The organism is Micromonospora sp. NPDC023869 (assembly GCF_055559695.1).
In genome coordinates, this window is the sequence record NZ_JBVHKD010000009.1 from 1 (window position 1) to 57,079 (window position 57,079).

54 protein-coding genes (1 of these 54 cut by a window edge) are annotated in these 57,079 nt (G+C 72.1%); 38 read left to right on the top strand and 16 right to left on the bottom strand.

The genetic code is table 11. The features are described from left to right. Positions 1-102: acyl-CoA dehydrogenase family protein (locus ACZ31C_RS22990; RefSeq protein WP_350700720.1), on the top strand; the 102-nt coding region annotated here is incomplete at its 5' end. Positions 103-161: 59 nt separating this feature from the next. Here ACZ31C_RS22990 and ACZ31C_RS22995 read toward each other — a convergent pair. Continuing rightward, positions 162-812, bottom strand: coding sequence for a hypothetical protein (locus ACZ31C_RS22995; protein ID WP_465797023.1), 651 nt, complete (start codon positions 810-812; stop codon positions 162-164). Between the two features lie 23 nt (positions 813-835). Between ACZ31C_RS22995 and ACZ31C_RS23000 the strand changes: the two genes are divergently transcribed. Together ACZ31C_RS23000 and ACZ31C_RS23005 are read left to right on the top strand one after the other, a co-directional pair. Continuing rightward, positions 836-1,360, top strand: coding sequence for an acyl-CoA thioesterase (locus tag ACZ31C_RS23000; RefSeq protein WP_449956786.1), 525 nt, complete (start codon positions 836-838; stop codon positions 1,358-1,360). A gap of 119 nt (positions 1,361-1,479) precedes the next feature. Next, positions 1,480-3,450 (top strand): acetoacetate--CoA ligase, encoded by a 1,971-nt coding sequence (locus ACZ31C_RS23005; RefSeq protein WP_465797024.1) that lies wholly within the window; start codon positions 1,480-1,482, stop codon positions 3,448-3,450. Between the two features lie 641 nt (positions 3,451-4,091). Here the strand turns inward: ACZ31C_RS23005 and ACZ31C_RS23010 are convergent. Beyond that, positions 4,092-4,781: a TIGR03089 family protein gene (locus ACZ31C_RS23010; protein WP_465797025.1), complete on the bottom strand. Its 690-nt coding sequence runs from the start codon at positions 4,779-4,781 to the stop codon at positions 4,092-4,094. A 151-nt stretch (positions 4,782-4,932) separates the two neighbouring features. On the opposite strand from ACZ31C_RS23010, the gene ACZ31C_RS23015 reads away from it, so the two are divergent. Beyond that, positions 4,933-6,078 (top strand): glycosyltransferase family 4 protein, encoded by a 1,146-nt coding sequence (locus ACZ31C_RS23015; RefSeq protein WP_350700632.1) that lies wholly within the window; start codon positions 4,933-4,935, stop codon positions 6,076-6,078. Positions 6,079-6,126: 48 nt separating this feature from the next. Then, positions 6,127-7,218 carry a mannose-1-phosphate guanylyltransferase gene (locus ACZ31C_RS23020; RefSeq protein WP_396740533.1) on the top strand — a complete coding sequence of 364 codons (1,092 nt, stop codon included), beginning with the start codon at positions 6,127-6,129 and terminating at the stop codon, positions 7,216-7,218. Here the strand turns inward: ACZ31C_RS23020 and ACZ31C_RS23025 are convergent. Then, complete coding sequence (locus tag ACZ31C_RS23025) at positions 7,187-7,801, bottom strand: NUDIX hydrolase (protein ID WP_465797026.1); 615 nt, start codon at positions 7,799-7,801, stop codon at positions 7,187-7,189. The genes ACZ31C_RS23020 and ACZ31C_RS23025 overlap by 32 nt on opposite strands. Positions 7,802-8,127: 326 nt before the next feature. Between ACZ31C_RS23025 and ACZ31C_RS23030 the strand changes: the two genes are divergently transcribed. Continuing rightward, positions 8,128-9,117 carry an ArsR/SmtB family transcription factor gene (locus ACZ31C_RS23030; RefSeq protein ID WP_465797027.1) on the top strand — a complete coding sequence of 330 codons (990 nt, stop codon included), beginning with the start codon at positions 8,128-8,130 and terminating at the stop codon, positions 9,115-9,117. Positions 9,118-9,162: 45 nt separating this feature from the next. On the opposite strand, the gene ACZ31C_RS23035 is transcribed toward ACZ31C_RS23030, so the two are convergent. Together ACZ31C_RS23035 and cofD are read right to left on the bottom strand one after the other, a co-directional pair. Further along, the gene (locus ACZ31C_RS23035) at positions 9,163-10,251 is read right to left on the bottom strand and encodes a coenzyme F420-0:L-glutamate ligase (RefSeq protein WP_465797028.1); all 1,089 of its coding nucleotides are present in this window, start codon (positions 10,249-10,251) and stop codon (positions 9,163-9,165) included. Then, on the bottom strand, positions 10,248-11,216 hold the full coding sequence (cofD, locus tag ACZ31C_RS23040) for a 2-phospho-L-lactate transferase (RefSeq protein WP_465797029.1): 969 nt from the start codon (positions 11,214-11,216) through the stop codon (positions 10,248-10,250). The genes ACZ31C_RS23035 and cofD overlap by 4 nt, the downstream gene beginning before the upstream one ends. Positions 11,217-11,314: 98 nt before the next feature. On the opposite strand from cofD, the gene ACZ31C_RS23045 reads away from it, so the two are divergent. From ACZ31C_RS23045 to ACZ31C_RS23070, 6 genes are all read left to right on the top strand, one after another. After that, complete coding sequence (locus ACZ31C_RS23045) at positions 11,315-12,328, top strand: hypothetical protein (protein WP_465797030.1); 1,014 nt, start codon at positions 11,315-11,317, stop codon at positions 12,326-12,328. An 82-nt stretch (positions 12,329-12,410) separates the two neighbouring features. Beyond that, entirely contained in the window at positions 12,411-14,951 is a 2,541-nt protein-coding gene (locus ACZ31C_RS23050; RefSeq protein ID WP_465797031.1) for a bifunctional FO biosynthesis protein CofGH, read from the top strand. Between the two features lie 157 nt (positions 14,952-15,108). Beyond that, on the top strand, positions 15,109-15,396 hold the full coding sequence (locus ACZ31C_RS23055; protein WP_350700618.1) for a hypothetical protein: 288 nt from the start codon (positions 15,109-15,111) through the stop codon (positions 15,394-15,396). A gap of 179 nt (positions 15,397-15,575) precedes the next feature. Continuing rightward, positions 15,576-16,970, top strand: a complete 1,395-nt coding sequence (locus ACZ31C_RS23060) for a DUF4331 domain-containing protein (RefSeq protein WP_465797032.1) — start codon at positions 15,576-15,578, stop codon at positions 16,968-16,970. Between the two features lie 186 nt (positions 16,971-17,156). After that, a complete protein-coding gene (locus ACZ31C_RS23065; protein WP_396740521.1) occupies positions 17,157-17,453 on the top strand; it encodes a phospholipase in 297 nt (98 codons plus the stop codon). A gap of 447 nt (positions 17,454-17,900) precedes the next feature. Beyond that, on the top strand, positions 17,901-18,158 hold the full coding sequence (locus tag ACZ31C_RS23070) for a WhiB family transcriptional regulator (protein ID WP_013731688.1): 258 nt from the start codon (positions 17,901-17,903) through the stop codon (positions 18,156-18,158). A gap of 76 nt (positions 18,159-18,234) precedes the next feature. Here the strand turns inward: ACZ31C_RS23070 and ACZ31C_RS23075 are convergent, their stop codons facing one another. Continuing rightward, positions 18,235-18,684 (bottom strand): metallopeptidase family protein, encoded by a 450-nt coding sequence (locus ACZ31C_RS23075; protein ID WP_117229420.1) that lies wholly within the window; start codon positions 18,682-18,684, stop codon positions 18,235-18,237. Positions 18,685-18,833: 149 nt separating this feature from the next. Between ACZ31C_RS23075 and ACZ31C_RS23080 the strand changes: the two genes are divergently transcribed. Beyond that, the gene (locus tag ACZ31C_RS23080) at positions 18,834-19,205 is read left to right on the top strand and encodes a DUF3499 domain-containing protein (RefSeq protein ID WP_396740519.1); all 372 of its coding nucleotides are present in this window, start codon (positions 18,834-18,836) and stop codon (positions 19,203-19,205) included. 148 nt (positions 19,206-19,353) lie between these two features. On the opposite strand, the gene ACZ31C_RS23085 is transcribed toward ACZ31C_RS23080, so the two are convergent. Both ACZ31C_RS23085 and ACZ31C_RS23090 read right to left on the bottom strand, forming a co-directional pair. Further along, the gene (locus tag ACZ31C_RS23085) at positions 19,354-20,730 is read right to left on the bottom strand and encodes an NAD(P)/FAD-dependent oxidoreductase (RefSeq protein ID WP_465797033.1); all 1,377 of its coding nucleotides are present in this window, start codon (positions 20,728-20,730) and stop codon (positions 19,354-19,356) included. Between the two features lie 9 nt (positions 20,731-20,739). Next, a complete protein-coding gene (locus tag ACZ31C_RS23090) occupies positions 20,740-22,086 on the bottom strand; it encodes an aspartate aminotransferase family protein (RefSeq protein ID WP_465797034.1) in 1,347 nt (448 codons plus the stop codon). 726 nt (positions 22,087-22,812) lie between these two features. Between ACZ31C_RS23090 and ACZ31C_RS23095 the strand changes: the two genes are divergently transcribed. Both ACZ31C_RS23095 and ACZ31C_RS23100 read left to right on the top strand, forming a co-directional pair. Continuing rightward, positions 22,813-23,583: a DUF5753 domain-containing protein gene (locus tag ACZ31C_RS23095; protein WP_465797035.1), complete on the top strand. Its 771-nt coding sequence runs from the start codon at positions 22,813-22,815 to the stop codon at positions 23,581-23,583. Continuing rightward, on the top strand, positions 23,574-23,759 hold the full coding sequence (locus ACZ31C_RS23100) for a DUF397 domain-containing protein (RefSeq protein ID WP_465797036.1): 186 nt from the start codon (positions 23,574-23,576) through the stop codon (positions 23,757-23,759). Before ACZ31C_RS23095 ends, ACZ31C_RS23100 begins: the two co-directional genes overlap by 10 nt. A gap of 352 nt (positions 23,760-24,111) precedes the next feature. Here the strand turns inward: ACZ31C_RS23100 and ACZ31C_RS23105 are convergent, their stop codons facing one another. After that, positions 24,112-24,624: an Lrp/AsnC family transcriptional regulator gene (locus ACZ31C_RS23105; protein WP_396740513.1), complete on the bottom strand. Its 513-nt coding sequence runs from the start codon at positions 24,622-24,624 to the stop codon at positions 24,112-24,114. 205 nt (positions 24,625-24,829) lie between these two features. Between ACZ31C_RS23105 and ACZ31C_RS23110 the strand changes: the two genes are divergently transcribed. From ACZ31C_RS23110 to speB, 7 genes are read left to right on the top strand one after another with little or no spacing between them, the layout of a single operon-like run. Continuing rightward, on the top strand, positions 24,830-26,014 hold the full coding sequence (locus ACZ31C_RS23110) for a polyamine ABC transporter substrate-binding protein (protein ID WP_465797037.1): 1,185 nt from the start codon (positions 24,830-24,832) through the stop codon (positions 26,012-26,014). A gap of 2 nt (positions 26,015-26,016) precedes the next feature. Continuing rightward, positions 26,017-27,168: an ABC transporter ATP-binding protein gene (locus tag ACZ31C_RS23115; protein WP_465797209.1), complete on the top strand. Its 1,152-nt coding sequence runs from the start codon at positions 26,017-26,019 to the stop codon at positions 27,166-27,168. A 22-nt stretch (positions 27,169-27,190) separates the two neighbouring features. Then, on the top strand, positions 27,191-28,105 hold the full coding sequence (locus ACZ31C_RS23120) for an ABC transporter permease (RefSeq protein ID WP_465797038.1): 915 nt from the start codon (positions 27,191-27,193) through the stop codon (positions 28,103-28,105). Between the two features lie 55 nt (positions 28,106-28,160). After that, complete coding sequence (locus ACZ31C_RS23125; protein ID WP_465797039.1) at positions 28,161-28,997, top strand: ABC transporter permease; 837 nt, start codon at positions 28,161-28,163, stop codon at positions 28,995-28,997. After that, on the top strand, positions 28,994-30,412 hold the full coding sequence (locus ACZ31C_RS23130) for an NAD(P)/FAD-dependent oxidoreductase (RefSeq protein ID WP_465797040.1): 1,419 nt from the start codon (positions 28,994-28,996) through the stop codon (positions 30,410-30,412). Before ACZ31C_RS23125 ends, ACZ31C_RS23130 begins: the two co-directional genes overlap by 4 nt. Beyond that, a complete protein-coding gene (locus ACZ31C_RS23135) occupies positions 30,412-31,614 on the top strand; it encodes a saccharopine dehydrogenase family protein (protein ID WP_465797210.1) in 1,203 nt (400 codons plus the stop codon). Before ACZ31C_RS23130 ends, ACZ31C_RS23135 begins: the two co-directional genes overlap by 1 nt. Further along, the gene (speB, locus tag ACZ31C_RS23140; RefSeq protein ID WP_465797041.1) at positions 31,611-32,624 is read left to right on the top strand and encodes an agmatinase; all 1,014 of its coding nucleotides are present in this window, start codon (positions 31,611-31,613) and stop codon (positions 32,622-32,624) included. The genes ACZ31C_RS23135 and speB overlap by 4 nt, the downstream gene beginning before the upstream one ends. Positions 32,625-32,862: 238 nt before the next feature. Here the strand turns inward: speB and ACZ31C_RS23145 are convergent, their stop codons facing one another. Next, the gene (locus ACZ31C_RS23145; protein WP_465797042.1) at positions 32,863-33,153 is read right to left on the bottom strand and encodes an endonuclease domain-containing protein; all 291 of its coding nucleotides are present in this window, start codon (positions 33,151-33,153) and stop codon (positions 32,863-32,865) included. 1,021 nt (positions 33,154-34,174) lie between these two features. On the opposite strand from ACZ31C_RS23145, the gene ACZ31C_RS23150 reads away from it, so the two are divergent. The 7 genes from ACZ31C_RS23150 (at position 34,175) to ACZ31C_RS23180 (ending at position 40,858) form a co-directional block, all read left to right on the top strand. Then, on the top strand, positions 34,175-34,840 hold the full coding sequence (locus tag ACZ31C_RS23150; RefSeq protein ID WP_465797043.1) for a response regulator transcription factor: 666 nt from the start codon (positions 34,175-34,177) through the stop codon (positions 34,838-34,840). After that, complete coding sequence (locus ACZ31C_RS23155; RefSeq protein WP_465797044.1) at positions 34,837-35,895, top strand: sensor histidine kinase; 1,059 nt, start codon at positions 34,837-34,839, stop codon at positions 35,893-35,895. Before ACZ31C_RS23150 ends, ACZ31C_RS23155 begins: the two co-directional genes overlap by 4 nt. Before the next feature lie 166 nt (positions 35,896-36,061). Further along, positions 36,062-37,201 carry an acyltransferase family protein gene (locus ACZ31C_RS23160; RefSeq protein ID WP_465797045.1) on the top strand — a complete coding sequence of 380 codons (1,140 nt, stop codon included), beginning with the start codon at positions 36,062-36,064 and terminating at the stop codon, positions 37,199-37,201. Continuing rightward, positions 37,153-38,220, top strand: a complete 1,068-nt coding sequence (locus tag ACZ31C_RS23165; protein WP_465797046.1) for a threonine ammonia-lyase — start codon at positions 37,153-37,155, stop codon at positions 38,218-38,220. The genes ACZ31C_RS23160 and ACZ31C_RS23165 overlap by 49 nt, the downstream gene beginning before the upstream one ends. 76 nt (positions 38,221-38,296) lie before the next feature. Further along, positions 38,297-39,424, top strand: coding sequence for a D-alanine--D-alanine ligase family protein (locus tag ACZ31C_RS23170; RefSeq protein ID WP_465797047.1), 1,128 nt, complete (start codon positions 38,297-38,299; stop codon positions 39,422-39,424). Continuing rightward, positions 39,421-40,056: a M15 family metallopeptidase gene (locus ACZ31C_RS23175; protein ID WP_465797048.1), complete on the top strand. Its 636-nt coding sequence runs from the start codon at positions 39,421-39,423 to the stop codon at positions 40,054-40,056. The genes ACZ31C_RS23170 and ACZ31C_RS23175 overlap by 4 nt, the downstream gene beginning before the upstream one ends. A gap of 121 nt (positions 40,057-40,177) precedes the next feature. Beyond that, positions 40,178-40,858 carry a hypothetical protein gene (locus ACZ31C_RS23180; protein WP_396740493.1) on the top strand — a complete coding sequence of 227 codons (681 nt, stop codon included), beginning with the start codon at positions 40,178-40,180 and terminating at the stop codon, positions 40,856-40,858. A gap of 58 nt (positions 40,859-40,916) precedes the next feature. Here the strand turns inward: ACZ31C_RS23180 and gabT are convergent, their stop codons facing one another. After that, the gene (gene gabT, locus ACZ31C_RS23185; protein ID WP_465797211.1) at positions 40,917-42,185 is read right to left on the bottom strand and encodes a 4-aminobutyrate--2-oxoglutarate transaminase; all 1,269 of its coding nucleotides are present in this window, start codon (positions 42,183-42,185) and stop codon (positions 40,917-40,919) included. Positions 42,186-42,219: 34 nt separating this feature from the next. Beyond that, the gene (locus tag ACZ31C_RS23190) at positions 42,220-43,656 is read right to left on the bottom strand and encodes a gamma-aminobutyraldehyde dehydrogenase (protein ID WP_350698821.1); all 1,437 of its coding nucleotides are present in this window, start codon (positions 43,654-43,656) and stop codon (positions 42,220-42,222) included. Positions 43,657-43,797: 141 nt separating this feature from the next. On the opposite strand from ACZ31C_RS23190, the gene ACZ31C_RS23195 reads away from it, so the two are divergent. Next, positions 43,798-45,237, top strand: coding sequence for an aldehyde dehydrogenase family protein (locus ACZ31C_RS23195; RefSeq protein ID WP_465797049.1), 1,440 nt, complete (start codon positions 43,798-43,800; stop codon positions 45,235-45,237). 7 nt (positions 45,238-45,244) lie between these two features. Here ACZ31C_RS23195 and ACZ31C_RS23200 read toward each other — a convergent pair whose 3' ends face one another. After that, on the bottom strand, positions 45,245-46,477 hold the full coding sequence (locus ACZ31C_RS23200; protein ID WP_465797050.1) for an SUKH-3 domain-containing protein: 1,233 nt from the start codon (positions 46,475-46,477) through the stop codon (positions 45,245-45,247). Positions 46,478-46,699: 222 nt separating this feature from the next. On the opposite strand from ACZ31C_RS23200, the gene ACZ31C_RS23205 reads away from it, so the two are divergent. From ACZ31C_RS23205 to ahcY, 7 genes are all read left to right on the top strand, one after another. After that, positions 46,700-47,530 carry a hypothetical protein gene (locus tag ACZ31C_RS23205; protein WP_465797051.1) on the top strand — a complete coding sequence of 277 codons (831 nt, stop codon included), beginning with the start codon at positions 46,700-46,702 and terminating at the stop codon, positions 47,528-47,530. A 70-nt stretch (positions 47,531-47,600) separates the two neighbouring features. Next, on the top strand, positions 47,601-48,980 hold the full coding sequence (locus tag ACZ31C_RS23210) for a phosphomannomutase/phosphoglucomutase (protein WP_465797052.1): 1,380 nt from the start codon (positions 47,601-47,603) through the stop codon (positions 48,978-48,980). A 62-nt stretch (positions 48,981-49,042) separates the two neighbouring features. Then, a complete protein-coding gene (locus ACZ31C_RS23215) occupies positions 49,043-49,225 on the top strand; it encodes a Trm112 family protein (protein WP_396740481.1) in 183 nt (60 codons plus the stop codon). Continuing rightward, positions 49,222-50,418, top strand: coding sequence for an SIS domain-containing protein (locus tag ACZ31C_RS23220; RefSeq protein WP_396740480.1), 1,197 nt, complete (start codon positions 49,222-49,224; stop codon positions 50,416-50,418). Before ACZ31C_RS23215 ends, ACZ31C_RS23220 begins: the two co-directional genes overlap by 4 nt. 79 nt (positions 50,419-50,497) lie before the next feature. After that, positions 50,498-51,451: a cation diffusion facilitator family transporter gene (locus tag ACZ31C_RS23225; protein ID WP_465797053.1), complete on the top strand. Its 954-nt coding sequence runs from the start codon at positions 50,498-50,500 to the stop codon at positions 51,449-51,451. 3 nt (positions 51,452-51,454) lie between these two features. After that, positions 51,455-52,618: a mannose-6-phosphate isomerase, class I gene (gene manA / locus ACZ31C_RS23230; protein WP_465797054.1), complete on the top strand. Its 1,164-nt coding sequence runs from the start codon at positions 51,455-51,457 to the stop codon at positions 52,616-52,618. Between the two features lie 292 nt (positions 52,619-52,910). Next, a complete protein-coding gene (ahcY, locus tag ACZ31C_RS23235; RefSeq protein WP_465797055.1) occupies positions 52,911-54,437 on the top strand; it encodes an adenosylhomocysteinase in 1,527 nt (508 codons plus the stop codon). A 102-nt stretch (positions 54,438-54,539) separates the two neighbouring features. Here the strand turns inward: ahcY and ACZ31C_RS23240 are convergent, their stop codons facing one another. After that, the gene (locus ACZ31C_RS23240) at positions 54,540-54,698 is read right to left on the bottom strand and encodes a hypothetical protein (RefSeq protein WP_465797056.1); all 159 of its coding nucleotides are present in this window, start codon (positions 54,696-54,698) and stop codon (positions 54,540-54,542) included. Beyond that, on the bottom strand, positions 54,698-55,774 hold the full coding sequence (locus tag ACZ31C_RS23245) for an RDD family protein (RefSeq protein WP_465797057.1): 1,077 nt from the start codon (positions 55,772-55,774) through the stop codon (positions 54,698-54,700). Before ACZ31C_RS23245 ends, ACZ31C_RS23240 begins: the two co-directional genes overlap by 1 nt. 16 nt (positions 55,775-55,790) lie before the next feature. Between ACZ31C_RS23245 and ACZ31C_RS23250 the strand changes: the two genes are divergently transcribed. Further along, positions 55,791-56,804 (top strand): stage II sporulation protein M, encoded by a 1,014-nt coding sequence (locus ACZ31C_RS23250; RefSeq protein WP_465797058.1) that lies wholly within the window; start codon positions 55,791-55,793, stop codon positions 56,802-56,804. On the opposite strand, the gene ACZ31C_RS23255 is transcribed toward ACZ31C_RS23250, so the two are convergent. Then, positions 56,771-57,079, bottom strand: the final stretch of a protein-coding gene (locus ACZ31C_RS23255) for a DUF58 domain-containing protein (protein ID WP_465797059.1). Its footprint extends 1,002 nt past the window's final position; 309 of the gene's 1,311 nt are visible here — the last part of the coding sequence; its start codon lies off the right edge, out of view; the stop codon is at positions 56,771-56,773. The two genes, ACZ31C_RS23250 and ACZ31C_RS23255, sit on opposite strands and share 34 nt — an antisense overlap.

Consider the following 57,079-nt stretch of genomic DNA (forward strand, 5'->3'; position numbering starts at 1 on the left):
CCGGTCGAGCGGATGATGCGCGACGCCAAGATCACCCAGATCTACGAGGGCACCAACCAGGTCCAGCGCATCGTGATGGCCCGCCAACTGCTCAAGGACTGACGACGGAGGGCTCCGCCCGGCGGCAACGGCCACCGGGCGGAGCCCTTCTCTCCGTTCGATCAGTTGGTCGCGTCGTCGCGTCGCGGCAGGCTGCCAGGCGGTGCCGACCAGGGCGACGTCCCACTGGTACGCCGGGGCAGCGGCTCGGTCGGCGTGTCGTCCGGGTCCGGGTAGCCGAGGCTCAGCGGCTCGGTGTCCCGTTCCGCCGCCTGCGGGGGCGGCCACTCGGTCACCGGCAGGTCCTGGGTCGTCGCCTCGGTCTGCGGCGGCACCACCGGTGCGGGCGTCGGCCAGCGCCGCCACCGCTGCCCGCTGAACGTCGCCATCAGCAGCAACAGGCCGATCAGGAACAGGGTGCCGTTCTGCACCGGCAACCGCAGCGGCAGCGGGTCGCCGAGGAACTCCCAGTCGGCCGGGATGCGCTCGCGTACCCGGAAGGGCGCGACGAACAGCCCGATGTACGGGGTGATCAGCAGCAGCCCGGCCACCAGCGGGCCGAGCGGTGAGATGCGCAGTGTGCCGAGCAGGCCCAACACGATTCCGCCGACGGCGAGATAAACGGCCGGTTCGATCAGGTTTGCCGTGTTCGAGGTGCCGATCTCCACCCACCGGTCGACCGTCCCGGCCGACCCGTCCTGCCCCAGGGTGACCAGCACCCAGGTGACCGGTGCCACCACCAGCCCGGCGAGGAAGCTCCACAGATGTCGCATCCGCGCACCGTACCGTTTCCGCCATGACCGAGCACCTCTCCGCCGCGCCACCAGGCAAGCCGACGTCGTACTCCCGGGTGACCCTCAGCCGGATCATGACGGCGGTCGACGTGAACCTCTACGGCACCGTGCACGGCGGGGTGTTGATGAAGTTCGTGGACGACGTCGCCGGTGCCGCCGCGGCTCGACACAGCGGAGGTACGGCGGTCACCGCCGCGATCGACGAGATCGTCTTCTCCGAGCCGGTCCGGGTCGGCGACCTGATCCACGCGTACGCCCAGATCAACTGGACCGGGTCGACGTCGATGGAGGTCGGCGTACGGGTGATGGCCGAGCGCTGGGACTCGGCCGAGGCGGAGGCGGTGCGGGTGGCCACCGCGTACCTCGTCTTCGTCGGCGTCGAGGTGGGCGGCGCGCCACGGGCGGTGCGACCGGTCCTGCCGGAGACGCCGGAGGACGAACGTCGCTGGCGTGAGGCGGAGATCCGCCGCGCCCACCGGCTGGCCCGCCGCCGCGCCATCCAGGATGCCCGGGGTGAGTCCGGCTGAGCGGTTTGTGTTAGCAGGGGACCCCGGTACTACCGCAGGCGTTAATAAGGTGCCCTTCCTTAAGATGACGCCACGGCCCACGGCACAGCGTCGTGCCGGGCCAGGGGAGGAGTGGACCAGTGACGGACGTGCTGTGGACGCCGCCGGCGGACGTGCTCCAGCGCTCACGCATCGGGACGTACCTGCGGTGGCTGGCCGAGCACCGAGGGCTCGAATTCGCCGACTACGAGGCGCTCTGGCAGTGGTCGGTCACCGACCTGGACGCCTTCTGGCGCTCGATCTGGGACCACTTCGAGGTCGTCGCGCACACCCCGCCGACCGCCACGCTGGCCTCGCGTGACATGCCGGGGGCGCGGTGGTTCCCCGACGCCACGCTCAACTACGCCGAGAACGTGCTGCGGATGCCCGGCCGCGCCGACGACGACCCGGTGGTGATCGCGTACTCGCAGACCCGCGCGCCGGTCACGCTGACCGCCGCCGAGCTGCGCGAGCAGGTCCGCCGGGTGGCCGCCGGGCTGCGCCGGCTCGGCGTGGGCACCGGCGACCGGGTGGCCGCGTACGCGCCGAACATCCCCGAGACGTACGTGCTGCTGCTGGCCACGGCCAGCCTCGGGGCGACCTTCTCCTCGTGCGCGCCGGAGTTCGGCACCCGCAGCGTCACCGACCGCTGGCAGCAGATCGAGCCGACCGTACTGGTCGCGGTGGACGGCTACCGCTACGGCGACAAGCCGGTGGACCGGCGTACCGAGGTGGCCGCGATCCGGGCCGCGCTGCCGTCGCTGCGGCACACGGTGAGCATCGCCTACCTCGACCCGTCGGCCCCGCCTCCGGCGGACGCGCTCTCCTGGGCCGACCTGGCCGCGCCGACCGACGAGCCGGCGGCGTTCACCCCGGTCCCGTTCGACCACCCGCTGTACGTGCTCTACTCCTCGGGCACCACCGGCCTGCCCAAGCCGATCGTGCACGGGCACGGCGGCATCCTGCTGGAGCATCTCAAGATGCTCGCCCTGCACCACGACCTCGGTCCGGCCGACCGATTCTTCTGGTTCACCACCACCGGCTGGATGATGTGGAACTTCCTGGTCTCCGGCCCGGCGGTGGGCGCGACGATCGTGCTGTTCGACGGCAACCCGGGCCACCCGGACCTGGGCGTGCTGTGGCGGTTGGCCGAGGAGACCGGCACCACCTACTTCGGCACCTCGGCGCCGTACCTGCTGGCCTGTCGCAAGGCGGGCCTGGTGCCGCGTGAGATCGCCGACCTGTCCGCGCTGCGCGGGCTGGGATCGACCGGTGCGCCGCTGCCAGCCGAGGGCTTCAGCTGGGTGTACGAGTCGGTCGGCACCGACCTGCAACTCCAGTCCCTGTCCGGCGGCACCGACGTGTGCACCGGTTTCGTCGGCGGGGTGCCGCTGTTACCGGTGCACGCCGGTGAGATCACCTGCCGGGCGCTCGGCGCCAGGGTGGAGGCCCGCTCGGCCGACGGCACCCCGGTCATCGGCGAACTGGGCGAACTGGTCATCACCGCACCGATGCCCAGCATGCCGGTGGGCTTCTGGAACGACCCCGACGGAAGCCGCTACCGGGAGGCGTACTTCGACGTCTATCCCGGAGTCTGGCGACACGGCGACTGGATCACCATCAACGCGCGCGGCGGCTGCGTGATCACCGGTCGCTCCGACGCCACCCTGAACCGGGGCGGCGTCCGTCTGGGCACCGCCGAGTTCTACTCGGTCGTGGAGGGGCTGGACGAGGTCGTCGACTCGGTGGTCGTGCACCTGGAGGACGACGAGGGCGGCGCCGGTGAGCTGCTGCTCTTCGTGGTGCTCGCCGACGGCCTGACCCTCGACGACGCCCTGCGCGCGACGATCTCCCGCGAGCTGCGGACCGCCCTCTCACCCCGGCACGTCCCCGACGAGATCCACCAGGTCCGCGCGGTGCCCCGCACCCTGTCCGCGAAGAAGCTGGAGGTTCCGGTCAAGAGGATCCTCACCGGCACCCCGGTCGACCAGGCCGCCGCCAAGGGCGCCCTGGCCAACCCCGACTCCCTGACCGCCTTCGCCACCCTCGCCCAATCCCGCCCCACCCCCTAACCCGCCCCACCCCGATCCACCCCCACCCCCACCCCCACCCCCACCCTCGCCCCCCACCCTCGCCCCGTTGATCAAGAGGTTTGCGTCGGGCTCGGGCGGGATTTTGACGCAAACCCCTTGATCAACGAGCTTCCGCGTCCGTCGTGTACGGCCTGCCCGTCGATCATGGACTTGGGGTGGGGGCGAAAGGGTTGAATGTGGTCGGAACGCCAGCCGTAACTCCATGATCGACGGAGGTGTGTCCCCGTCCCGCCTGTCCGTTGTCGATGACCGGGGCGGGCTTCCCTGTCCAGTTCGTGATCACGCTCGATCCAGGATCGGGTGGTTTCGCAGTCGCCGGGATACCACTCGATCCTGGATCGAGCGGGCGGTTCGGCGGGGTGGCGCGGCGTGCGGCAAGGCGCGGTGGGGCGGCGCGACGGTGCGGCGTGCTGGACGGTGACGGTGCGGCGGGACGGCGCGGCGTGCGGAATGACGGCGGTGCGGAATGACGGCGGTGCGGCGTGCGGAATGACGGCGGTGCGGAATGACGGCGGCGCGGCGTGCGGAATGACGGCGGTGCGGAATGACGGCGGTGCGGAATGACGGCGGTGCGGCGTGCGGTGCGGCGGCGGGGTGGTGGGGAGCTGGCGGGGAAGGGCTCAGGGAAGGGTTCGGGTGGCCCTCTCGGTGGTGGCTCGGGTGGGTAGGCGGGCGTGGTCGGGGTGGGCGCAGAGGACGGTCGACGCGCGCGCGGTGAGCGGGGCCAGCAGCCAGTCGACCGGGTCGGGCAGGGCGTCCACGTCGATCAGGACCCGCTCGCCCGGCGAGATACCCAGCGCGGTCGCGCGGGCGGTCGCCCGCTCACGCAGCGTGACGTGGTCCGACCCGCCGGGCGGGTACGCGCCGAAGTGGTCGCCGTGTGCGCGGACCTCGGTGACGAAGTCGGCGAAGCCGGACGGCACCTCCCGCAGCGGCAGCGCGAACGGGTGCAGGGCGAGCGCGTACCGGTCGGCGGCCGACCAGGCGTCCGCCTCGGCGGCCCGGTCGGCGGTGGCGAACAGGACGTCCACGGCACCCGGGCGATCCGCCACGGTCAGGCCGGCCGACCAGCAGCCGAGCAGCACGGCGGCGGTCTGCCAGTGTGGTGGTAGCAGCACCGCCGCGGTGTCACCGGGGCCGAGCGACAGTTCGTCGACGAGCAGGTTGGCGGTCTTGGCCACCCAGTTCGTCAGCGTGGCGCCGGAGAGTTCGGTGCGCTCGCCGGTCGCGTCGTCGTACCAGGTGAGCAGCGGGCGGGTCGGGTCGGTCGCGATTGCGTCGGGCAGGACGCGGGCAATGTTGTCGGCCATCGGCGCGAACGATACGCCGCCGCTGCCCGTACTCGATGACAGTCACAAGTCGGCGAACCGTCGGGTCGGAGTCAGCGTCCGTACTCGGCACCGGCGTAGGCTTGCCCGAAGTGTTGTTCCCCACAGTCCCGCCACCACAAGGAGTCGCCCCGTGACCGCCGGTCGCCCGCCCCGCGTGCTCATCGACGCCACGAGTGTCCCCGCCGACCGCGGGGGCGTCGGTAGATACGTCGACGGCCTGCTCGGCGCCCTCGGCAAGGTGTGCGGGTCGGCGGTGGAACTGGTCGTGGTCAGTCTCCGCACCGACCTGGACCGCTATCGCCGGATGCTGCCCGGAGCCGAGATCGTCCCCGCGCCCGCCGCCGTCGCGCACCGTCCCGCCCGGCTCGCCTGGGAGCAGACCGGCCTGCCGCTGCTCGCGCAGCAGGTCGGTGCCGAGGTGCTGCACTCGCCCTTCTACACCTGTCCGTTGCGGGCCGGCTGCCCGGTCACGGTGACCCTGCACGACGCCACCTTCTTCACCGAGCCGGAGCACTACGACAAGTCCCGCCGGACGTTCTTCCGCAGCGCGATCAAGACCTCGCTGCGCCGCGCCAACCGGGTGATCGTGCCGAGCAAGGCCACCCGGGACGAGCTGATCCGGCTGCTGGACGCGGACCCGACCCGGATCGACGTGGCCTACCACGGTGTCGACCACGACGCCTTCCACGCCCCCGGCGACGAGGAGAAGGCCCGGGTGCGCGCCCGGCTGGGCCTGGGCGGCAGCAGCTACGTGGCCTTCCACGGCGCGAAGGAACCGCGCAAGAACGTGCCGAACCTGATCCGTGGTTGGGCACGGGCGGTCGCCGACCGGGAGGACCCGCCCGCGCTGGTGATCGCCGGTGGTCAGGGGCACGACGACGACATCGACCGGGCCGCCACCGAGGTGCCGTCGCACCTGCGGCTGCTGCGCCCCGGTTACCTGCGCTACGCCGACCTGCCCGGCTTCCTCGGTGGTGCCCTGGTGGCCGCCTATCCGTCCTACGGGGAGGGTTTCGGTCTGCCGGTGCTGGAGGCGATGGCGTGCGCCGCGCCGGTGCTCACCACGCCCCGCCTGTCGCTGCCCGAGGTGGGCGGCGACGCGGTGGCGTACACCAGTGAGGACCCGGACCAGATCGCCACCGACCTGGCCGCGTTGCTCGACGACGAGCCGCGCCGGTTGTCGCTGGCCAAGGCCGGTTTCGACCGGGCCAAGGAGTTCACCTGGGAGTCGAGCGCCGAGGTGCACATCGCCGCGTGGTCACGGGTGCGGGCCTGACGGTGGCAACCCGGCACCCGGGGCGGGCGGTTCGGGCATGATGTCCTGGTGATCTATGTCGTCATTCCGGCGGGTGGCAGCGGCACAAGGCTGTGGCCGCTGTCCCGCTCCGGCCACCCCAAGTTCCTCCACCCGTTCACCGGCACCCCGGCCTCGTTGCTCCAGGCGACGGTGGAGCGGGCCGCGCCGCTGACCACTCCGGAGCGGACCATGGTGGTCACCGGGGCCGCGCACGCGGCGGCGGTGGCCCGCCAGTTGACCGGCGTCCCCGAGGAGAACATCCTCATCGAGCCGTCGCCGCGCGACTCCTGCGCGGCCATCGCGCTCGCCGCGGCGGTGATCGCGGTCCGGGACCCGGACGCGGTGATGGGATCGTTCGCGGCGGACCACCTCATCGGTCAGCCGGAACAGTGGGTGGAGACGGTCCGGGCGGCGGTCCGGGGCGCGGACCAGGGTCTGCTGATGACCGTCGGCATCACGCCGACCCGGGCGGAGACCGGCTACGGGTACCTCCAGACCGGTGACCCGGTGGGTGACGGTCCGATGCGTCCGGTCGTCGAGTTCAAGGAGAAGCCGAACGCCGAGGTCGCCGAGGCGTACGTCCGATCCGGCCGGTACCTGTGGAACGCTGGCATGTTCGTCTGGCGGGTGTCGGCGTTCCTCGCCGAACTGGCCCGCCAGCAGCCCGCCCTGCACACCGGGGTGACCGCGATCGCGGCGGTGTGGGGCACGCCCGAGCAGGACGACGTGCTCGGCGCGGTCTGGCCGACGCTGCCGAAGATCTCGGTCGACTACGCGGTGATGGAGGGTGCGGCGAGCGCCGGCCGGGTCGCCACGGTGCCGGGCGACTTCCGCTGGAACGACGTGGGTGACTTCCACACCCTCGGTGAGGTGTTGCCGACCGACGACGACGGCAACGTGGTGCTCGGTGGCGACGTCAAGTCCGAGGTGCTGTTGCGGGACAGCAGCGGCTGTGTGGTGGTGCCGCAGTCCGGGCGCATGGTGGCCGGTGTCGGCGTGCACGACCTGATAGTGGTCGACACGCCGGACGCGCTGCTGGTCTGCCCGCGCGGACGCGCCCAGGACGTCAAGGCGATCGTGGACGAGCTCAAGGCACGAGGTGAGGACAAGCTCGTCTGAACGCGGCCAGCCCGGGCGGGATGAGCCGGGCGGTCCCGCCGGCCAGCGGTTGCGGTAGCTGGTCCGGCGGGAACCAGCCGAGCGCCTCGGACTCCGCGCTGACCGTCTCCACCGCGCCGGGCGGGGCGAAGACGGCGAAGCGTACGTCGTGGTGCAGGGATCCGCCCTGGCAGCCGACCTCGTGCACGTCCACGTCGATCGGCACCGGGTCGACCCTCAGGCCGGTGATGCCGGACTCCTCGGTCGCCTCGCGGAGCGCGGCCCCGGCCAGCGTCCGGTCACCCGACTCGCAGTGCCCGCCGAGTTGCACCCAGCGGTGGAACTTGCGGTGCAGGCAGAGCAGCACCCGGGTGCCGGTCGCGTCGAAGAGCAGGGCGCTGGCGGTGACGTGTCCGGCCCGGTGCTCGCGGCTCATCGCGACCGGTCCGGCGGTCAGCAGGTCGAGGGTGCGGTCCCGGGCGGTCGCGGCGTCCGGGCTGGTCGGCGTCCACCCGGTGAGGACCGCCGACGCGTCGGTGTGCAGTGCGGGCCAGCCGTCCGCCGGGGCCTGCGGGTGCTCGTCGGTTGCATGAGGCGTCGACACGGCCCCTCCTTCCGTCCCGCACAGCGTACGGGCGGTCGGGAGGGGAGTGGCGGGGCGGGACGGCGGACGACCGGGTGGCACCCCTGCGGAAGCGTGAGCCGCAGACCCTCGTATGGTGCCGCCCGGCCGTGCCTTCCCCGGCCCCCGGACTCCGCTGTGGGGCGACACGCGATGCGTGCTGTCCCTGCGGCACGCAGAGCATGGCGGACCCGGGTGCCGGGAGTCGAGGTCTTTTAGCCCACGCTTAACAGACCAAGGCAATGTGTCCCAGGTAAAGTGCCAAGCGTCGCCGGGCGTCCCTCAGTCGGGTGACGGGGAGTCGTTCCATGCTGAAGATCCATTTCTCCGGCGAGGACATCCTCCGGACCAGAGTCGCTCCGGCTGCGGACCCGATCTGGGAAGTGGTGCTGAGCCTGCACCTGCTGCCCGGACGCAGCCGGGACCCACTGCTCGCCGGGTGGCGACGTGAGGTCATGCGCGGCCTACGCCGGCAGGATGACGCCGACGGGCTGCGGTTGCTGCTGGCGTTGAACCCGCCGCGTGGCTACTTCCCGGACTTCCTCACCCCGTACGAGAGTGTCGGCGGGTTCGAGGCCGGGATGGAGGCGCTGCGGCGTACCCCTGCGACGTTGCTGCACCGCGACCTGAGCCGGCTGGCCAGCGGTCGGAGCCTGCCCACCGGGGCCGACGCCCTGGCCCGGGGTGAGCCGCGGGCGTTGGACGACCTGACTGACGCGATGAGCCGGTACCGCGACCTGGCCCTCGGTCCCTACTGGGAGCGGGTGCAGGCGGCGGTGGACGCCGACCGGAGCCGGCGGGCGCGGGCCATGCTCGACGGCGGCATCGAGGGCCTGCTGACCTCTCTGCGGCCGGGTGTGCGCTGGGAGTCCGGTGTGCTGCACATCCCCGACTATCCGAACAGCCGCGAACTGCACCTGCTGGGGCGGGGGCTGCTGCTGGTGCCGTCGTACTTCTGCGCGAAGACACCGGTGGCGCTGGTCGACCCGGAGTTGCCGCCGGTGCTGGTCTATCCGGTGGACCGGCTGGGCGGACTGGTCGCCGACGAGGTCGACGGGACCGGCACCGGCCACAAGGCGTTGGCCGCGCTGCTCGGCCGGACCCGGGCCGCGGTGCTGGCGGCCACCGACGGCGGGTGCAGCACCGGCGAGCTGGCCCGCCGGTTGCGGATCTCGGCGGCGGCGGCCAGCCAGCACACCACCGTGCTGCGCAACGCCGGCCTGCTGGTGAGCCACCGCGACCGCAACACCGTCCTGCACACCCCCACCCCGCTGGGGCGCGCCCTGCTCAACCCCTGACCGACGGGCTCGGCGGCGGGCCCCCGGAGGGGCGGCGGCGGGCCCTCAGAGGGCCAGGGAGGCGGCAGCGGTGGTGGCCGGCGGCGGGGGGAGGAGTTGGGAGGGGACTTGGTGGGCCGCGAGGGCGGTCCGCAGGCGTTGCACATCGGTGCCGAAACGGACCAGTTGGACCGTGCCGACCGGGGTGGGCGGGGAGCACAGCACCAGACCGGTGGCGCGGTCCGGCCAGCCGGGCACGGTGGTGACCAGTCCGGCGCGTACGTCGTCGTCGACGACCTGGGTGAACACCGTGCCGGGCGCCACGACGTCGACGACCGAGGCGATCGCCGCGGCGACCACCGCCGGGTCGGGGCGTACCTCGCCGGGGCGGTCCGGCAGGTGTGCGGCCTCGGTCAGCCCGGCCGCCCGGGCCTCGGCGGTGCCGAGCGAGAACAGGTCCATCGACGCGTCCCGGACCAGGACCCGCGCACCGTCGCCGTCGTCGTCCTGCCCGGCGGTCAGATAGCCCCGGACCACCGCGACCGGCATCTGGTCGCACTTGCCCTTGATCAGTTCGCCCGCGCCGGCCAACTCGTCGACCACGGCCATCTGGGTCAACACCAGCTCGTTGCCGTACGGGTCGACCTCACCCCGGTGGTCCCGGATCGCGTCCATCCCGGCCACGCCGAGGGCCACGTCGGTGAGCCCGTTGCGCCACGGCCGACCCATGGTGTCGCTGATGATCACGGCGACGTTCACGCCGTGACGGGCCCGCAGGCCGGCGCGCAGTGCCCGGGCCGAGGCGTCCGGGTCCTCCGGGAGCAGCACCAGCCGGGTCTTGTCGACGTTCGAGGCGTCGATGCCGGCGGCCGCCATCACGAAGCCGTGCCGGGTCTGCACGATCCGGGTCGGGCCGCGCGACGCCACCACCCGGACCGTCTCCGAGGCCAGCACCTCGTCCCGGGCGGCCTGCCGCTCCGGGCCGTCGGCCGGTACGTCCACCAGCCGCCCCTCCGCCTTCGAGACGATCTTGCTGGTCACCACCAACACGTCGCCGTCGCGCAGCCAGGGTGCCGCGCCGCCGATCAGCGCCGCCAGGTCGTCACCCTCGGTCACGTGGCCGATGCCCGGCACCGGCAGGATCTCCAGTCTCACGTCAACTCCACCGCGGCGCGGACCATCGCCGCCGTCGCCGCCTCGTCGGTCATCCGCAGCGGCACCGCGCGTACGGTCACGTCCGGCACCTGGGTGCCCGCATCCTCCTCGGCGACCAGCCATCCGTCGAGCAGGCCACCGGTGGCCCGGCTGCCGTACAGCCCGCCGACCCCGGCGGCGGTGCACGGCACGCCGACCACGGAGAGGCACCGGTCCGCCATCCCGCGCACCGGCGCGCCACCGATGATCGGCGACACCCCGACCACCGGTGCCGGACCGCTGGTCAGCGCCTCCCGCACGCCCGGCACGGCGAGGATCGGCGCGATGCTGACCACCGGGTTGCTCGGTGCCACCAGCACCACGTCGGCACCGGCGATGGCCTCCGTCACGCCGGGCGCCGGCTTCGCGGTCTCTGCGCCGACGAAGACGAACCGGTGCGTCGGCACCTGGGCGCGGTACCGGATCCACCACTCCTGGAAGTGGATCGCCCGCTGCCCGTCGGCGCCGTCGCCGGCTTCGTCGGGCGGGGTCACCACCACGTGCGTCTCCAAGCGGTCGTCGGTCGCCGGCAGCAGGCGTACGCCGGGCTGCCAGCGGGTCGCCAACGCCTCGGTCACCTGGTGCAGCGGATAACCGGCGTCGAGCATGGTGGTGCGTACCAGATGGGTGGCCAGGTCCTTGTCGCCCAGCCCGAACCAGCTCGGCTCGGCGCCGTACGCGGCCAGCTCGGTCTTGACCGTCCAGCTCTCGCCGGTACGACCCCAGCCGCGCTCGGGGTCGGCCCCGCCGCCGAGGGTGTACATGACGCTGTCCAGGTCCGGGCAGACCCGGAGCCCGTGCAGGCGCAGATCGTCGCCGACGTTGACCACGGCGGTCACCTCGGCACCCACCTCACGGGCGTACGCACGCACCCCGAGCAGGAACCGGGCACCCCCGATTCCGCCGGTCAGAACCACGACACGCATCAGCCCATCCTCGCCTACGTGACGCCTCCGACGGCCAGTCGCCCGGGGAGACTAGGCTCACGTCGGCATCTGTCCGCTTTCGCCCCCAGGGAGAGTTCGTGACCAGCCCCGTGGAGCATCCGCCCACCGACCCGACCCCGGCCCGTCAGGTGACCGGGCCGCTTCGGGAACTCGTCGCCCTCGTGCTCCTGGGGGCTAACGCCGTCTTCCTCTTCGTCGCGCTGATCCGGTTGATCACCCCGCAGGGCCCCTACAGCACGGTGACCGGCCGGGCGGGCAGCGCGTTCTTCGGCTTCGTCGGGCTGGAGGCGATCGTCCTGCCACTGCTGGCGGTGCTGCTCGCCACCCACCTCGCCCCGGTGGTCGGCAAGGCGAAGCTGATCACGCAGGCGGCCCTGATCGAGTACGGGTTCAGCGTCGTGCTCGGCGGCCTGACGCTGTTGATCTGGACGGTCGGTCGGCTGGCCGAGGCGGAGATCTTCGACGCCCTGACCGGCGTCATGGCCCGGGCGGCCTGGGTGGCGTTGTTCGGCGCGGCGGCGTACGTGGTCTGGACCGTCTGGCGGCGGCTCTATCACGTGCCCAAGCCCAAGCAGGAGCCTGGCCTGTACGGCACCCCGCAGCAGGGCTGGGGCCCGCAGGGCAACCCGGGACAGCCCGGCGGCTACCCGGGTGGGTGGCAGCAGCAGCCCGGTCCGGGTGGCGGTTGGGCCGGTGGCGAGCAGCCCGGCGGTTACCCCGGCCAGGCCGGCTACCCGGGCGCGGGTCAGCCCGGCGGTTACCCCGGTCAGCCGAGCGGTTACCCGGGCGAGCAGCCGAGCGGATACCCCGGCGGCCAGCCGGGCGGGGACCAGCCGGGCTGGCCGGTGGCGGGCCAGGCGCCCGGCGGGCCGCCGTCCGCCCCGCACACCTGGCCGCCGCACGCCCAGCCGGTCGTGCCGCCGCAGCCGCCGGCGCCGACCTCTCCGGCGGCGCCGCCGTTCGGGCAGCCCCCGTCGGCCGACCCGACCCAGACCATCCCGCGTCAGGGCACCGAGCCGGGCCAGGCGGTGCCGCCGCCGGGCGAGGGTGACCGCACCCAGCGGATCGATCCGGGCGACAAGCCCGCCTGACCGGCATTTGACCAGCCGGGCGGCCGGGTGCGGTTGCCCACGTGGGGGGTGTGCGGCCGGCGACAGCGCCTAGGCTGGGCGGATGGTTGATCGCAGCGAGCCTGGGCCTGCGGAGGCGGCCGTCCGGCGGGCCCTGCGCCGGGCCGCCGCCGGCCGGGCGCTCGACGTCGACGAGGCGTCCGCACTGCTGAGCGCCCGCGGCACCGCCCTCACCGAGTTGCTCGACGTCGCCGGGGCGATCCGCGACGCCGGCCTGCGTGACGCCGGGCGGCCGGGCGTGGTCACGTACTCGAAGAAGGTCTTCGTGCCGCTGACCCGGCTCTGCCGGGACCGCTGCCACTACTGCACCTTCGCCACGGTGCCGCACCGGCTGCCGGCGGCGTTCCTCGACCGCGACGAGGTGCTCGCCATCGCCCGCGCCGGTGCGGCCCAGGGTTGCAAGGAGGCGCTGTTCACCCTCGGCGACCGGCCGGAGGAGCGCTGGCCGGCGGCCCGGCAGTGGTTGGACGAGCGGGGCTACGAGTCCACCCTGGACTACCTGCGGGCCTGCGCGGTCGCGGTGCTGGAGGAGACCGGCCTGCTGCCGCACCTGAACCCGGGCGTGCTCTCCTGGTCGGAGTTGCAACGGCTCAAGCCGGTCGCGCCCAGCATGGGGATGATGCTGGAGACCACCGCGACGCGGCTCTGGTCGGAGCCGGGCGGTCCGCACTACGGCTCGCCCGACAAGGAACCGGCGGTGCGGTTGCGGGTGCTCGACGACGCCGGCCGGGTCGGCGTCCCGTTCACCACCGGCATCCTGATCGGCATCGGCGAGACGCCCGCCGAACGGGTGGACGCGATCTTCGCCATCCGGCGGGCACACCGGGAGTACGGCCACCTCCAGGAGGTGATCGTGCAGAACTTCCGCGCCAAGCCGGACACCGCGATGCGCGGGATGCCGGACGCGGAACTGCACGACCTGGCGGCCACCGTCGCGGTGGCCCGGCTGCTGCTCGGCCCGAAGGCCCGCATCCAGGCGCCGCCGAACCTCATCGCCGGTGAGTACGACCTGCTGCTGCGGGCCGGAATCGACGACTGGGGCGGTGTCTCCCCGGTGACCCCGGACCACGTCAACCCGGAACGCCCGTGGCCGCAGCTCGACGAGTTGGCAAAACGCACCGCCGCGGCCGGGTTCGCACTACGCGAGCGGCTGACCGTCTACCCGGAGTACGTCCGGGCCGGTGAGCCGTGGCTGGACCCGCGCCTGCTGCCGCACGTCACCGCGTTGGCCGAGCCGTCGACCGGGCTCGCCGTGGAGTCGGCCCGGCCGGTCGGTCGCCTCTGGCAGGAGCCGGACGAGACCTTCGGCGGGCGGACCGACCTGCACGTCGACATCGACCGCACGGGACGGACCGAGGACCGGCGGGGCGACTTCGACCACGTCTACGGGGACTGGTCGGAAGTGGCGGCCAAGGTCGCCGTACCGCCGTCGGACGCCGGCCCGGCCGGTCGGTCGGTCGCCGTCGGCTCCGGCGACGCCGACCTGCGGGCCGGGCTGCGGCTGGCCGCCGAGAACCCGGCGGCGCTGCTCGAACCCCGGCACGCCGACGCCGCGATGGCGCTGTTCGGCGCGGACGGCCCGGCCCTGGACGAACTCTGCCGCCGCGCCGACGACCTGCGCCGGGACGCGGTCGGCGACGACGTCACGTACGTCGTCAACCGCAACATCAACTTCAGCAACGTCTGTTACGTGGGCTGCCGGTTCTGTGCCTTCGCGCAGCGGGAGCGGGACGCCGACGCGTACCGGCTGTCGGTGGAGCAGGTCGCCGACCGGGCGCTCCAAGCGTGGGACGCCGGAGCCGGTGAGGTCTGCATCCAGGGCGGCATCGACCCGAAGCTGCCGGTCACCATCTATGCCGACCTGGTCCGGGCGATCAAGGCGCGGGTGCCCCGGATGCACGTGCACGCCTTCTCCCCGATGGAGATCGTCACCGCCGCCGCGAAGGCCGGGGTGCCGGTGAAGGAGTGGCTGACCGGGCTGCGCGAGGCCGGGCTGGACACCATCCCGGGGACGGCGGCGGAGATCCTCGACGACGAGGTGCGCTGGGTGCTCACCAAGGGCAAACTGCCCACCGCCGCCTGGGTCGAGGTGGTCAGCACCGCCCACGAACTGGGCATCCGGTCCAGCTCCACGATGATGTACGGCCACGTGGACCATCCCGGGCAGTGGTTGGCGCACTTCCGGGTGCTGGCCGGCGTGCAGGACCGCACCGGCGGGTTCACCGAGTTCGTGGCGCTGCCCTTCGTGCACACCAACGCCCCGATCTATCTGGCCGGTATCGCCCGGCCGGGGCCGACCTGGCGGGAGAACCGGGTGGTGCACGCGATGGCCCGGGTGCTGCTGCACGGGCGGATCGACAACATCCAGTGCTCCTGGGTGAAGCTGGGTGACGAGGGCACGGTGGAGATGCTCCGCAGCGGCTGCAACGACCTGGGCGGCACGTTGATGGAGGAGACCATCTCGCGGATGGCCGGCTCGGGCAACGGCTCGGCGCGTACCGAGGAGCAGTTGCGGGCGATCGCGACGGCGGCCGGTCGTCCGGCGCGTAGGCGTACGACTGCGTACGGTCACGTCAGCGCCTAGCGTCGAACCTTCGCGCGTCCCCGGCCGTACCTGTCGATGCCGGCGGCGGGATCGGCGAGGACCGCCGCCGGCACCTGAGATTCGGGGGCCTGCGCGGTCCGTGCGGCGATCCCCGTCCGTCCTTGCGGGCGCGTGCGCGCCGCCGGAAAGGTTGGCCATGATCACTGAGAGAAGGCGGACGCGGCAGTGGCCGCGACTGACCCGCCGGCAGACGTTGACGGCCGCGGCCAGCGCCACGCTCGGCGCGGCAGCCCTCGCGGTGCCGGGGCTCTCGGCCGCCGGAGACGACGACAAGGGGACCGCGGCCGGCGCGGACGAGACGATCGTGGTGCACCTGCGCGACGCCCGCTCCGGCACCATGGACGTCTTCGTCGGCCAGTCCCGCATCGAGGTGCGCGACCGTGGTCTGGCGGACCGGCTGCGCAAGGCCGCCACACGCCGCTGAACGTGTCCACCCGACCTCCGCCCGCCACGCCGGGCGTCCCCGACCGCCGCGCCCGTCACCGGCGCTGAGCGGTCACCCGCCGCCGCCGTACGGGCGGTCGTGTACTCCGGTCCGGCGCGGGCTCTCGGCGCCCGGCCGTCCATCCAATGCACACTTTCGCCCAGTGAGGTGGGTTCGTCATGTCTTCACACCGCGAAGCGCCGGAGATCGCCAAGGATCCGGTCGCCGATTCGTCGGACCTGTACGCCTTCGTCACGCCGGACCGCCCGGACACGGTGACGCTGATCGCCAACTACGTGCCGTTGCAACTGCCCTCCGGGGGGCCGAACTTCTTCGAGTTCGGCGACGACGTGCGCTACGAGATCCACATCGACAACAACGGTGACGGTCAGCCGGACGTCACTTACCGTTTCGAATTCACCACCGAAATCACGAACGCGAACAGTTTTCTCTACAACACCGGGCCGATCGATTCGCTGGACAGCGAGAACTGGAACCGGCGGCAGTTCTACAGCCTGACCCGGATCGCCGGTGGGCGGGAACAGCGGCTGGCGCGCAAGCTGCCCTGCCCGCCGTGCAACGTCGGCCCGCTCTCCACGCCGAAGTACGGCGATCTGGTCCGCCAGGCCACCTTCTCGCTCTCCACCGGGGAGAAGGTCTTCGCCGGACAGCGCGCCGACGGGTTCTTCGTCGACCTCGGGGCGATCTTCGACCTCGGCACGCTGCGCCCGTTCCAGCAGTTGCATGTGGCCGGGAAGAAGATCTTCCAGGAGCCGGGCCAGCCGGTGAACGCCACCGACCGGCTCAACGTGCACAGCCTGGCCATCCAGGTGCCGCTGGACCGGGTGCGCCGCAAGGTGAACCGCTACCACTGGCAGGAGCCCGCCTCGGTGATCGGGGTCTGGACCTCGGCGTCGCGCCGCCAGGTGCGGGTGCTCGGCGACAGGGTGGCGGCGGACACGAGCACCGGGCCGTTCACGCAGGTGTCCAGGTTGGGCAACCCACTGTTCAACGAGGTCATCGTGCCGATGGCGCAGAAGGACCTGTGGAACACCCTGCCGCCGTCGGAGGACAAGCGGTTCGCCCAGTTCGTCGAGCGGCCCGAGTTGGCGGCCCTGCTGCCGGTGCTCTACCCGGACGTCTTCCCGAACCTGGACAAGCTGAACAAGTCCGAGAAGGCGCGGGCGGACCTGGTCGCCATCCTGCTCACCGGTGTCCCGGAGGGGCTGATCGACGGCTTCACCAACGCCACCGGCGAGGTGCAGGCCGACATGCTCCGGCTGAACACCGCGATCCCGCCGGCCCGCCGCCCGAACCGCAACGGCGTACTCGCCGGTGACCTGGCCGGCTTCCCCAACGGCCGGCGGGTCACCGACGACGTGGTGACGATCGCCCTGCGCGCCATCGCGGGCCTGACGGTGCCGCTGGTGGACCGGAAGTTCCAGCCGGACGAGGCGGCCGCCGCGGTGACCCCGGGGCTGAGCGCCGCCGACGTGACCGCGCCCTTCCTGCGCAACTTCCCCTTCCTCGGTACGCCCTACGACGGCTTCAACAACCCGGGAGTGTCGGCATGAGCGAGCGCAGCGAGCGAATCATCGGCGCAGTGGTGTGCCGGCGCGGAGCGAAGCGGAGGACGGCATGAGCGAGCGCAGCGAGCGAATCATCGGTGCCGTCGGTTCTCGTGCCGGCGCGGAGCGAAGCGGAGTGTCGGCATGAGCGAGCATGTGCACACATACGGTCCGACGGGGACCGGTACTGTTGTGCTTGACCTGGGCGGGGACACCGGTGCCCTGATCGTGCACACCGGACGCCACCTGCTCGGCCGGGAGATCGAGGTCAGCCGGCCGGACCACGACGGCGAGCCGCGGACCCACTCCGCCGTACGCGAGCGGCAGGTCCTGGACGGCACCTTCCACAGTGCGGTCTACCCGGACCTACCGGCAGGTACCTATACCGTCTGGTGGGACGACGATACGCCGGCCGGGACGGTTCGGGTGGCCGGTGGAGTGGTCACCGAATTCACCTGGCCCACCAGCCCTTCCGGGGCCTCTGACTGACGGCTCAGGCTTCCGCACGACCGCGCCCCGTCCACGATGTGGACGGGGCGCGGTCGTCGTCTGCCCGGTCGATGGGCGGTCTCGGTCAAGTCGGGCTAACCTTGCGGGTCAAGATCAACCGATCTTGACGGGTGGCCTCCCGAAGGCCGACGCGGGGCGAGATCACCCCTGTCTCGGGTCGCGCGCCACGGGAGAAAACTCGGGCAACTCGCCGGAGAGGGCGTTACTCGGCCGGGGTCTGAATCGATAGGGCAGGGCGAGACCGGGTGCGTGTCGGGAGGGCGACTCCATTATCAAGTTTGGCTTGACGCCGCACGCATTACACGCGTGTAATTTGAATGGGGTTGTTCGCACGAACCGCAGCAAACGGGACCGGACGGACAAGCACGCCTTTCGCGTGGGGGGTTGCAGCGGCGATGGCGCCGGTGCGCGACAAGGAGGCAATTGATGGACGGCCAGCTCGAGGCGGCCGACCTGCTCGGAAACGCGCCGGAGTGGCAGGAGCGAGCGCTCTGCTCGCAGACCGACCCGGAGGCGTTCTTTCCCGAGAAGGGCGGCTCGACCCGCGAAGCGAAGCGCATCTGCTCGCGGTGCGAGGTCAAGACCGAATGCCTCGAATACGCTCTCGGCCACGACGAGCGGTTCGGGATCTGGGGTGGGCTCTCCGAGCGTGAGCGGCGCAAGCTCAAGCGGCGAGCAGCCTGAGTCGTCGGGAAGGGACGGTCGGGGGACGTCCCGCCCCGGGGATGACGACGCGCCGTGGGGGGTCACGGCGATCGGGTCAGGCCAACTCGTCCGGGTCGACGCCGAGCAGGTTCGCCACCTGCTCGATGATCACGTCGTGCACCAGGTCGGCGAGATCCTCGCGGTCCATCGCCCGGAACTCCAGCGGACGCCGGTACAGCACGATCCGGGGTGGCACCTCCTGGCGTCCCGGTCGACCCGGCAGCAGCCGGGCCAACGGCACCTCGCCGTCCTCCAGCACGTCGGTGTCATAGACGTTGAGGTCCGGCGGGACGTCCTCGACAGCGAACTCCACCCCGGCGAGTTCCTTGGCGAAGCGACGCTCCAGCGTCTCGACGGTGTCCAGCACCAGATCGTCGAAGATCTCCGCCTTGGTGCGCGCCAACGGCACGGTGGCCGGCACCAGCCGCCCGCGCAGACCGCGCCCGTGCCGGTCGCGGTGCGCCCGCCGGCCGGGGCCGGGGCGGCGGTTCTCCGGACTCGTCATGAGCCAAAGGGTAGCCGCCATCGCGCCCCTGCCCGCAGCAGCGCCGGTACCTGGCGCGCCGCGTCCCGGGCCGAAATGTGATCACCAAGACGGGCGTGTCGTAACGCGAACCGGTGCGCCGGACCCGGTAATGGGGATACCCTGCGCCCGTGAGGTCACCACGGCGCTGCTCCCGTAACGGCTGCCCCCGGCAAGCGGTCGCCACGCTGACCTATGTCTACAACGAGTCGACGGCCGTGGTGGGCCCGCTCGCCGCCTTCGCCGAACCGCACACGTACGACCTGTGCGAGCCGCACGCCCGGAGCCTGACCGCCCCGCGTGGCTGGGAGGTGGTCCGGCACGAGGGCGAGTTCGAGCCCCCGCCGCCCACCACCGACGACCTGGTCGCACTGGCCGAGGCAGTCCGCGAAGCCGCTCGCCCGGCCCCCCGCCCTCCGCAGGACGACCAGGCCCAGCAGGCCGCACCCCCCACCACCTCGTCCCGCCGAGGTCACCTCCGCGTAATCCCCCCCACCCACTAACCCCCCCCACCCCACGCGCGCTCCGCGCTCCGCGCCCTGCCCTGCGGCGTTGATCAAGAAGTTTGCGTCAATTCCTGGCGGCTGGGCCGACCAAACTTCTTGATCAACGCGTCAAGGCGGGGAAGGCGGGGGAGGGGAGGGGGCTGGGTCAGTGGCCTAGGAGGCGGGAGAAGGTGGCGGCGCGGCGGGATGCCCGGCCGGTACGGGACTCGCGTTCGTCGGCGGAGAGCATCAGACGGAGGCCGGCGTTGACCGCGAGCCAACGCAGGGGCTCCGGCTCCCATCGGGGCGAGCGGTGGTTGACCCAGGGCAGGCGGGTCAGCTCGGTCGGTTCGTTACGGATCAGGTCGGCCAGCGTACGACCGGCCAGGTTGCTGGTGCCCACCCCGTCGCCGACGTACCCGCCGGCCCAGCCCAGCCCGTCGGCACGGTGGTAGCCGACCGAGGCCGACCAGTCCCGGGCCACCCCGAGCGGACCGCCCCAGGTGTGCGTGACCGGCACCTCCGGGCCGAGCGCCGGGAAGAGGTCGCCGAGCGTACGCCGGAGTGCGGCGAAGACCCGTGGCTCCCGGTCGTAGTCGGCGCGGACCCGCGAGCCGAAGTGGTACGGGGCACCCCGCCCGCCGAAGGCGAGCCGGCCGTCGGCGGTGCGTTGGCCGTAGATGATGACGTGCCGGTGGTCGGAGAACGTCTCCCGCTCGGCCAGCCCGATCTCGGCCCAGGTCTCGTCGGGCAGCGGCTCGGTGGCGATCATCAGTGAGTAGACCGGGGCGAGGGCCCGCCGGTGCCCGGTCAGCCCCGGCGTGTAACCCTCGGTCGCCCGGATCACCACCGGGGCGCGTACGGTGCCGGCCGGGGTGACCGCCGCGCGGGGCCGGATCTCGGTGACCGGGGTGCGTTCGTGGATCGTCACGCCCCGGCGTTCCACGGCGCTGGCCAGGCCACGCACCAGTCGCGCCGGGTGCACGGCCGCGCAGTGCGGCGTGTAGGTGGCGGCGCGTACCCCGCTGGCACCGCACCTGCCCACGGCCTCGGCCGGGCCGAGCAGGTCCAGGTCCTCCGGACCGAACCCGAACTCCCGCGCCTCCGCCACCGCCGCCTTGGCCCGCTGCACCTGCGGCGCGCTGCGGGCCAACACCACCGTGCCACCGTACGACCAGTGGCAGTCGATGCCCTCGGTGGCGACCACCCGGCCGACCTCGCGGACCGTGTCGTGCATGGCGTGCTGCATGGCGATCGCGGCGTCCCGGCCGTGCCGCCGGGCCAGCCCGGTCAGCGAGGTGGGCAGCAGCGCGGAACACCAGCCGCCGTTACGCCCGGAGGCGCCGAAGCCGGCCACCTGGCGTTCCAGGACCACGATCCGCAGGGCCGGCTCTGCCTCGGCGAGGTAGTACGCCGTCCACAGCCCGGTGTACCCCGCGCCCACGATGACCACGTCCGCGACGGTGTCACCGGCCAACGGCGGGCGCGGGGTCAACGGCTCGTCCACAGTGGACAGCCAGTACGACAGGTCCTGGTAGGCCACCACCGCCTCCTAGAGTTTGGTCCAGGCCTCGGTGAGTACGCCCCGCAGGATCTGCTCGATCTCGTCGAACTGCTGCTGCCCGGCGATCAGCGGCGGGGCGAGCTGCACCACCGGGTCGCCCCGGTCGTCGGCCCGGCAGTAGAGCCCGGCGGAGAACAACGCGCTGGACAGGAAGCCCCGCAGCAGTCGCTCGGACTCGGCCTCGTCGAAGGTCTCCCGGGTGGTCTTGTCCTTGACCAGCTCGATGCCGTAGAAGTAGCCGTCGCCCCGGACATCGCCGACGATCGGAAGGTCGTGCAGCTTCTCCAGGGTCGACCGGAAGGCCGCCTCGTTGGCGCGTACGTGCCCGACGAGGTCCTCACGGGCGAAGACCTCCAGGTTGGCCAGGGCCACCGCGCAGGAGACCGGGTGCCCGCCGAACGTCACCCCGTGGGCGAACATGCCGGTCTCGGTGAGGAACGGCTCCATCAGGCGGTCGCTGGCGATCATCGCGCCGAGCGGGGCGTACCCCGAGGTGATGCCCTTGGCGGTGGTGATGATGTCCGGCTGGTATCCGTAGCGGGTCGCGCCGAAGTACTCGCCGAGCCGACCCCACGAGCAGATCACCTCGTCGCTGACCAGCAACACGTCGTACGCGTCGCAGATCTCGCGGACCCGCTCGAAGTACCCCGGCGGCGGCGGGAAGCAGCCGCCCGAGTTCTGCACCGGCTCCAGGAAGACCGCCGCGACCGTGTCCGGCCCCTCCCGCTCGATGGCCCGCCCGATCTCCTCGGCGGCCCAGCGACCGAACGCCACCGGGTCGTCGCCGTGCTCCGGAGCCCGGTAGAAGTTGGTGTTCGGCACCTTGATCCCGCCCGGCACCAGCGGCTCGAAGTCCGTCTTGATGCCCGGCAGTCCGGTGATCGACAGGGCGCCCATGGAGGTGCCGTGATAGGCGATGTACCGGCTGACCACCTTGTGCTTGGTGGGCTTGCCGACCCGCTTGAAGTACGCCCGGGCCAGCTTCCAGGCCGCCTCGACCGCCTCCGAGCCGCCGGTGGTGAAGAAGACCCGGTTCAGGTCGCCCGGGGCCAGCTCCGAGATCCGTTCGGCCAGCTCCACGGCGGTCGGGTGGGCGTACGACCAGAGCGGGAAGTACGCCAGCTCCCCGGCCTGCTTGGCGCCGGCCTCGGCCAGCTCGGTGCGACCGTGGCCGGCGTTGACGACGAAGAGCCCGGCGAGGCCGTCCAGGTAGCGGCGACCCTGTGAGTCCCAGACGTACGCGCCCTCGCCGCGCACGATCGTCGGTACCTCGCCTGCGGAGTAGCTCGCCATCCGGGTGAAGTGCATCCAGAGGTGGTCGGTGGCGTTCGCCATGTCAGCCCCATCGGGTCTCGGGCCGGTCAGGGGTTCACCGGCCGCTCTGCTCACGGTTATCCCACAGCCCGCCGCCGCGAGGCAAGTGCAATCGGTTGAACTTGCGCCTCCATGCAACGGATTTAGCGAGCTCATCCGACTTGGCGCAACGGATTCCGCATCGCCACTGCCCTGCGGCGTCCTCCTGCGGGTCCGGCTCGTCAGCTCGTCGGGTCCCACTGATCTTCGCGCGCGCCAGTTCGCGATCAGCGTTGTCCGGCTCGCGGGGTGACCTCTCGGTCGCCTTTGCTCTGCTTCAACCACCGCAACGGTTTTCGTTCGACGGCAGTGCGCTGGTTGAAGCAGAGCAAAGGCGGCTGGTGGGAGGTCAGGTGCCTCGCTGTCGATCAGTCGAGATCTTGGACAGTTTCCGTTATCTACTAACGGAAACTTTCCAAGGTCCATGTTCGCGATGTGATGGCCGAACCGGCGCCGGCCGGCGACCTCCGCGTCGGCGGGCCTGCCCCGCCCGCTCCCGCCACCGGACCCGCCTCGCCCGCAGGTGGGTGGTGGAGGTGAATGGTGGGCGTCGGGTAGTGCGTCCTGTCCAGGGCATTTGAGGGGCATCTCGGTCGCACCTCAGGTGCGCGAAACAGTCCCGCCCGCAACACGCCGGGACCGGGCGGACAGCGCCACTCAGAGTGTCTAGCGTGCGGCGCAACGTGACGCGTGGACGGAGGTCGGCAGATGAACGAGACACTGCGGTTGGCGATGGCGGACAAGGGTGAGACGGCTCAGTCGTTGGCCGGGAAGGTCGGCGTAGACCCGAAGACGGCGGGTCGCTGGGTGGCCGACGGGCGTACCCCGCATCCGGGCACCCGGGCCGCCGTCGCCGCCCTCCTCGGCCGCCAGTCGAAGGAACTCTGGCCGGAGCCGCACCGTCGCCGGGACCTGCCCTGGTTCCAGGAATGGGCCCAACTGGAGCAGGTTGCCAGCTCGCTGCGGTCGTACCAGCCGCTGCTGGTGCCGGGCCTGCTCCAGACCGAGGCGTACGCCCGGGCGGTGCTGGCGACCGGCGGCCTGGTGTCGCCGACGCAGGTGGAGGAGATCGTGTCGGCGCGACTGGCCCGGCAGCGGGTGCTGGAACGCGAGGTGCCGCTGCAACTGGTGGCGGTGGTCGACGAGGTGGTGCTACGTCGGAGGGTGGGTGGCGACCGGGCGGTGATGGCCGGGCAACTGCTCCACCTGGCCGAGTGGGGCGAGCAGGAGCACGTGCAGGTCCGGGTGATCCCGGCGGAGAACCCGTGGCACACCGGCCTGGCCGGGCCGTTCGTGCTGGCCCGGACGCCGGACGGTGGCGAGGCGGCCTATCTGGACAATCAGTTGCGCGGTCAGGTGGTGACCGAGCGTGCCGACCTTGCTAGCCTGGGCGCGAGATGGGAGAGCGTCACCGGTGAGGCGCTGCCCCGCCGCCGGTCCATCGAGCTGATCAGGGAAGTGGCGACGACATGGACATGACCGACGCCCGCTGGCGCACCGCCACCCGCAGCAGCAACAACGGCGGCGATTGTGTCGAGGTGGCCGACAATCTGCCCGGCCGGATCCTGGTACGCGACAGCAAGGATCGAGCCGGCGGCACGCTGACCTTCACTCCCGACGCCTGGCGCGCGTTCCTCACCACACCCCCGCGCTGACCTCCCGCACGGCCTTCCCGCACCGCACCCGCGCCCCCCGTGCAGCCCTCCCCGCGCGGCACCGCGCCTCCCGTGCGGCCCTCCCCGCGCGGCACCGCACCTCGCAGGCGGCCCTCCCCGCGCGGCGATCATGGAGTTGTGGCATCGACAAACCAGGGCGATCGGCGCGTTTCCGCGACCACAACTCCATGATCGACCGCGAGGGCGCGACGCCGCGAGGGCGCGACGGCGCGAGGGGTGAGGGCGAGTGGGTGGGGGCGGGCGGTGGGGCGGGGGCGCGCGGGGCCGGGGCGGGTGGGACGTGGGCGCACGGGGCGGAGGCTCACGGGGCGGAGGCGCGCGCGGCGCATGCTCAGGCGGTGCCCCAGCTGTAGGTCTGCTTGCGGAGTTTGAGGTAGACGAACGCCTCGGTGGAGAGCACTCCGGAGACTGCGCGCAGGCGTTGCAGGATCTCCAGGAGGTGCTCGTCGTTGCGGCAGACCACCTCGGCCAGCAGGTCGAAGGAGCCGGCGGTGATCACCACGTAGTCGACCTCGTCGAGTTCGGCGATCCGGTCCGCGACGCTCTCCAGGTCGCCGTCGGTGCGCAGCCCGATCATGGCCTGACGGGGGAAGCCGAGCTGGAGCGGGTCGGTCACCGCGACGATCTGCATCACCCCGGCGTCGAGCAGCCGTTGTACACGTTGACGTACCGCCGCCTCGGAGAGGCCGACCGCCTTGCCGATGGTGGCGTACGGGCGACGGCCGTCCTGCTGGAGCTGTTCGATGATCTGCTTGGCCACGTCGTCGAGCAGTACGTGGCTGGCGCCCTCCCGCACGCTGACCCGGCGTCCGCCGGTGGCGTTGTCCTGCTGCCGGTTCGTCATCGAGCGCTCCCCATGTCCGTCACGGCGCTGAGCCTAACGCCACCGCGCAGTCTGGCGTAATTCGTCGTCCACGGCTATTGCGGCTACGGAATCCCTTGTGAGCGAGGTTTCCTCATGTCAGGATCAGTCGTCCATCGCCATTGACCCTCCCGTCGGCGCGCCCACCCCCGTCCCGCCGCCGACGATGACCCGTAGGAGTCGTCACATGCGAAACGCTTACCGGCCCCTCACTCGGCGTGGTCTGCTCACCGGCACTCTCGGCTCGGTCGCGCTGCTCGCGGCGGGTGGCACCCTCGCCGGTTGCGGCACCCCCGGCGCGCAGCAGACCGAGGCCGGTTGTGTCAGCGAGGACCTGTCCGGCACGGAGAAGACGCTCGCCTTCTCCAACTGGCCGCAATATATGGACGTCGATGACGACGACGCGTCGAAGCGTCCCAGCCTCGACAGTTTCGTCGGTGACTCCGGCATTCAGGTGACGTACACCGAGGATGTCAACGACAACAACGAGTTCTTCGGCAAGGTGCAGAACCAGCTCGCCGCCTGTCAGGGCACCGGGCGGGACGTCATGGTGCTCACCGACTGGATGGCCGCCCGGATGATCCGGCTCGGCTGGATCCAGCGGCTCGACAAGTCGAATCTGCCCAACGTCGAGGCGAACCTGCTGCCGTCGTTGCGCAACCGCCCCTTCGACGTGGACAACCACCTCGCCGTCCCGTGGCAGTCCGGCCTGGCCGGATTGGCGTACAACGGACGGGTCACCCGGGAGATCCGGACCGTCGACGAGTTGCTCACCCGCGCCGACCTCAAGGGCAAGGTGACCGCGCTGACCGAGATGCGCGACACCATGGGGCTGCTGCTGATGTCGAACGGTCACAACCCGGCCGACTTCACCGCCAACCAGTTCGACGACGCCCTCAACAAGCTCAAGAAGGCGGTCGACTCTGGGCAGATCCGCCGGTTCACCGGCAACGACTACGCCCCCGACCTGGCCAAGGGCGATATCGCGGCGTGCATCGGGTGGTCCGGCGACATCATCCAGCTCGGTTTCGACGACGAGCAGATCAAGTTCGTGGTGCCCGACTCCGGTGTGACGCTCTGGTCGGACAACATGCTCGTGCCGAACAAGGCCACCCACAAGGGCAACGCCGAGGCCCTGATGAACCACTACTACGAACCGGCCATCGCCGCCCAGCTCGCCGCGTACGTCAACTACATCTGTCCGGTGCAGGGCGCGCAGGAGGAGATGGAGAAGATCGACCCGGAGTTGGCCGCCAACCCGCTGATCTTCCCGGACGAGGCGATCCTCTCCAAGGCCCGCGTCTTCATGGCCCTGGACGAGCAGCAGGAACGCGAGTACGAGACCAAGTTCCAGCAGGTTATCGGAGCGTGACGATGGCGCGGGACACTCCGGCCGGTGACCTGAGGCTGGCCGACCTCACCAAGACGTTCGGCCCGTTCACCGCCGTCGACGACCTGAGCCTGACCATTCCGCAGGGCTCGTTCTTCGCCCTGCTCGGCGCGTCCGGCTGCGGCAAGACCACCACGCTGCGGATGATCGCCGGGCTGGAGGAGCCGACCAGCGGGCAGGTGCTGCTCGGCGACCGGGACATCGCCCGGCTGCGCCCGTACAAGCGGCCGGTCAACACCGTGTTCCAGAGCTACGCCCTCTTCCCGCACCTGGACATCTTCGAGAACGTCGCCTTCGGCCTGCGGCGGCGCGGAATCCGCTCGGTCGACGGGCAGGTCCGCGAGATGCTGTCGCTGGTGCAGCTCGACGGGTACGAGCGGCGTCGCCCGGCCCAGCTCTCCGGCGGGCAGCAGCAACGGGTCGCGCTGGCCCGGGCACTGATCAACCACCCGCAGGTGCTGCTACTGGACGAGCCGCTCGGCGCGCTCGACCTCAAGCTGCGTCGGCAGATGCAGATCGAGCTCAAGCGCATCCAGACCGAGGTCGGCATCACCTTCGTGCACGTCACCCACGACCAGGAGGAGGCCATGACGATGGCCGACACGGTCGCGGTGATGAACGCCGGGCGGATCGAGCAGCTTGGCCCACCCGCCGAGATCTACGAGTTCCCGGCGACCGCGTTCGTGGCCAACTTCCTCGGCCAGTCCAACCTGATCGCGGGCGAGGTCTCCGGTGCCGACGGCGACGACCTCCTGGTCACCGCACACGGCGCGCGGTTCTCCGTGCCGTCGGCGCGGGCCCGCACCGACCAGGGTCCGGTCTTCCTGGGCGTACGCCCCGAGAAGCTGCACCTGGTCGGCGCCGCCGTGCAGGTGCCCGCCGGCAACCAGCACCTCGAAGGCACCGTCACCGACGCCTCCTACGTCGGGGTGAGCACGCAATACCTGCTGCGCACCGGCTGGGGCACCGAGCTGAGCGTCTTCGTCGCCAACAGCGGTGCGCAGCAGCGCTTCGCCGTCGGCGAGCGGGCCGTGGCGTACTGGGATCCGCAGCACGCCTTCCTGCTCGGTCGCCGCGCCGACGAGGAGGACCGGACCACTCCGGTCCTGGACGAGCCGGTCGGTGCGTCCTCATGAGCCAGCGAAGCGAGACCACGGCGTGAGCGCGCTGGCTCACGTACCCACCGGCTCCGGGCAGCCGGCGTCGCCGCCGCCGGCTGCCCGACCGGGGCGGTACCGCCTCCTGCCGTACCTGTTGCTGTTGCCGGGTGCGGCCTGGCTGTTCCTCTTCTTCGCCCTGCCGTTGCTGCAACTCGCGGCGGCCAGCCTCTACGACCCGAACGGCACGCTCTCCACCGGGTACGCGATGACCTGGGCGTTCGGGAACTACCCGACGGCGTTGCAGGCGTACTGGCCGCAGTTCAGCCGCTCGTTCCTGTACGCGGGCATCGCCCTGGTGCTGGCGCTGCTGATGGGCTACCCGCTGGCGTACGCGATCGCGCAGAAGGCCGGCCGGTGGAAGAACCTGCTGCTGGTCTGCGTGATCGCCCCGATGTTCACCAGCTTCCTGGTGCGTACGTTGGCCTGGAAGACCATCCTGTCGGACAACGGCTGGTTGGTCGGGCTGCTGCGGGACGTGCACCTGCTCGGTCCGGACGGGCGGCTGCTGGCCACCCCGATCGCGGTGGTGCTCGGCCTGACGTACAACTTCCTGCCGTTCCTGGTGCTGCCGCTGTACGCGAGCCTGGAACGGCTCGACCACCGGCTGCTGGAGGCGTCCAGCGACCTGTACGCCAGCCCGCTGAAGACGTTCCGCCGGGTCACCCTGCCGCTGTCGATGCCGGGCCTGATCGCCGGGACGCTGCTGTTCTTCATCCCGGCCACCGGCGACTACATCAACGCCGAACTGCTCGGCACCCCGAATCAGTACATGATCGGCAACGTCATCGACTCGGCGTTCCTGGTCCGGCTGGACTACCCCCAGGGCGCGGCGCTGTCGTTCCTGCTGATGTCGGCGATCCTCGCGGTGGTCTTCGTCTATCTGCGTCGCGCCGGCACGGAGGAGGTCCTGTGAGCGCGAGGAGTGCAGCGCAGCGGAGCCCCGCAGTCGCGAGCGAAGGGCGGGCACTGTGACCAGGTTCTCCCGGTGGTTGGCGCAGCACTGGGTGATGGGCGTGGCCCTGCTGGTGCTCGGCTACCTGTTCCTGCCGATCGCCGTCGTGGGCGCGTTGTCGTTCAACCGCCCGTCCAACCGGCTCTCCTACGACTTCCACGAGTTCACGCTCGACAACTGGCGCAACCCGTGCGCCACCTCCGACATGTGCGACGCGGTGGTCCGCAGCGTGCAGATCGGCTTCATCGCCACCGTCGCGGCCACCGCGCTCGGCACGTTGATGGCGTTCGCGCTGGTCCGGCACCGGTTCCGGGGACGGTCCGGGCTCAACGTGCTGATCTTCCTGCCGATGGCCACGCCGGAGCTGGTGATGGGCACCTCGCTGCTGGCCCTCTTCGTCGCCGGTGCGGTACCGCTGGGCTTCTGGACCATCGTCATCGCGCACGTGATGTTCTGCCTGTCGTTCGTGGTGGTGACGGTCAAGGCGCGGCTGGCCGGGATGGACCGGCGGCTGGAGGAGGCCGCGATGGACCTCTACGCCAGCGAGTGGCAGACGTTCCGCCGCATCACGCTGCCGTTGGTGCTGCCCGGCATCGTGGCCGCCGCGCTGCTGGCGTTCTCGCTCAGCTTCGACGACTTCATCATCACCAACTTCAACTCGGGCACCACCGTCACGTTCCCGATGTACGTCTGGGGTGCCGCCCAGCGGGGTATCCCGCCGCAGGTCAACGTCATCGGTACCGCCATGTTCGCGATCGCGTTGCTGCTCGTGCTGGCCAGCATGCTGCGGGGCCGACGGGCCCGCCGGGCGGCGATCACGGTGCCGGCTCCCCGGGCGACAAGCCGGTCATGACCGGGCCATCCGCCGGCCGGGCGCTCGCCGACGCGGTCCGCGCACCGTACTGGCTCGACCGGCCGGAACGCCCCGACCCGTTGCCGCCGCTGCCCGGCCCGACCACCGCGGACCTGCTGGTGATCGGGGGCGGCTACAGCGGGTTGTGGGCGGCGCTGCTGGCCAAGCAGGCCGACCCGGCGCGGGACGTGCTGCTGGTGGAGGCGGGCACCTGCGGCTGGGCGGCCTCCGGGCGCAACGGCGGGTTCTGTGCCGCCTCGCTGACGCACGGGCTGGCCAACGGGGTGCAGCGGTTCCCGGACGAGATCGGGACGCTGGAGCGGCTCGGCCGGGAGAACCTGGACGCCATCGCCGCCACCGTGGCGGAGCACCGGATCGACTGCGACTTCGCGCGGACCGGCGAACTGTCGGTGGCGGTCGAGCCGTACCAGCTCGACGGGCTGGCCGCCGACGCCGCGCTGGCCGGGCGGTACGGGCACGCCGTGCGCCTGCTCGACGCCGACGAGGTGCGCGCCGAGGTGAACTCGCCGACGTACCTGGGCGGACTGTGGGACCGTGACCGGGTGGCGATGCTCGACCCGGCGCGGTTGGCCTGGGGACTGCGCCGGGCCTGCGTGGACCTCGGCGTACGGGTGCACGAGCACACCCGCGTCACCGGCCTGCACCGGGACACCAACGCGGTGCTGGCCCGCACCGTCGCCGCCGACGGCAACCCCGGGGCGGTCCGCGCCGCCAGGGTGGTGCTGGCCACCAACGCGTTCCCGCCGCTGCTGCGCCGCCTGCGCACCTGGATCGTGCCGGTGTACGACTACGCGCTGACCACCGAGCCGTTGACGCCCGCGCAACGCGACGCCGTCGGCTGGCGCAACCGGCAGGGGCTGGCCGACACCGGCAACCAGTTCCACTACTACCGGCTCACCGACGACGGGCGGATCCTGTTCGGCGGTTACGACGCGGTCTACCACTACGGCAACCGGATGACGCCGGCACTGGACCAGCGCGACGCCACCTTCACCGCCCTCGCCCGGCACTTCTTCACCACCTTCCCGCAGCTCGCCGACGTCCGGTTCAGCCACCGCTGGGGCGGGGTGATCGACACCAGCACCCGGTTCTGCGCCTTCTTCGGCACGGCGTACTCCGGTCGGCTCGCGTACGCGGCCGGGTACACCGGGCTCGGCGTCGGGGCGACCCGGTTCGGTGCCCGGGTGATGCTCGACCTGCTCGACGGCGTGGACAGCCCGCTGACCCGGCTCGACCTGGTCCGCAGCCGTCCGCTGCCGTTCCCGCCCGAACCGGCCCGCGCGGTCGGCATCGGGCTCACCCGCTGGTCCATGGCCCGGGCCGACGCCGATCAGGGGCGGCGCAACCTGTGGCTCCGTACGCTCGATCGCTTCGGTCTGGGGTTCGACTCGTGATGCGTGTGCTGCTGATCGGGGCCGGAGGCGTCGGTTCCGCCGTCGTCGCCATCGCGGCCCGACGTGCCTTCTTCGACACCATGGTGGTCGCCGACCACGACGAGACCCGCGCGGCGCGGGCCGTCGCCGGACGGGACGACCGCTTCCGCGCCGCCGCGGTCGACGCCGCCTCGGCGGAGGCGGTCGCGGCACTCTGCCGCGAACACCGGATCACTCACGTGCTCAACGCGGTCGACCCACGCTTCGTCATGCCGATCTTCGACGGTGCGTACGCGGCCGGCGCCGACTACCTCGACATGGCGATGTCGCTGTCCCGTCCGCACCCGACCCGGCCCCACCAGGAGACCGGCGTCATGCTCGGCGACGCGCAGTTCGCGGCGGCCGACCAGTGGACGGCGGCCGGGCGGCTGGCGCTGTGCGGCATCGGTGTCGAACCCGGCCTCTCCGACGTCTTCGCCCGCTACGCCGCCGACGAGCTGTTCCGCGAGATCGACGAGATCGGGGTACGCGACGGCGCGAACCTGACCGTCGACGGCTACGACTTCGCCCCGTCGTTCTCCATCTGGACCACCATCGAGGAGTGCTTGAATCCGCCGGTGATCTGGGAGGCCAGCCGGGGCTGGTTCACCACCGAGCCGTTCAGCGAGCCGGAGGTGTTCGACTTCCCCGAGGGGATCGGGCCGGTGGAGTGCGTCAACGTGGAGCACGAGGAGGTGCTGCTGATCCCGCGCTGGGTGCCGGCGAAGCGGGTCACCTTCAAGTACGGCCTCGGCGCGGAGTTCATCGAGGTGCTCAGGACGCTGCACAAGCTCGGTCTCGCCGCGACCGAGCCGGTGCGGGTGGGCCCGGTGTCGGTGTCGCCGCGCGACGTGGTGGCCGCCTGCCTGCCCGACCCGGCCACACTCGGCGACCGGATGCGCGGCAAGACCTGCGCCGGCACGTACGTCACCGGTATCGGCACCGACGGCCAGCCGCGCCGGGTCTACCTTTATCACGTGGTCGACAACGAGTGGTCGATGCGCGAGTACGGCCACCAGGCGGTGGTCTGGCAGACCGCGGTGAACCCGGTCGTCGCCCTGGAGTTGCTGGCCGACGGCGTGTGGTCGGGCAGCGGGGTGCTCGGTCCGGAGGCGTTGCCGCCCGAGCCCTTCCTCGACCTGCTCACCGCGTACGGCTCGCCGTGGGGAATGGCGGAACGATGACCCGGTACGGCCCGATGTACGGCCCCGACGTGACGTTCCTCGGCGTACCGCCCTGCACCATCGAGGAGCCCGTCACGTACGCCGAGGCCGACGTGGTGATCATCGGCGCGCCCTTCGACGGCGGCACCTCGCACCGCCCCGGCACCCGGTTCGGCCCGTCCGCCATCCGGCAGGCGTGCTACCTGCCGCACGACGGCTCCCGCCCCTCCCTGGCGCTGCGCGTCGACGCGCTGCGTGACCTGTGCGTCTACGACGCCGGTGACGTCGAGATGTTCTCCGGCGACATCGAACGTTCGCTGTCCGCGCTGGAAACCGCCGTGTACGCGGTCGCCTCGGCCGGGGCGATCCCGGTGGTCCTCGGCGGCGACCACTCCATCGCCCTGCCCGACGCCACCGGGGTGGCCCGGCACCACGGGCTGGGCCGGGTGTCGCTGGTGCACTTCGACGCGCACGCCGACACCGGCGACATCGAGTTCGGCTCGCTGCACGGCCACGGCCAGCCGATGCGTCGACTGATCGAGTCCGGCGCGGTACGCGGCGACCGGTTCCTCCAGATCGGCCTGCGCGGCTACTGGCCGGGCCCGTCGACGCTGTCCTGGATGGCCGAGCAGCGCATGCGCTCGTACGAGATGACCGAGATCGTGGCCCGTGGCCTGGACGACTGCCTCACCGAGGCGTTCGGCATCGCCACCGACGAGTGCGAGGGCGTCTTCCTCTCCGTCGACGTGGACGTGGTCGACCCGGGCATGGCCCCCGGCACCGGCACTCCCGAACCGGGCGGCTTCACCAGTCGGCAACTGCTCGACGCGGTCCGTCGGGTCTGCTACGAACTCCCCGTGGTCGGGGTGGACGTGGTCGAGGTCGCCCCGCCGTACGACCACGCGGACATCACCGCGTACCTCGGAAACCGGGTCGTGCTGGAGGCGCTGTCGGCCATCGCCCGCCGCCGTCGCGACGCCGCCGGCGGCCCACCCTGGAACCCCACCCGACCCCTCCTCGACAGCCGCTGACCCGCAACGACACCTAGCTGGCCCTCGCCGCGCCCCTGCCCCCGCCCCCTGCCCCCGCCCCCGCCCCCTGCCCCCGCCCCCTGCCCCCGCCCCCGCCCCCCGCCCTCGCCTCCGCCGCGTCGATCATGGAGTTGTGGCTGTGGGTTTGGGGCTATTTGGTCGGCTTTCGTCCTGCCAAAGCTCCATGATCGCGGCTTGCGGGGCGGTTCGAGGGGGTGGTGGGGACGGGTGGGGGCTGTCAGGGGATGAGGAGGGAGTGGATGGTGGTGACGATGTGGGTGGGGCGGCGGTAGAGGTCGTCGGCGGTGAAGTAGCGCATCCGCCAGCCCTGGCCAGCCAGCCAGTTCGACCGGAAACGGTCGTAGTGGAACACATCCGGGTCCAGGTGGGACTGCCCGTCGTACTCGATGCCGATCCGACGCTTCCGATAGGCGAGGTCGATCCGGTACAGCGGTATGCCGCACCGATCGTGCACCCAGAGCTGTGGCTCCGGAGCCGGCAGTCCGGCGTCCACGAGAAGCAGTCTCAACTGACTCTCCTGCCGGCATTCCGATCGGGGATCAGCCAGGTTGATCAGTTCCCGTGCCTGGCGGACGCCGCGCAGGCCCCGATGGTGCCCGAGCTCGTCACGGAGATCGTCGCGGTGGCAGGCGGCCACCCGTAGGCAGAGGTCGAGCACCGGAAGTGCCTCCGTCCGCCGAAGCGCTCTCGCCAGATCGACGGCACATCGGGCGGCCGGGGCGCAGGGCAGTCCGCGAACCAGGACGGGATCGGGTACCGGCACGACGGACTCGTGCGTCACGACTCCACGGATCTGTGGCACGGCTGAGCCCGCCGGCACGATGACATGGCACCTGGTCGAGCGTGCGTCCCCGAAACCGTGCAGCATCGCGCCGGTGTGGAACCCCGCCACCGCGCTGTCGGGCAGGCGTTCGAAGATCGCCGCGAGGCGGTCCTCGGTGTCGGCGGCGCGAGGTCCGTAGACACCTCGGGTCAGTCGAAGCAGCGACCCCTGCGCGACCTGTCCCCGTACCTGCCCCGACTCCACCCCGACGCCAGCAACTCCGAGTAACGGACCAGTCGCTCTGTCATCCTGCCACTGTTCCGGCCCACCCCGACCGCCGTCCGCCCCTGTGGAAGACGGGCTGGGTCGGCTGTGGATAACCCGCCAACCCTCGGCTGCCCGCGCTGGTCGGCGGCTCGTGTGGTGGCCATCGATCATGGAGTCGTGGCGATCACGAAGCAGGCCAAAACCTCCCATATCCATAGCCACAACTCCTTGATCGGCGCGGACAGGGGGTGAGGGCGAGGGCGAGGATGGGGGTGGGGTGGCGGTCGGGTGCGGGGGTGAGGTGGGTCACTCTCTGTCACGTGGTGGGGGTGGGGGTGGGACGTAAGTACTGATCAGGCGCACGGGGGCGGTTGGCGCACGCGGGCATTTGTAGTGACGTCGTCGACGTGGAGTATTGCTGCGGCGGGCACTTACGTAACCCTTATCTTCCGCCTGCGAACGTATGCCCGGCAGACGACGGATCACGGGGGCGAAGAGCGTGCGGGTGTTGGTGGCGGACGACGAGCGGCTGCTGGCGGACATGGTCGCCGAGGGCCTCAGGCGGCTCTCGATGGCGGTGGACGTCTGCTACGACGGTGACGGCGCGTTGGAGCGGATCGGGGTCAACCGCTACGACGTGGCGGTGCTGGACCGGGACATGCCGGGCCACACCGGCGACGAGGTGTGCCGCAGTCTGGCTGGGTCCGGTTCCGGCACCCGGGTGCTGATGCTCACCGCCGCCGCCGGCATCCGGGACCGGGTGGAGGGTCTCGGGCTCGGTGCCGACGACTATCTCACCAAGCCGTTCGCCTTCGCCGAGTTGGTCGCCCGGGTGCAGGCGCTCGGTCGGCGGTCCGCACCGGCGGTGCCGCCGGTGCTGGAACAGTACGGGGTGGCGCTGGACGTGGCGCGGCACTCGGTTACCCGGGACGGCCGGTCGGTCAGCCTGAGCCCGAAGGAGTTCGCCGTGCTGCACGTGCTGATGCGCGCGGACGGACGGGTGGTCAGCTCGGAGGAGCTGCTGGAGCAGGCGTGGGACGAGTTCGCCGACCCGTTCACCAACACCGTCCGGGTCACCGTGATGACGTTGCGGAAGAAGCTCGGTACGCCTCAGGTCATCCACACCGTGCCCCGGGCCGGTTACCGGATCGGCGCCGCGTCGTGACCCCGCGTCGCAGGATCGTGCTGGTCGGCGTGGTCGCCCTGGTCGCCGGGTACGCCCTGCCGGGGCTGACCGTGTCGGTGGTGAGCGAGCTGTGGTGGCGGGTCCGGGGGCTCTGCTCCAGCGGGCTGCCCGGCGGCGGGTTGGTGTGCGAGCCGGCGCAGGGTCTGAGCGGTCTCGCGCTTCCGCTGCTGGCCCTGGGCGTGTTCGTGCTCGCGGTGGCGGCGATCTGGTCCGCCGCGGTCTGGTGCCTGCGTCCGGTCCGGGACCTCGCCGGTCCGATCTCGAACGTCGGGCCACAGAACCTCGGCTACCGGATCCGGATGCGCGGCAACGACGAGGTGGCCCGGCTGGCCCGGTCGCTCGACGAGATGATGGAGCGCATCGCCGCCGGGTACGAGGGGCAGCGGCGGTTCGCCGCGAACGCCTCGCACGAGCTGCGTACGCCGTTGGCCGTGCAGCGCACGCTGATCGAGGTCGGGATGGCCCGCTCCCTCAGCGGCGAGCAGTTGGAGCTGGTGACCGGCCAACTGTTGGAGACCAACGAGCGCAACGAACGGCTGATCGAGGGACTCCTCGCGCTCAGCGAGAGCGACCAGGGGCTGCGGTCCCGCCTGCCGCAGCGCCTCGACGAGGTCGTCAAGGAGGTGCTGGCCGCGTACCAGGACCGGATCACCGAGGCCGAGGTGACCGTCAGCACCCACCTGGAGCCCCGGACCGTGATGGGTGAGCGGGTGCTGCTGGAACGCCTGGTCACCAACCTGATCGAGAACGCGATCAAGTACAACCACCGGGGCGGCGCGATCAGCGTCACGGTCGGCCGCAACCCGGCGCTGACCGTGGTCAACACCGGCCAGGTGGTGCCGGCCGAGGCGGTGTCCGGGCTCTTCGAGCCGTTCCGTCGGCTGGCCCGGGACCGCACCAACCAGAGCGGCGGCGCCGGTCTCGGCCTGGCCATCGCCCGCTCGATCACTCAGGCGCACGACGGGCTGATCGCCGCCCGTCCCGCCGAGTACGGCGGACTGCGGGTCGACGTCCAGCTACCCCACGCGCCCTGAGCCGACGAGACCGTCGCCCCGTCACCTCGGTGGCGAATTCATCGGCATAGGTCACACCAATTCTCGGTCCACAGTGAACGCTTCACCATCGGCAATCGTCGTTTCGTCCGGAGCATCACCTTTCGCCTGCGCGAAATGTCCGTCCTTCGTCGGATGAGGAGACCCTGTGCGCACTCCTGAGCTGGTCGCGCCCACCACCGGCGCCCGCCCGAGCGGCGAGCGGCTGGATTGGGCGGACGTCGCCAAGGGCGGCTGCATCCTGCTGGTCCTCCTCTGGCACGTGATCATGAAGGACTACCTCCAGATCGACTGGCGGCTGGAGGTGCCGGTGGCGGGCGCCTGGGGGACGCTCGGCGAACTGCTGCTGCCGATGCGGATGCCGCTGTTCTTCACCATCTCCGGGATGTTCGCGGCCACCGCCGTGCAACGCCCGTGGCGGGCGGTCGGCCGCCCGCGCATCGCCAGGTTCCTCTACCTGTACGTGATCTGGCTGCTGATCCACACCGCCCTGCTGGCCCTCGCGCCGGGCTTCCCGACCGACCGGGCGACAAACCCGGGGGAGTTGCTGGCACAGCTGACGGTCACCCCGTCCAACCTCTGGTACCTGTACGCGTTGGCGCTCTACTTCGTACTCGCCAAGGCGTTGCGGCGGGTCCACCCGGCGCTGCTGCTGGCCGCGGCGGGTGCGCTCAGCGCGGTCGCCGCGGTGGGGCTGCTCGACACCCCCGGCAACCGCGGCGGGCTCTATCAGAACCTGGTGTTCTTCCTCGCCGGCCTGCACCTGCGCCAGTACGTGCAGCGGTGGTCGGCGGGGGTGACCGGCGGGCGTCTGCTGCTGGCGGTCGGCGGGTACCTCGCCGTGCTGGCCGCCGTGCGGGTGACCGGAGCCGGGCAGGTGCCCGGGGTGACGCCGCTGGTCTCCGTCGTCGCGGTGCTGGTCGGCGTCGCCCTGGCGGTGCAACTGGCGCGGTGGCCGCTGATCCGCGAGCCGCTCGCCGCTCTCGGGCGCCAGACGCTGCCGATCTACGTGATCCACATGCCGGTGCTGGCACTGCTGCACCGACTGATCGCCGAACCCATCGCCGACCTGGGTGACTCCGCCCGGCTCGCGTTGGCCCTCGGCTACCCGTTCTCGCTCACCGTCCTGGTGCTGGCGCTCAGCCTCGGCCTGCACCGGGCGTTGCTGGCGGCGCGCGCGACCTGGCTGTTCGACCTGCCGGCTCGCCGCTCGCCGATCGACTCGACAAGGGAGACGACATGTCCCACACCGATGCCGCCGAACCCGATCGGCCAACGGTCGACGTGACAGCGGCCGCGCGCTGGCTCGACGGCCAGGTGCTGCGTACCCCGCTGCTGCGGTCCGCGGTGATCGACCGGCTGGTCGGCGCGCAGGTGCTGCTCAAGGCGGAGAACCTGCAGACCGGCGGCTCGTACAAGATGCGGGGTGGGCTGTACGCGGTGGGACGCCTCGCCGCCGCCGGTCACGGCGGTGTGGTCGCGCAGAGCACCGGCAACCATGCCGTCGCGGTCGCCCTGGCGGCCCGCCGGCACGAGATGGCCGCCACGGTGGTGCTGCCGGTCGACGCGACGCCGTCGAAGGTGGCACGGGCTCGCGGGGCCGGTGCCCGGGTGGTCCTCGCCGGATCCAGTGTGGAGGAACGGTTGGCGGTGGCGCGCCGGATCAGCGACGAGACCGGTCACCCGATCGTCGACGCGTACGACCACCCGGACGTGATCTCGGGACAGGGCAGCGCCAGCCTCGAACTGATCGAGGACGCCGAGCGGGCGGGCACGCCGCTGGACACGTTGATCCTGCCGGTCGGTGGGGGCGGCGGCGTCGCCGGTGCCTGCCTGGCCGCCTCCGACCGGCCCATCGACGTGTACGGCGTGGAGCCGGTCGGCTGCGACTCCCTGGCGCACAGCCTGGTCGCCGGTCGACCGACGCCGGTCCCGCCGGCGGCGACGATCGCCGACGGGCTGCGGCCGTCCTGCGTCGGCGAGCTGCCCTTCGACATCCTGCGGACCCGCCTGCGCGGCGTGATCCGGGTGGACGACGACGAGATCGCGGCGGCGTTCCGGCTGCTCCTGATGGAGCTGAAGGTGCTGGCCGAGCCCTCCGGCGCGGCCGGTCTGGCCGGTGCCCTGAGCCTGGCCGCCAACGGTGCGGCGCGCGTCATCGTCGGCTCCGCCGCACCGGTCGTGGTACCCGGCGACGGCTCTCGACAGCGCACGGTCGGCGTCGTGCTGACCGGCGGAAACGTGGAAGCGGACCTGGTCGCCCGGCTGGCGACCCCGGTCCTGCCAAGAGAAGGAGTGGCGGCATGAGTGAGCGTCAGCGAGCGAATCGTCAGTGCAGGGTGGTCGTGCCTCGTGGCGGCACGCAGCGGAACGGAGTGGCGGCATGAGTGCCGAGGTTCGGATCGGGATTCTGTTCGGTGGGCCGTCGGCGGAGCACGACGTCTCCTGCGCCTCGGCGCTCGGCGTGGCCCGGGCGTTGTCCGGCGGCGGGTACCGGGTCGTCGCCATCGGGGTGACCCGCAGCGGCCGTTTTCGCCTGATGCCGGACGACGTGTTACGTCAGTTCCTGGAGGGCACCGGCGGGGAACGGGCCATCGACGACCGGTTCACGGTGACCGGCCCGGCGGTGGAGTTGCGGGCCGGGTGGCGGCGCGGCACCGCCCTGGTCACCGCGGCCGACCCGCCGGGTGCGGTGCAGGCCGAGTTGGACGTTGTCTTCCCGGTGCTGCACGGCCCGTTCGGCGAGGACGGTGTGGTGCAGGGACTGCTCGAATCGCTCGGTGTGCCGTACGCGGGCTGCGGCATCCTCGCCTCGGCGGTCGGCATGGACAAGGTGGCCATGAAGCGGGCGCTGCGGGCCGAGGGGGTGCCGGTCACGCCGTACGTCTCCTTCGACGCGCCGACCTACCGGGCCGCCGAGGACCCGGAGAAGCTGGTGGTCGAGCTGCGTCGGCCGCTGTTCGTCAAGCCGGCCCGGATGGGTTCCTCGATCGGGATCTCCCGGGTCGGTGAGGGTGACGACCTGGCGGCGGCGGTCGAGGAGGCGCTGCGACACGACAACCTGGTCATCGTGGAGCAGGGGGTCACCGCGCGGGAACTGGAGTGCGGCGTACTCGGTGGGAACCGGCCGGAGGCGTCGGCGGTCGGCGAGGTCACGGTCACCGGCGGCTGGTTCGACTACCAGCAGAAGTACTTCGGCGACAGCGACCCGATGGTGGTCCCGGCGGTGCTCTCGGACGAGGTGACCGAGCGGATCCGGGAGTTGTCGCTGCGCGCGTTCGCCGCGATCGGCGGCTGGGGGCTGGCCCGGGTCGACTTCCTCTATGACGAGGCGGCCGGCGAACTGTACGTCAACGAGCTGAACACCATGCCCGGCTTCACCGCGCACTCGATGTACCCGAAGGTGTGGGCGGAGAGCGGCGTCGGCTACCGGGAGATCGTGGACCGGCTCGTCGCGTTGGCGATCAGCCGGCACGCGGAGCGGCCCGGCGGCACGGGGGACGTGCCGTGATCCTGCTCTGCGATCCACGGGTCGCGGCGGTGCCGGGCGCGGACGACGGTGAGCCCCTCGTCGACCTGCGCGGGATACCGGAACTGCGGCTGGACGGCCGGGCGGCCGACCCCGAGGGTGCGTACGCGCGACTGCGCAAGGGGGTGGCGGAGCGGTTGCTGGCCGCGCAGGACGCGCTGCCCGACGGGTTGCGCCTGCTGGTGATCGAGGGTTACCGACCGTACCGGGCGCAGTTGGAGATCTTCTCCGGCTATCACGACGAGCTGCGGCGGGCGCATCCCGACTGGTCGCCGGAGCGGGTGTACGAGGAGACCACGAAGTTCGTCTCGCCGGTCGAGGTCGCGCCGCACAGCACCGGTGGCGCGGTGGACCTGACGCTCTGCACCGCCGACGGGGTGGAGGTGGACATGGGTACGGCGGTCGACGCCACTCCGGAGGCGAGCGGGAACGCCTGCTTCACCGCCGCGCCGACGATCGGCGAGGCGGCCCGCCGGAATCGCCGTGTCCTGGTCGACGCGTTGACCGGCGCCGGGATGGTCAACTACCCGACCGAGTGGTGGCACTGGTCGTACGGGGATCGGTACTGGGCGCTGCTGACCGGAGCCTCGCACACCTGTTACGGACCGGTGTGACCGGCATACCGCAGGGTTCATCCGAAACTTTGTTTTCGATACGCGTCACGCCGGTGAACTGGATAGCGCTCCCAAGCCGTACCGACACCTGAACGCAGGCGGTGAGTACGGGAGGCGACAGGTGAGGCTGCAACGGAAGCACGTGTTGGCGGCGGGGGTGGCGGTGGTCGCCGCGGCGACCGTGGCGGTGGGCACCGGGCTCGGGTTCGCCGACAGCGGCCCGACCGGGCAGAGTGCCTGCCCCGGCTCCATCACATTCTCGGCGGAGGGCGGCGCGCCGGGCGCGACCAGCGACCGGTTCCCGGTCGGCACCCGCCTGCGGGTGACCAACCTGGACAACGACAAGTCGGCGGAGGTGACCGTGGTTGGACCGTCCGGCAGTTGCGTGCTGCTCAACTCCGCCGCCATGGAGTTGGTCCGCGAGCCGGGCCGAAACGTCATCCGGCGCAACCTCGTGGAGCGCCTGGACGGCCCGGCGGCGCGGCCGGACACCGCAGCGCCGGGCGGGCCCGCCGACCGGCCCGGCTCGTTCTCCCCGCCGGCCGCCCGACCCGGCACGGCGTCGGCCTGCCCGGGCCCGATCACCTTCTTCGAGGAGGCGGCCGGACCGGGCGCCACCAGCGACCGGTTCCCGGTCGGCACGCGACTGCGGGTGACCAACCTGGACAACGACCGGGCGACTACGGTGACGGTGACCGGCCCGTCGGCGAGTTGCGTGCTGCTCAACTCCGCCGCGATGGAGCAGATCCGCGAGCCGGGTAAGAACCTCGTCCGCAACAACGTGGTCGAGGTGCTGCGCTGAGCTGAGCTGTTAGGAGGGGTCCCCTGCTATGCACGAGGCGTTAGCAGGGGACCCCTCCTTACACAAAGGCCGCGTCGAGGATGTCGAGCCCTCGGGCGAGGTCGGCCTCGGAGATCACCAGTGGGGGCAGGAAGCGCAGCACGTTCCCGTAGGTGCCGCAGGTGAGGGTGAGCAGGCCGGCGGCGTGGCAGGCGGCCGAGATCGCCGACGCGGCAGCCGGGTCCGGGGTCAGGGTGCCCGGCTGCACCAGCTCCACGGCGAGCATCGCGCCCCGGCCGCGTACCTCGGCGATCCGGGGATCGCGTGCGGCGATGCTCCGCAGTCGGGCCGTCATGGTCGCGCCGATCCGCCATGCTGCGGCGGCCAGGTCCAACTCGTGCAGGGTCTCGATGGTGGCCAGCGCGGCGGCGCAGGCGATCGGGTTGCCGCCGTACGTGCCGCCGAGGCCACCGACGTGCACGGCGTCCATCAGCTCCGCCCGCCCGGTCACGGCGGCCAGCGGCAGTCCACCGGCGATGCCCTTGGCCAGGGTGATCAGATCCGGCTCGACGCCCTCGTGCTGGCAGGCGAACCAGTCGCCGGTGCGGCAGAAGCCGGTCTGGATCTCGTCGGCGACGAAGACCACCCCGGCCGCCGTCGCCCAGGTGCGCAGCGCCGGCAGGAACCCCGGTGCGGGTACGACGAAGCCGCCCTCGCCCTGGATCGGCTCGATCAGCAGTGCGGCCACGTTCTCCGCGCCGACCTGCTTCTCCACCATCTCGATGGCCCGGGCGGCGGCGGTGACGCCGTCGAGTCCGCCGTCCCGCAGCGGGTACGACATCGGCACCCGGTAGACCTCACCGGCGAACGGCCCGAACCGGTGTTTGTACGGCATGTTCTTCGCGGTCAACGCCATGGTCAGGTTGGTCCGGCCGTGGTACGCGTGGTCGAAGACCACCACCGCCGGTCGACCGGTGGCGTGCCGGGCGATCTTCACCGCGTTCTCCACCGCTTCGGCACCGGAGTTGAACAGCGCCGACCGCTTCTCGAAGGCACCCGGGGTGAGCGCGTTGAGGCGTTCGCAGACCGCCACGTACGACTCGTACGGGGCGACCATGAAACAGGTGTGGGTGAAGCGTTCGACCTGGGCGCGTACCGCCTCGACCACCCGGGGCGCGGAGTTGCCGACGTTGGTGACGGCGATGCCGGCGGCGAAGTCGATCCACTCCCGACCGTCGACGTCGGTGACGGTGCCACCCGAGGCGCTGTGCACGTAGGAGGAGATCACGCTGCCGACGCCCCGGGCCACGGCGGCGCTCCGCCGCTCGTGCAGTACGCGCGAGGACATCGGCGGCACCGGCTCGCTTCCGACGCTCACCGGCTCAGCCCTCGATGTTGTGCATGACGTGCTTGAGCCGGGTGTAGTCCTCCAGGCTGTAGACCGAGAGGTCCTTGCCGTGCCCGGAGTGCTTGAAACCGCCGTGCGGCATCTCGGAGACGAACGGGATGTGGGTGTTCACCCAGACGCAGCCGAAGTCGAGCCGCCGGGTCATCCGCATCGCCCGACCGTGGTCCCGGGTCCAGACCGAGGCGGACAGGCCGTAGTCGACCCCGTTGGCCCAGCGCACCGCCTCGTCCTCGTCGGAGAACCGCTGCACCGTGATGACCGGCCCGAACACCTCGTCCTGGATGATCTCGTCCTGCTGGCGCAGGCCGGAGACGACGGTGGGCGCATAGAAGTAGCCCCGCTCGCCCACCTGCGCGCCACCGGTCTGCACGGCGGCGTGGTCCGGCAGGCGGTCGACGAAGCCGCGTACCCGGGCGAGCTGGTTGGCGTTGTTGAGCGGGCCGTAGAGCACGTCCTCGTCGTCCGGCCCGCCGGTGCGCGTGTTGCGGGCCTGCTCGGTCAGGGCGGCGACGAAGTCGTCGTGCACGCCGGGGCCGGTGAGCACGCGGGTCGCGGCGGTGCAGTCCTGGCCGGCGTTGAAGTAGCCGCCGGTCGCGATGGCCTCGGCCGCCGCCGCGACGTCCGCGTCGTCGAAGACCACCACCGGTGCCTTGCCGCCCAGCTCCAGGTGGGTGCGCTTGAGGTCGGGGGCGGCGGCTGCGGCGACCTCCATGCCGGCCCGGGTGGAGCCGGTGATCGACACCAGTTGCGGGGTGGGGTGCGCGACGAGGGCCCGGCCGGTGTCCCGGTCGCCGCAGACCACGTTGAACACGCCCGGCGGCAGGTACTCGGCGGCGATCTCGGCCAGCAGCAGCGTCGACACCGGCGTGGTGTCCGACGGCTTGAGCACCACCGTGTTGCCGGCGGCGAGCGCCGGGGCGATCTTCCAGACCGCCATCATCAGCGGGTAGTTCCAGGGCGTGACCTGGGCGCAGACCCCGATCGGCTCGCGCCGCACGTACGAGGTGTGCCCGGCCATGTACTCGCCGGCCGACCGCCCCTCCAGCAGTCGGGCGGCCCCGGCGAAGAAGCGGAACTCGTCCACGGCCGGCGGAAGTTCCTCGTCGGCGGTGAGCTGTCGGGGCTTGCCGGTGTTGCGGACCTCGGCGTCGACCAGGTCGGCGGCCCGCGCCTCGACCGCGTCGGCGAGCTTGAGCAGCGCCTTCTGCCGCTCGGCGGGGGTGCTGTCCCGCCAGCTCTCGAAGGCGGTCGCGGCGGCCTTCATGGCGGCGTCGACGTCGGCGGCACCGGAGACCGGGGCCTGGGCGAACGCCTCCCCGGTACACGGGTCGATCAGGTCGGCGTAGCCGCCGTCGGCCGGCTCGACGTACTCGCCGTTGACGAAGTTGCGCAGCTTCTGCTGGTCACTCATGACTGGATCACTCCGAGGGGTCCGGGGGTCGCGCTGCGGCGGTTATCGCAATCTTCGTGCCATCTTCGCTACTGAATTCGCGGCAGACAAGGTCTAGCGCGACCGTTTCCGTGGGCGACTGCCGGGGTTACGCTGCGATACGTGGAACCCATCCCGTTCTTCGTCGCCGGCCGTCCCGCCCACGGTGCCGGCGAGTTGACCGTGCACCACCCGTACGACGGCCGGGCGGTGGGGCGTACCACCCTCGCCACCGCCGAGCAGGTCGAGGCCGCCGTGTCGGCGGCGGCCGAGGTGGCCGCGACCGCCGCCGAACTGCCCGCGCACGCCCGCGCCACGGCTCTGGACCACGTCTCGCGCCGGCTCGCCGAGCGGGCCGAGGAGGTGGCCGCGCTGATCACCGCCGAGAACGGCAAGCCGGTCAAGTGGGCCCGGGCCGAGGTGGGCCGCGCGGTCTCCACCTTCCGGTGGGCGGCCGAGGAGGCCCGGCGCTTCTCCGGCGAGCTGCAACGGCTCGACACCGACCCGGCAGCCACCGGCCGCATCGCCCTGGTGCGGCGGGTGCCGAAGGGCCCGGTGCTGGGCATCACCCCGTTCAACTTCCCGCTGAACCTGGTGGCGCACAAGGTCGCCCCGGCCGTCGCGGTCGGCGCGCCGGTGGTGGTCAAACCGGCCCCGGCCACCCCGCTGACCGCCCTGCTGCTCGGCGAGATCCTGGCCGAGACCGACCTGCCGGCCGGGATGTTCTCGGTGCTGCCGCTGCCCAACGACCGCGCCGCCGATCTGGTCACCGACCCCCGGCTGCCGGTCGTCTCGTTCACCGGCTCCGGCCCGGTCGGCGCGGCCGTCCGCCGGGCCGCACCGGACAAGCACGTCACGCTGGAGCTGGGCGGCAACGCGGCGGCGCTGATCTGCGCGGACTGGGCCGAGGACGCCGACCTCACCTTCGCCGCGCAGCGGATCGCCACCTTCTCCAACTACCAGGCCGGGCAGTCCTGCATCGCGGTGCAGCGGGTCTTCGTGCACGAGTGGCTCTACGACGGCTTCCTGCCCCGACTGGTCGCCGCCGTGCGGGAACTGCGCACCGGTGATCCGTCCGACCCGGCCACCGACGTGGGGCCGCTGGTCTCCGAGGAGGCGGCCCGACGGGTGGAGGCGTGGGTGGACGAGGCGGTGACGGCCGGGGCCGCTGTCGAGACCGGTGGCCGGCGGTCCGGGGCGACGTACCCGCCGACGGTGCTCAGCGGGGTGCCCCGCCAGGCGAGGGTCCGGGCCGAGGAGGTGTTCGGACCGGTGCTCGTGGTGGACCGGGTCACCGACGACGAGGCCGGCTTCGCGGCGATCAACGACTCGGCGTACGGGCTCCAGGCCGGTGTCTTCACCCGGCGTCTGGACGTCGCCTTCGCGGCGGCACGGACGCTGGAGGTGGGCGGTGTGATCGTCGGTGACGTGCCGTCGTACCGGGCCGACCAGATGCCGTACGGAGGGGTGAAGGGGAGCGGGGTGGGGCGGGAGGGGCTGCGCAGCGCCATGGACGACTACACCGACCCCCGGGTCACCGTCCTCACCGGCATCCGGCTCTAGACCCGGCTCACCAGGAGCCGTCGTCGCGTACCCGGGCCGGGGCGTGACCGGACAGCAGGGTGACCAGGGCGGCGTCGAGGTCCGCACCGAGGAACCACTCGCCGGCCTGGTCCAGCGCGAAGACGCGGCCCCGCTCGTCCACCGCGAGGACGCTGTGCTGCTCCTCGGTGCCGATCGGGAACAGCCGCGCCCCGATCACCGCCGCGAAGTCGGCGAGCGAGTCGGCGGTGTGCGCCACCTGACGCGGCCGCAGGTCGAACGGGGAGATCCAGACGTGCTGCCCCGGGCCGCGCAGCCTGCTGGAGAGGTTCGCGAACGCGGCGAGAGCGGTGATCGCGGCGGGGAAGCCCGGGTGCTCGTGCGTCCGGCCGCGTACCGCGCGGACGTCCCGGAGGGTCGCGGTCGCCACCGCCTCGTCCCCCCGGTGCGGACGCCAGCCGGCCGCGACGAGGGCGGACGCGACCTGCGGCGGGAACCGACCCGGGGCCGGGTCCGGCGCCGGGCCGGGCGACGAGGGCGTGACCTGGTCCCGGGCGGTGTCCGGCAGGACGGCGAAGTCCACCAGCAGGGTCAGGCACGAGTCGCAGGGCCGCTCGGCCGGGCCGGCGTGCGGGTCACCCGGCTCGCGGACCCGGGACACCTCGGCGCGGGCCGGCGCCAGCAGACCCTTGGCGTCGCCCAGGCTCATCGGGGCGATGCCCTCGGCCGTGCGTCGGTGGTCGTAGTGGTGCAGCACGTCGGAGACGACCACCACCTCCGCGTGTCGTTCGGCACCACGGACCAGGTGCCCGGCCGGCAGCCCGTCCAGGTACGCGTCGAGCAGCGGATGGTGGCGCAGCGGCAGGTCACCCTTTGCGCCCTGGGCGGTGAAGATCCGCCCCTCGACGGTCAGATGAGCGGTGACCGTCGGAGTGGGCAGCCGGTGGACCTCCCGCATGAGCTGACCGGCCGGGTCCACGGTCCGTGGCACCGGTGGCCCGCTCGGCCGGCTGCGCCGGTAGAGCCGCTCGACCACGTCGGCCGCCACCCGGGGCCAGGTGCTCACCTCACCGGTGTGCTTGTCGACCACCGTGGTCGGCAGGTCACCGGGGAGCGCCCTGGCGGGCGTGGACGGCGTGGAGGTGATGACGTAACCGAGGTCGAACTCGGTGACCGATGGTCGACACTCGTGCCCGAGACGTAACGAGTCGCGACGCGCCCACACCGCAGCGATCTGCTCGGCCTGCTCGCGGTCGATCACACCGGGAACTTACCGGAGGAGCCCGCTGTCGTGGCACTGCGTGCGCCCGTTCTCACCGAGGGTGAGTCGTGTCGGAGCGCGGTGCGGCATCCGATGACGCCTCGGCGTACCGGCGTCGGCGTGATGCGGCACACCTGCGGGGTGCTCGCCGACCGGTCGAGGTCGTGCCCCGGTAGTAGCCTGACCGCGGTCCCCCGTCAGGGGGAAGAACGGTGGGTGGTCATGTCGGTACGTCGCCACACGGCGCGCCTCGCGACGCTCTGCGTGTTCCTGGGCGGCCCGGTGGCGCTCGGTGGCGCGCCGGCTCACGCCGGAGACGGGGCGCACTCCGTCCAGGCCGTCAACCAGTCCTCCGGCGGATCGCCGGTGATGTACTTCGGCATCGGCATGGTCGCCCTCGGCGCACTGCTCATCGTGTTCCTGATCGTCCGGTCCCGCAGGGACCGGCGGCAGCGTCGGGACCGGGTCGAGATCCCGCAGCCGCGCAACCCGGGTGGCACCACCTACCGCTCCGGCGCGAGCCACGGTGCCGCGTCGGTGCCGCCGGGTCCGGGTGCCGTGCCGCCGGGCCCGGTCGTCGCGCCGCCGATGCCGCCGGGTGCGGTTGCCCCACCACCGTCGCCGTCCGGCTGGGGCGTCCCGCCGGTGCCGCCCGGCCCGGTGCCGCCCGCGTCCCCCGGCCAGGTGTACGGCAGCGCCCGGCCCGCCGCGCCCCGGGTCTACGGTGCCCCGGCGTCGCCGCGCCCGTCTGGTGGCCTGTACGGCGCCCGGCCGGAGCCCGATGACCAGCCCCGCACGTCACCCCCGGTCGCCACCGGGTCCGCCGTGCCGCCGGTGTCGGCGCCGCCGATGGTCCCGCCGGTCTCCGCGCCGCCGATGGTCCCGCCGGTGTCGGCGCCGCCCGTGATTCCCCCGGTCTCGGCGCCTCCGGCGGGCCCGCCGGAGGCGGCTCCGCCGGAGGCGCCGAGACCGGGCCAGACCGGTTCGGCAGCCGTGCCGGGACGCCCCGAGGGCGAGGGCGGGGACGAACCGGGACGCGGGCTCTCCGGCTGAGCCGGGACGGGGCCCGGCGCTCCGTTACGCTCAGGTGCGTTGACCGACCTGCGGCCGAGGAGTGGAACCGGTGTCTGATCTGTCCCAGATCGTGAAGGCCTACGACGTCCGTGGGACGGTGCCGGACCAGTGGGACGAGCGGGTGGCCGGTGCCCTGGGCACCGCCTTCGCGCAGATGCTCGACGGTGCCGGCCCGACCGGAGAGGCCGTCCTGATCGGGCACGACATGCGGGCCACCGGGCCCAAGCTGGCCGAGGCCTTCGCCACCGGCGTACGCGCCGAGGGCCGCCCGGTCATCGAGATCGGGCTCGCCTCGACGGACATGGTCTACTACGCCTCCGGTGCGCTCGGGCTGCCCGGGGCGATGTTCACCGCCAGTCACAACCCGGCGCAGTACAACGGCATCAAGATGTGCCACGCCGGGGCCCGCCCGGTCGGCCAGGACAGTGGGCTGGCCGAGGTCCGGGACCGGGCACAGGCCCTGCTCGACAAGGACGAGCCGCTCGGTGCGCCGACCGCGCCGGTCGAGCGTCGGGACCTGCTCGCCGCGTACGCCGCCCATCTGCGCACGCTGGTGGACCTCTCCGACATCCGGCCGCTGACCGTGGTGGTCGACGCGGGCAACGGCATGGGCGGGCACACCGTGCCGAGCGTGCTCGGCGACGCCGCGTTGTCGGCGCTGCCACTGCACATCGTGCCGCTCTACTTCGAGCTGGACGGCACCTTCCCCAACCACGAGGCCAACCCGCTCGACCCGGCCAACCTGGTCGACCTGCAACGCGCGGTGGTGGCGCACGGCGCCGACATCGGGCTGGCGTTCGACGGCGACGCGGACCGCTGCTTCGTGGTCGACGAGCGCGGCGAGCCGGTCTCGCCCTCGGCGATCACCGCGCTGGTCGCGGCCCGGGAACTGGCCCGTCACCCCGGCTCCACGGTGATCCACAATCTGATCACCTCGCGGGCCGTGCCGGAGATCATCCGGGAGCACGGCGGCGAACCGGTGGTGGCCCGGGTGGGGCACTCGTTCATCAAGGCCGAGATGGCCCGCACCAACGCCGTCTTCGGCGGCGAACACTCGGCGCACTACTACTTCCGGGACTTCTGGTTCGCCGACACCGGGATGCTCGCCGCCATGCACACCCTGGCGGCGCTCGGCGAGCAGCCGCTGCCGCTGTCCACGCTGGCCGCCGAGTACGAGCGGTACGTCGCCTCGGGGGAGATCAACTCCACCGTACGGGACCAGGCCGCGAAGGTGACCGAGGTGCGGGCCGCGTACCCGGACGCCGAGGTCGACGAGTTGGACGGGCTCACCCTGCGCTTCCCGGACGGGGCCTGGTTCAACCTGCGTGCCTCCAACACCGAGCCGTTGCTGCGGCTCAACGTGGAGGCACCGACCGCCGAGCGGATGACCGCCCTGCGCGACGACGTGCTGGCCGTGGTTCGCCGATAGGATCGCTCGCGCCGGTCGGCACCGTCGATCGGTGAAGCCGCGTACGTGGAAGGAGCCGCGCAGTGGCCCTCGACCCGCAGTTGCTGGAAATCCTCGCCTGCCCGGACACACACCATGCACCGCTCGACTACGACGCGCAGGCCGCGACGCTGACCTGCACGGAGTGCGGCCGGATCTTCGAGGTCCGCGACGACGTGCCGGTGCTGCTGCTGGACGAGGCGCGCGGCCCCGCGGAGCAGTCGTGATCGACGGGACGGCCGGCGTCAGCGGCCACCGCCACGCCGACGACCGGCTCCTCGACGACCCGCAGGCGCTGGCCGAGCGGGACCCTGGCGGGATGCTGCGGCACACCGCCTCGGCCGGCGCTCAGGTCCGTGAGTCGGCTGCCCTGGCCGCCGAGGCCAACCTCGGTGTGCTCGGCGACGACGGGCGTCCCCGGGCGGTCGTCATCGCCGGCATCGGCACGGCCGGGCGTACCGGTGACGTGCTGGCCACCGTGGCCGGGCCACGCTGCCCGGTGCCGGTGATCGCACACCGCAGCGCGGGCGTACCCGGCTGGGTCGGCGCGGCCGACGTGGTGATCGCGATCAGCGCCTCCGGTCGCAGCCCCGAGGCGCTCGGCGCGGCCGAGGCCGCCCACCGCCGTGGAGCCCGGCTGGTCGCGGTGGCCCCGCCGGACTCACCGCTGCACTCGGTGGCCGAGCGGGCCCGTGCCCCGTTCATCCCGGTGCCCCGGCGGGCCCCGGCCCGCGCCAGCCTCTGGGGGCTCACCGTGCCGGTCCTGATGGCCGCGCGGGCCCTCGGCCTGGTCAAGGTGAACGAGGCGGACCTGGCCGAGACGGCGGCCCGGCTGGACGCCGACGCCGACCGGTGCCGCCCGACCGCCGAGTCCTTCGTCAACCCGGCGAAGTCGTTGGCGCTCGGTCTGGCCGGCTCGATCCCGATCGTATGGGGCTCGTCGCCGCTGGCCTCGGTCGCCGCCCGCCGTTTCGGTGACACGCTCTCCGCCAACGCCCGGTACCCGGTGGTCACCGGGGCGCTCGGCGAGGCGGGCCGGGGACGCGTCGGTCTGCTCGACGGTGTGTTCGGCGGCCTCGCCGAGGGGGAGCGGGACATCTTCGCCGACCCGGACGTCTCCGAGGGCGGGGACACCCGGCTGCGGCTGGTCCTGCTGCGCGACGGGGGTCTGAACGCCGAGGACGACACCGACGAGCCGCTGGCGGTCGAGGAGCGACGCGCGGAGGCGGTGCAGATCCTCGCCGAGCGACGTGGCGTACGGTGCGACGTGGTCACCGCCGAGGGCGGCTCCGCGCTGGAGCGTCTGGCCTCCCTGGTGGCGGTGCCCGACTTCGCGTCGATCTATCTGGCGCTGGCGCACGGCCTGGACCCGATGGCGGTGCCGGCGATCACGGAGATGAAGGAGCTGTCCAACCAGTGAGCGAGCGCAGCGAGCGAGCCGGCCGGCCCGGTGGCCCGGCTCCTCGCGCCGGTTGCCCACGCCGCGGGAGATCCGCGGCGTGAGCAGCCAGGGTGGCACACGGGCGATCGTCGCCGCGCTGCTGGCCAATCTCGGCATCGCGGTGACGAAGTTCGTCGCGTACCTGCTGACCAGCTCGTCGTCGATGCTGGCCGAGTCGATCCACTCGGTCGCCGACACCGGCAACCAGGCACTGCTGCTGCTCGGCGGCCGGCGGGCCCGCCGGGCGGCCACCCCGCGGCACCCCTTCGGCTACGGCCGGGAGCGCTACGTCTACGCCTTCCTGGTCTCGATCGTGCTGTTCAGCCTCGGTGGTCTCTTCGCGCTCTACGAGGCCTGGCACAAGTGGTCCGACCCGCACGGCATCACCAGTTGGCAGTGGGTGCCGGTGACGGTGCTGCTGGTGGCCATCGTGCTGGAGTCGTTCTCCTTCCGCACCGCGATCGTCGAGTCGAACCTGGTCCGGGGGCGGGAGTCCTGGACCAGGTTCATCCGCCGCTCCAAGGCGCCCGAGCTGCCGGTGGTGCTGCTGGAGGACTTCGGCGCGCTGGTCGGTCTGGTCTTCGCCCTGTTCGGGGTGGGCATGACGCTGGCGACCGGGGACGGTCGGTGGGACGCGGCGGGCACCGCGATGATCGGGGTGCTGCTGGTGGCCATCGCGGTGGTTCTGGCGATCGAGACCAAGAGCCTGCTGCTCGGTGAGGGCGCGGAACCGACCGAGGTGGCCGCCATCGAGCAGGCGGTCACCGCCGGCCCGGAGGTGGAGCGGATCATCCACATGAAGACCCTCTACCTCGGCCCCGAGGAGTTGTTGGTGGCCGCGAAGGTCGCGGTGTCGCGCTGCGAGACCGCCGAGGAGGTGGCCCGGAACATCGACGCGGTGGAGGCCCGGATCCGGGCTGCGGTGCCGGTGGCCCGGGTGATCTATCTGGAGCCGGACGTGTATCACGCGAATGCGGGGCCGGCGGAGGCGTCCGGTCGACGGGAGAGCTGACCGGTGGAACTGCTGCACGGACCGATCAAGGACTACGCCTGGGGCTCGCGCTCGGCGATCGCCGAGCTCCAGGGACGGCCGGTGCCCAGTGACGGGCCGGAGGCCGAGCTGTGGTTGGGCGCGCACCCGGGCGCGCCGGCCGCCGTGTCGCGCGAGGACGGTCCGGCCACGCTGACCGAGGTGCTCACCGCCGACCCGACCCGGTGGCTGGGCCAGCCGGCGATCGACCGGTTCGGGGTACGGCTGCCGTTCCTGCTCAAGGTGCTGGCGGCCCAGGCGCCGCTCAGTCTTCAGGCGCACCCGGACGCGGAGCAGGCCCGGGCCGGTTACGCCGCCGAGTACGCCCAGGCCGACGGTGTGCGCAACTACGTCGACCCGTTCCACAAGCCGGAGTTGCTGGTGGCGCTGGGGCCGATGGAGGCGTTGTGCGGGTTCCGGGACCCGGCGGTCTCGGCCAAGGCGCTGGCCGGGTTGGGCGTACCGGAGCTGCGGCCGGTGCTGGACGCGTTGAGCGCCGGGCCGGCGGGTCTGGCCGAAGCGGTCCGTACGCTGCTGACCTGGCCGGAGGCCGAACGGGCCGGGCTGGTGACGGCGGCCCGGACGGCGGCGGTGACCGGCCCTGACGCCGACCTGGTGGCGATGCTGGCGCAGACCTATCCGGACGATCCGGGGGTGCTGGTCGCCCTGCTGCTCAACCGGGTACGGCTGGCCGAGGGCGAGGCGATCTGGATGCCGGCCGGCAATCTGCACGCCTACCTGCGGGGCACCGGCGTGGAGGTGATGGCGGCCAGTGACAACGTGCTGCGTGGTGGCCTCACCCGCAAGCACGTCGACGTGGCCGAACTGCTGCGGGTGCTCCGGTTCGAGGTGCTCGATCAGCCGGTGGTGTCGTCCCGACCGGTCGCCGACGGGGTGGTGACCTGGCCGGTGCCGGTGCCCGACTTCGCGTTGTACCGGGTGACCGTGCGGGGCGACCGGCCCGAGGTGACGCTCACCGTGCCGGGGCCGCGCGTGCTGCTCTGCACCTCCGGGGAGGTCACCGTCGCCGACGGCGTCGCGCCGGTGACGCTGGGGCGTGGGCGGGCGGCGGTGGGGCCGGCCGACGGCGGTGCGTTGACGGTGCGCGGTGCGGGCGAGATCTACGTCGCCTCGACCGGCTCCCTCTGATTCCGACGGACCAGGATCCGCGTCGTCACCGGAACCGGCAAGTCCGACTTTCCCGAAATCGCTTGACTCGCATCTAGCTCAGTGTGACTCTATGGGTGCGCAGCGTTATCGCGACGAAGGTCCGAGAACGCGCGGGGGAACCAAACCGGGGGGATGCACGGGGCGGGCGGGACTGGGCGGCACACGTCCACGACCGGCCGCCCCGTGTGCTGTCCGCAACCAGGCCGTCCCGCACCGGACAGCGCGCGTAAGGTGGGTGGTTGCGCAGCACCATCGTCCGACAGGAGCTTTCATGACCAGCACCCTCCCGGCGTCCGGCAACGGAACGTCGTCCGAGGCCCGCCCGCGTACCCTCGCCGAGGGCGACTACAAGGTGGCGGACCTGTCGCTCGCCGAGTTCGGGCGCAAGGAGATCCGTCTCGCCGAGCACGAGATGCCCGGCCTGATGGCGATCCGTCGTGAGTTCGCCGAGGCGCAGCCGCTCGCGGGCGCACGGATCACCGGCTCGCTGCACATGACGATCCAGACCGCCGTCCTGATCGAGACCCTGGTCGCGCTCGGCGCGCAGGTCCGCTGGGCGTCCTGCAACATCTTCTCCACCCAGGACCACGCCGCCGCCGCGATCGTGGTCGGCCCGGACGGCACCCCTGACGCCCCCGCCGGTGTCCCGGTCTACGCCTGGAAGGGCGAGACGCTGGAGGAGTACTGGTGGTGCACCGAGAAGGCGCTCGCGTGGCCGGACGGCTCTGCTGGCGGTGACGGCGGAGCCGTCGGTGGCCCCAACATGATCCTCGACGACGGCGGTGACGCCACCCTGCTGGTGCACAAGGGCGCCGAGTTCGAAAAGGCCGGCGCGGTGCCGCCGGTCGAGTCCGCCGACTCCGAGGAGTACGCGGTCATCCTCGGTCTGCTGCACCGCACGATCGCCGAGGACGGCGGACGCTGGACCCGGATCGCGGCCGACATCAAGGGCGTGACCGAGGAGACCACCACCGGCGTGCACCGGCTCTACGAGATGCACCGCAACGGCACGCTGCTCTTCCCAGCCATCAACGTCAACGACTCGGTGACCAAGAGCAAGTTCGACAACAAGTACGGCTGCCGTCACTCGCTGATCGACGGCATCAACCGCGCCACCGACGTGCTGATCGGCGGCAAGATGGCGGTCGTGCTCGGCTACGGCGACGTGGGCAAGGGATGCGCCGAGTCGCTGCGCGGCCAGGGCGCCCGGGTCGTGGTGACCGAGGTCGACCCGATCTGCGCGCTCCAGGCGGCGATGGACGGCTACCAGGTCGCCACCCTGGAGGACGTGGTCGAGCAGGCGGACATCTTCATCACCGCCACCGGCTGCTTCGACGTCATCACCAACGAGCACATGGCCCGGATGAAGCACCAGGCCATCGTCGGCAACATCGGCCACTTCGACAACGAGATCGACATGGCCGGTCTGGCCAAGCGCTCGGACGTCACCCGGGAGAACATCAAGCCGCAGGTCGACCTCTGGACGTTCGACGACGGCCACTCGATCATCGTGCTCTCCGAGGGCCGCCTGCTGAACCTGGGCAACGCCACCGGGCACCCGAGCTTCGTGATGTCGAACTCGTTCGCCAACCAGACGATCGCTCAGATCGAGCTGTTCACCAAGACCGACGAGTACCCGATCGGCGTGTACGTGCTACCCAAGCACCTGGACGAGAAGGTCGCCCGGCTGCACCTGGGCGCGCTCGGCGCCAAGCTGACCACGCTCAGCAAGGAGCAGGCCGCGTACCTCGGCGTCAGCCAGGAGGGGCCGTTCAAGCCGGAGCACTACCGCTACTGACCGACACGTACCGGGCCGGGTCGACCTCAGGTCGACCCGGCCCGGTCGTTCGTCTGCGGGCCGTCCGAGCCGTGCGGCTCCGCTGTCCACGCGGCGGACGGTTCAGCGGGGCCGGTCCTGGCGGCGGGCGGGCCGGAGCCAGGTCCAGACGCACCAGGCCAGCCAGGTCAGCGAGACCACCGCCGCCAGGGTGCGCAGGCGCAGCGCACTGAGCAGCAGCACCAGCCCGAGCACGGCCAACCACGGCAACAGACCTCTCATCACGGCCTCCCGGGTGCGCGCTCGACATCGGGCACCGGAGTCCGGTCGGACTCGGCGACCGTGGACGGTCGTACCGCCGGTCGGCTCTGGGCCGGCGCCGACGTTGGCGGCGGTTCCGGCGCCACGACGCCCGGATGCCCGGGGACGGCGGGCCGTGGCCACGGTACGCCGAGCGGCGCGCTCGCCGGGCCGGCTGGCCGGTCGGCCTCCGTCAGCAGGCCGAGCCGAGGCCAGAGCGCGGCGGTGAGCACCCGCTCCTCGGCGAGCCGGTGCCGGGCCCGCCGGTGCCGTTCGCCGAGCACGGCGGCCAGATAGACCGCCGCCGGCAGTCCGCCCGGTGGCGGCGGGGTGATCGCCGTGGCGACCTCCCGCCACAACCGCAGCGCCAGGTCGTCGGAGGCCGCACCGGTGAACAGGTGGGCCCGGGCCAGGTACTGCCGAGTGGCCAGGGCCAGCTTCGGATCGAGCCGGCTCAGATCCAGCGTGTACGCCCAGCCCCGCAACGCCGGCACGGTGGCCGGGACCGGACGCCAGGACGTCGCGGTGCGGGTGTGCACGACCATGGTGCCCGCCACCAGGTCACCGAGACGCCGTCCCCGGGAGTCGCTGAGCATCACGGTCACCCCGGCCACCCAGGACAGCAGCGGCAGCACCAGACCGGGCCATTCGACGGCCACCCCGACCAGTGCCCGGGCCAGTGACTGGCGTACCCCGACCGGGGCGCCGTCGACACTGACCACCCGCAACCCCACCGCCGCCTTGCCGGGGGTACGACCATGGTTGAGCCGCTCGAACAGCACCGGGTAGCCCACCAACAGCAGCACCAACCCGATGGTGAGCAGCGCCCGCTCGGTGGCCGCGTCGATCGCACCGTGCGGCAGGGCGGCCAGACCCAACCCGGCCAGCGCGACCAGCAGCAGCCCGAACAACAGCTGGATTCCGACGTCGAGCAGCAGCGCGAGTACCCGGGAGCCGATCCGGGCAGCGCGTACGTCCAGCTCCACCGCCTCACCGCTGACCAACTCGGCGTCGCCCCAGGCCGGGGCGTTCCACGGTCGCGATGCTGCTGTGCTCACCCGCACAGTGAACACTATGATCGCGCGACGGGGGTGGACGGTGGATCTCGACGCGTACGTCGCCGAGCACGGCGGAGAATGGCGCCGGCTGGACCAGCTCTCCGGCCGCCGACGGTTGACCGTCGACGAGGTCGACGAGTTGGTCGCGCTCTACCAGCGGGCCACCACCCAGCTCTCCATGCTGCGCAGTCGCTCGCCCGATCCGGCTCTGGTCGGCCAGCTCTCCCAGGTGGTGCTCCGGGCCCGGGCGCGGCTGACCGACCGGCCCCGTCCCTCGTGGACGGTCCTCCGACGGTTCGCGCTGGTCGACTTCCCCGGGGCGGTCTGGCGCGCGGCACCCTGGTGGTGCGCGGTGGCGACCGCCTTCACGCTGCTCACCTTCACCCTGATCGGGTTCGTGGCGGACAATCCGGATACGGCGGCGGCGTTCGTCGGCGAGGCGGAGGCCGCCCACCTGGTGGAGTCCGGCTTCGCCGGCTACTACACCGAGTTCTCCGCGCCGACCTTCGCCTTCCACCTGTGGACGCACAATGCCTGGCTGGCCGCCAAGTGCCTGGCCGCAGGCGTGCTGATCGTCCCGGTGGTGTACCTGCTGTGGCAGAACGTGGTGAACATCGGCGTGGTCGGCGGCGTGATGGTCGGGTACGGCCGGGCGGACGTCTTCTTCGGCCTGATCACCCCGCACGGGCTGCTCGAACTGACCGGGGTGTTCGTGGCCGCCGGGGTCGGGCTGCGCCTCGGGTGGGCGTGGATCGCGCCGCCGGAGCAGCTCACCCGGGGGCAGGCGGTGGCGCGGGCGGGTCGCGACGGTGTCGTGGTCGCCCTCGGTCTGGTGGTGCTCTTCGCGATCTCGGCCGTGATCGAGGCCTTCGTCACCCCCGCCCCGGTGCCGGTGGCCCTGCGCATCGCCGTCGGCGTCGCCGCCTGGCTCGCCTTCCTGGCGTACGTCTTCCTGCTCGGCTCCCGGGCCAGGGGCGAGGGTGGCGACGCGTCGGGTCAGAGTTGGCCGGTGAACTTGAGCCGCAGGTAGGCGTCGGTCAGCGCGGAGGCGAGCCGTGGCGCGGGAGCGTCGATGACGGTGACGTCGTGGCCGGCCAGGGCGGCCGTGAGCCGGTCACGTTCGGCGAGCGTGCGCCAGGCGGCGGCGGCCGCGTAGGCGTCCTCGACCCGCCGGGGCGATCCGGTGGCGAGCGTGGACAGCACCGGGTCCTGGGCCGCCGCCACCACCACCCGGTGCCGGGCGGCCAGCCGGGGCAGCACCGGCAGCAGACCCTCGCCGAGGGCGCCGGGCTCCAGCGCGGTGAG

Coding starts and splice junctions, on each gene's coding strand:
- ACZ31C_RS22995 (WP_465797023.1), bottom strand. CDS start 812: ATGCGACATCTGTGGAGCTTCCTCGCCGGGCTGGTGGTGGCACCGGTC.
- ACZ31C_RS23000 (WP_449956786.1), top strand. CDS start 836: ATGACCGAGCACCTCTCCGCCGCGCCACCAGGCAAGCCGACGTCGTAC.
- ACZ31C_RS23010 (WP_465797025.1), bottom strand. CDS start 4,781: ATGGCCGACAACATTGCCCGCGTCCTGCCCGACGCAATCGCGACCGAC.
- ACZ31C_RS23030 (WP_465797027.1), top strand. CDS start 8,128: ATGCTGAAGATCCATTTCTCCGGCGAGGACATCCTCCGGACCAGAGTC.
- cofD (WP_465797029.1), bottom strand. CDS start 11,216: ATGCGTGTCGTGGTTCTGACCGGCGGAATCGGGGGTGCCCGGTTCCTG.
- ACZ31C_RS23050 (WP_465797031.1), top strand. CDS start 12,411: ATGGTTGATCGCAGCGAGCCTGGGCCTGCGGAGGCGGCCGTCCGGCGG.
- ACZ31C_RS23055 (WP_350700618.1), top strand. CDS start 15,109: ATGATCACTGAGAGAAGGCGGACGCGGCAGTGGCCGCGACTGACCCGC.
- ACZ31C_RS23060 (WP_465797032.1), top strand. CDS start 15,576: ATGTCTTCACACCGCGAAGCGCCGGAGATCGCCAAGGATCCGGTCGCC.
- ACZ31C_RS23070 (WP_013731688.1), top strand. CDS start 17,901: ATGGACGGCCAGCTCGAGGCGGCCGACCTGCTCGGAAACGCGCCGGAG.
- ACZ31C_RS23075 (WP_117229420.1), bottom strand. CDS start 18,684: ATGACGAGTCCGGAGAACCGCCGCCCCGGCCCCGGCCGGCGGGCGCAC.
- ACZ31C_RS23090 (WP_465797034.1), bottom strand. CDS start 22,086: ATGGCGAACGCCACCGACCACCTCTGGATGCACTTCACCCGGATGGCG.
- ACZ31C_RS23095 (WP_465797035.1), top strand. CDS start 22,813: ATGAACGAGACACTGCGGTTGGCGATGGCGGACAAGGGTGAGACGGCT.
- ACZ31C_RS23100 (WP_465797036.1), top strand. CDS start 23,574: ATGGACATGACCGACGCCCGCTGGCGCACCGCCACCCGCAGCAGCAAC.
- ACZ31C_RS23105 (WP_396740513.1), bottom strand. CDS start 24,624: ATGACGAACCGGCAGCAGGACAACGCCACCGGCGGACGCCGGGTCAGC.
- ACZ31C_RS23110 (WP_465797037.1), top strand. CDS start 24,830: ATGCGAAACGCTTACCGGCCCCTCACTCGGCGTGGTCTGCTCACCGGC.
- ACZ31C_RS23115 (WP_465797209.1), top strand. CDS start 26,017: ATGGCGCGGGACACTCCGGCCGGTGACCTGAGGCTGGCCGACCTCACC.
- ACZ31C_RS23130 (WP_465797040.1), top strand. CDS start 28,994: ATGACCGGGCCATCCGCCGGCCGGGCGCTCGCCGACGCGGTCCGCGCA.
- ACZ31C_RS23135 (WP_465797210.1), top strand. CDS start 30,412: ATGCGTGTGCTGCTGATCGGGGCCGGAGGCGTCGGTTCCGCCGTCGTC.
- speB (WP_465797041.1), top strand. CDS start 31,611: ATGACCCGGTACGGCCCGATGTACGGCCCCGACGTGACGTTCCTCGGC.
- ACZ31C_RS23165 (WP_465797046.1), top strand. CDS start 37,153: ATGTCCCACACCGATGCCGCCGAACCCGATCGGCCAACGGTCGACGTG.
- ACZ31C_RS23170 (WP_465797047.1), top strand. CDS start 38,297: ATGAGTGCCGAGGTTCGGATCGGGATTCTGTTCGGTGGGCCGTCGGCG.
- gabT (WP_465797211.1), bottom strand. CDS start 42,185: ATGTCCTCGCGCGTACTGCACGAGCGGCGGAGCGCCGCCGTGGCCCGG.
- ACZ31C_RS23190 (WP_350698821.1), bottom strand. CDS start 43,656: ATGAGTGACCAGCAGAAGCTGCGCAACTTCGTCAACGGCGAGTACGTC.
- ACZ31C_RS23205 (WP_465797051.1), top strand. CDS start 46,700: ATGTCGGTACGTCGCCACACGGCGCGCCTCGCGACGCTCTGCGTGTTC.
- ahcY (WP_465797055.1), top strand. CDS start 52,911: ATGACCAGCACCCTCCCGGCGTCCGGCAACGGAACGTCGTCCGAGGCC.
- ACZ31C_RS23240 (WP_465797056.1), bottom strand. CDS start 54,698: ATGAGAGGTCTGTTGCCGTGGTTGGCCGTGCTCGGGCTGGTGCTGCTG.
- ACZ31C_RS23250 (WP_465797058.1), top strand. CDS start 55,791: ATGATCGCGCGACGGGGGTGGACGGTGGATCTCGACGCGTACGTCGCC.